General features: G+C 39.7%; 60 protein-coding genes and 1 pseudogene (2 of these 61 cut by a window edge). 32 read left to right on the forward strand and 29 right to left on the reverse strand.

The window, feature by feature from the left end; genetic code table 11:
- Window positions 1-833, reverse strand: the 5' portion of a protein-coding gene (locus ACXAFE_RS18730) for a histone deacetylase family protein (protein ID WP_475156281.1). It extends 76 nt beyond the left edge of the window; 833 of the gene's 909 nt are visible here — the first part of the coding sequence; its start codon is at window positions 831-833; its stop codon lies off the left edge, out of view.
- 228 nt (window positions 834-1,061) lie between these two features.
- Between ACXAFE_RS18730 and ACXAFE_RS18735 the strand changes: the two genes are divergently transcribed.
- Entirely contained in the window at window positions 1,062-2,348 is a 1,287-nt protein-coding gene (locus tag ACXAFE_RS18735) for a diguanylate cyclase domain-containing protein (RefSeq protein WP_475156283.1), read from the forward strand.
- A gap of 4 nt (window positions 2,349-2,352) precedes the next feature.
- Here the strand turns inward: ACXAFE_RS18735 and ACXAFE_RS18740 are convergent, their stop codons facing one another.
- The 3 genes from ACXAFE_RS18740 to hutH form a co-directional block, all read right to left on the reverse strand.
- A complete protein-coding gene (locus ACXAFE_RS18740; protein ID WP_475156286.1) occupies window positions 2,353-3,006 on the reverse strand; it encodes a peroxiredoxin-like family protein in 654 nt (217 codons plus the stop codon).
- Between the two features lie 132 nt (window positions 3,007-3,138).
- Complete coding sequence (locus ACXAFE_RS18745; protein WP_475156290.1) at window positions 3,139-5,148, reverse strand: urocanate hydratase; 2,010 nt, start codon at window positions 5,146-5,148, stop codon at window positions 3,139-3,141.
- A gap of 11 nt (window positions 5,149-5,159) precedes the next feature.
- The gene (gene hutH, locus ACXAFE_RS18750) at window positions 5,160-6,659 is read right to left on the reverse strand and encodes a histidine ammonia-lyase (protein WP_475156293.1); all 1,500 of its coding nucleotides are present in this window, start codon (window positions 6,657-6,659) and stop codon (window positions 5,160-5,162) included.
- Between the two features lie 139 nt (window positions 6,660-6,798).
- On the opposite strand from hutH, the gene ACXAFE_RS18755 reads away from it, so the two are divergent.
- From ACXAFE_RS18755 to ACXAFE_RS18790, 8 genes are all read left to right on the forward strand, one after another.
- Window positions 6,799-7,698 carry a LysR family transcriptional regulator gene (locus tag ACXAFE_RS18755; RefSeq protein WP_475156296.1) on the forward strand — a complete coding sequence of 300 codons (900 nt, stop codon included), beginning with the start codon at window positions 6,799-6,801 and terminating at the stop codon, window positions 7,696-7,698.
- Between the two features lie 171 nt (window positions 7,699-7,869).
- A complete protein-coding gene (locus tag ACXAFE_RS18760; RefSeq protein WP_475156299.1) occupies window positions 7,870-8,664 on the forward strand; it encodes a DUF3450 family protein in 795 nt (264 codons plus the stop codon).
- The gene (locus tag ACXAFE_RS18765; RefSeq protein ID WP_475156302.1) at window positions 8,664-9,953 is read left to right on the forward strand and encodes a MotA/TolQ/ExbB proton channel family protein; all 1,290 of its coding nucleotides are present in this window, start codon (window positions 8,664-8,666) and stop codon (window positions 9,951-9,953) included. Before ACXAFE_RS18760 ends, ACXAFE_RS18765 begins: the two co-directional genes overlap by 1 nt.
- Before the next feature lie 4 nt (window positions 9,954-9,957).
- The gene (locus ACXAFE_RS18770; protein ID WP_475156305.1) at window positions 9,958-10,365 is read left to right on the forward strand and encodes a MotA/TolQ/ExbB proton channel family protein; all 408 of its coding nucleotides are present in this window, start codon (window positions 9,958-9,960) and stop codon (window positions 10,363-10,365) included.
- Window positions 10,353-10,760, forward strand: a complete 408-nt coding sequence (locus ACXAFE_RS18775) for an ExbD/TolR family protein (protein WP_475156307.1) — start codon at window positions 10,353-10,355, stop codon at window positions 10,758-10,760. Before ACXAFE_RS18770 ends, ACXAFE_RS18775 begins: the two co-directional genes overlap by 13 nt.
- Entirely contained in the window at window positions 10,761-11,447 is a 687-nt protein-coding gene (locus tag ACXAFE_RS18780) for an energy transducer TonB (RefSeq protein ID WP_475156312.1), read from the forward strand. It begins immediately after the preceding gene.
- A 3-nt stretch (window positions 11,448-11,450) separates the two neighbouring features.
- Window positions 11,451-12,833 carry a tetratricopeptide repeat protein gene (locus ACXAFE_RS18785; protein WP_475156317.1) on the forward strand — a complete coding sequence of 461 codons (1,383 nt, stop codon included), beginning with the start codon at window positions 11,451-11,453 and terminating at the stop codon, window positions 12,831-12,833.
- A 9-nt stretch (window positions 12,834-12,842) separates the two neighbouring features.
- Complete coding sequence (locus tag ACXAFE_RS18790) at window positions 12,843-13,283, forward strand: DUF2799 domain-containing protein (protein ID WP_475156320.1); 441 nt, start codon at window positions 12,843-12,845, stop codon at window positions 13,281-13,283.
- A 77-nt stretch (window positions 13,284-13,360) separates the two neighbouring features.
- Here the strand turns inward: ACXAFE_RS18790 and ACXAFE_RS18795 are convergent, their stop codons facing one another.
- The gene (locus ACXAFE_RS18795) at window positions 13,361-14,395 is read right to left on the reverse strand and encodes a capsular polysaccharide export protein, LipB/KpsS family (protein WP_475156322.1); all 1,035 of its coding nucleotides are present in this window, start codon (window positions 14,393-14,395) and stop codon (window positions 13,361-13,363) included.
- A gap of 431 nt (window positions 14,396-14,826) precedes the next feature.
- Between ACXAFE_RS18795 and ACXAFE_RS18800 the strand changes: the two genes are divergently transcribed.
- On the forward strand, window positions 14,827-15,228 hold the full coding sequence (locus ACXAFE_RS18800; protein ID WP_475156325.1) for an MAPEG family protein: 402 nt from the start codon (window positions 14,827-14,829) through the stop codon (window positions 15,226-15,228).
- Window positions 15,229-15,255: 27 nt separating this feature from the next.
- Complete coding sequence (locus ACXAFE_RS18805; protein WP_475156327.1) at window positions 15,256-15,825, forward strand: GNAT family N-acetyltransferase; 570 nt, start codon at window positions 15,256-15,258, stop codon at window positions 15,823-15,825.
- 60 nt (window positions 15,826-15,885) lie between these two features.
- On the opposite strand, the gene ACXAFE_RS18810 is transcribed toward ACXAFE_RS18805, so the two are convergent.
- Together ACXAFE_RS18810 and maoP are read right to left on the reverse strand one after the other, a co-directional pair.
- On the reverse strand, window positions 15,886-16,029 hold the full coding sequence (locus tag ACXAFE_RS18810) for a hypothetical protein (RefSeq protein ID WP_475156331.1): 144 nt from the start codon (window positions 16,027-16,029) through the stop codon (window positions 15,886-15,888).
- On the reverse strand, window positions 16,019-16,357 hold the full coding sequence (maoP, locus tag ACXAFE_RS18815) for a DUF413 domain-containing protein (protein ID WP_336436383.1): 339 nt from the start codon (window positions 16,355-16,357) through the stop codon (window positions 16,019-16,021). Before maoP ends, ACXAFE_RS18810 begins: the two co-directional genes overlap by 11 nt.
- 312 nt (window positions 16,358-16,669) lie before the next feature.
- Between maoP and ACXAFE_RS18820 the strand changes: the two genes are divergently transcribed.
- On the forward strand, window positions 16,670-17,431 hold the full coding sequence (locus ACXAFE_RS18820) for a DUF4097 family beta strand repeat-containing protein (protein ID WP_475156336.1): 762 nt from the start codon (window positions 16,670-16,672) through the stop codon (window positions 17,429-17,431).
- A gap of 167 nt (window positions 17,432-17,598) precedes the next feature.
- Here the strand turns inward: ACXAFE_RS18820 and ACXAFE_RS18825 are convergent, their stop codons facing one another.
- Window positions 17,599-18,957: a DNA recombination protein RmuC gene (locus ACXAFE_RS18825; RefSeq protein WP_475156339.1), complete on the reverse strand. Its 1,359-nt coding sequence runs from the start codon at window positions 18,955-18,957 to the stop codon at window positions 17,599-17,601.
- Between the two features lie 262 nt (window positions 18,958-19,219).
- Between ACXAFE_RS18825 and ACXAFE_RS18830 the strand changes: the two genes are divergently transcribed.
- Window positions 19,220-19,462 (forward strand): hypothetical protein, encoded by a 243-nt coding sequence (locus ACXAFE_RS18830; RefSeq protein ID WP_010558440.1) that lies wholly within the window; start codon window positions 19,220-19,222, stop codon window positions 19,460-19,462.
- Between the two features lie 13 nt (window positions 19,463-19,475).
- Here ACXAFE_RS18830 and ACXAFE_RS18835 read toward each other — a convergent pair whose 3' ends face one another.
- The 4 genes from ACXAFE_RS18835 to ACXAFE_RS18850 form a co-directional block, all read right to left on the reverse strand.
- On the reverse strand, window positions 19,476-20,291 hold the full coding sequence (locus tag ACXAFE_RS18835; protein ID WP_475156342.1) for a helix-turn-helix transcriptional regulator: 816 nt from the start codon (window positions 20,289-20,291) through the stop codon (window positions 19,476-19,478).
- 230 nt (window positions 20,292-20,521) lie between these two features.
- Complete coding sequence (locus ACXAFE_RS18840) at window positions 20,522-23,653, reverse strand: DEAD/DEAH box helicase (protein WP_475156345.1); 3,132 nt, start codon at window positions 23,651-23,653, stop codon at window positions 20,522-20,524.
- Window positions 23,654-23,868: 215 nt separating this feature from the next.
- Window positions 23,869-24,837, reverse strand: coding sequence for a transcriptional regulator (locus ACXAFE_RS18845; protein WP_475156347.1), 969 nt, complete (start codon window positions 24,835-24,837; stop codon window positions 23,869-23,871).
- Window positions 24,838-24,850: 13 nt separating this feature from the next.
- Window positions 24,851-26,086, reverse strand: coding sequence for an AAA family ATPase (locus ACXAFE_RS18850; RefSeq protein ID WP_475156352.1), 1,236 nt, complete (start codon window positions 26,084-26,086; stop codon window positions 24,851-24,853).
- Between the two features lie 856 nt (window positions 26,087-26,942).
- On the opposite strand from ACXAFE_RS18850, the gene ACXAFE_RS18855 reads away from it, so the two are divergent.
- Entirely contained in the window at window positions 26,943-28,160 is a 1,218-nt protein-coding gene (locus tag ACXAFE_RS18855; RefSeq protein WP_010558445.1) for a hypothetical protein, read from the forward strand.
- 6 nt (window positions 28,161-28,166) lie between these two features.
- Here the strand turns inward: ACXAFE_RS18855 and ACXAFE_RS18860 are convergent, their stop codons facing one another.
- Window positions 28,167-29,030 (reverse strand): DNA replication terminus site-binding protein, encoded by an 864-nt coding sequence (locus tag ACXAFE_RS18860; RefSeq protein WP_475156360.1) that lies wholly within the window; start codon window positions 29,028-29,030, stop codon window positions 28,167-28,169.
- Window positions 29,031-29,146: 116 nt separating this feature from the next.
- Here ACXAFE_RS18860 and ACXAFE_RS18865 point away from each other — a divergent pair, with 116 nt between their 5' ends.
- From ACXAFE_RS18865 to ACXAFE_RS18880, 4 genes are all read left to right on the forward strand, one after another.
- On the forward strand, window positions 29,147-30,130 hold the full coding sequence (locus ACXAFE_RS18865; protein WP_475156365.1) for a FecCD family ABC transporter permease: 984 nt from the start codon (window positions 29,147-29,149) through the stop codon (window positions 30,128-30,130).
- The gene (locus ACXAFE_RS18870; protein WP_475156367.1) at window positions 30,130-30,909 is read left to right on the forward strand and encodes an ATP-binding cassette domain-containing protein; all 780 of its coding nucleotides are present in this window, start codon (window positions 30,130-30,132) and stop codon (window positions 30,907-30,909) included. The genes ACXAFE_RS18865 and ACXAFE_RS18870 overlap by 1 nt, the downstream gene beginning before the upstream one ends.
- 76 nt (window positions 30,910-30,985) lie before the next feature.
- The gene (locus tag ACXAFE_RS18875) at window positions 30,986-32,335 is read left to right on the forward strand and encodes a class II 3-deoxy-7-phosphoheptulonate synthase (RefSeq protein ID WP_475156369.1); all 1,350 of its coding nucleotides are present in this window, start codon (window positions 30,986-30,988) and stop codon (window positions 32,333-32,335) included.
- Between the two features lie 202 nt (window positions 32,336-32,537).
- Complete coding sequence (locus tag ACXAFE_RS18880; RefSeq protein ID WP_475156372.1) at window positions 32,538-33,260, forward strand: ABC transporter substrate-binding protein; 723 nt, start codon at window positions 32,538-32,540, stop codon at window positions 33,258-33,260.
- Here the strand turns inward: ACXAFE_RS18880 and ACXAFE_RS18885 are convergent.
- Both ACXAFE_RS18885 and ACXAFE_RS18890 read right to left on the reverse strand, forming a co-directional pair.
- Window positions 33,257-34,066, reverse strand: coding sequence for a sterol desaturase family protein (locus tag ACXAFE_RS18885; RefSeq protein WP_475156374.1), 810 nt, complete (start codon window positions 34,064-34,066; stop codon window positions 33,257-33,259). The genes ACXAFE_RS18880 and ACXAFE_RS18885 overlap by 4 nt on opposite strands.
- Entirely contained in the window at window positions 34,053-34,481 is a 429-nt protein-coding gene (locus ACXAFE_RS18890) for an SRPBCC family protein (protein ID WP_475156377.1), read from the reverse strand. The genes ACXAFE_RS18885 and ACXAFE_RS18890 overlap by 14 nt, the downstream gene beginning before the upstream one ends.
- A gap of 100 nt (window positions 34,482-34,581) precedes the next feature.
- On the opposite strand from ACXAFE_RS18890, the gene ACXAFE_RS18895 reads away from it, so the two are divergent.
- The 6 genes from ACXAFE_RS18895 to ACXAFE_RS18920 all read left to right on the forward strand — a co-directional run bounded on the left by ACXAFE_RS18895 (window position 34,582) and on the right by ACXAFE_RS18920 (window position 39,486).
- The gene (locus tag ACXAFE_RS18895; protein WP_475156381.1) at window positions 34,582-35,568 is read left to right on the forward strand and encodes an AraC family transcriptional regulator; all 987 of its coding nucleotides are present in this window, start codon (window positions 34,582-34,584) and stop codon (window positions 35,566-35,568) included.
- 113 nt (window positions 35,569-35,681) lie between these two features.
- Window positions 35,682-36,185: a flavodoxin family protein gene (locus ACXAFE_RS18900; RefSeq protein ID WP_475156387.1), complete on the forward strand. Its 504-nt coding sequence runs from the start codon at window positions 35,682-35,684 to the stop codon at window positions 36,183-36,185.
- Window positions 36,186-36,195: 10 nt separating this feature from the next.
- On the forward strand, window positions 36,196-37,005 hold the full coding sequence (locus ACXAFE_RS18905) for an arylamine N-acetyltransferase family protein (RefSeq protein ID WP_475156390.1): 810 nt from the start codon (window positions 36,196-36,198) through the stop codon (window positions 37,003-37,005).
- Between the two features lie 117 nt (window positions 37,006-37,122).
- The gene (locus tag ACXAFE_RS18910) at window positions 37,123-37,539 is read left to right on the forward strand and encodes a VOC family protein (RefSeq protein ID WP_475156395.1); all 417 of its coding nucleotides are present in this window, start codon (window positions 37,123-37,125) and stop codon (window positions 37,537-37,539) included.
- Between the two features lie 43 nt (window positions 37,540-37,582).
- Entirely contained in the window at window positions 37,583-37,984 is a 402-nt protein-coding gene (locus tag ACXAFE_RS18915) for a GFA family protein (protein ID WP_475156397.1), read from the forward strand.
- A 203-nt stretch (window positions 37,985-38,187) separates the two neighbouring features.
- Window positions 38,188-39,486 (forward strand): MFS transporter, encoded by a 1,299-nt coding sequence (locus ACXAFE_RS18920; protein WP_475156399.1) that lies wholly within the window; start codon window positions 38,188-38,190, stop codon window positions 39,484-39,486.
- A 137-nt stretch (window positions 39,487-39,623) separates the two neighbouring features.
- On the opposite strand, the gene ACXAFE_RS18925 is transcribed toward ACXAFE_RS18920, so the two are convergent.
- The 4 genes from ACXAFE_RS18925 to ACXAFE_RS18940 form a co-directional block, all read right to left on the reverse strand.
- Complete coding sequence (locus tag ACXAFE_RS18925; RefSeq protein WP_475156401.1) at window positions 39,624-40,901, reverse strand: M56 family metallopeptidase; 1,278 nt, start codon at window positions 40,899-40,901, stop codon at window positions 39,624-39,626.
- Window positions 40,898-41,275: a BlaI/MecI/CopY family transcriptional regulator gene (locus ACXAFE_RS18930; protein ID WP_394225019.1), complete on the reverse strand. Its 378-nt coding sequence runs from the start codon at window positions 41,273-41,275 to the stop codon at window positions 40,898-40,900. The genes ACXAFE_RS18925 and ACXAFE_RS18930 overlap by 4 nt, the downstream gene beginning before the upstream one ends.
- 171 nt (window positions 41,276-41,446) lie before the next feature.
- A complete protein-coding gene (locus ACXAFE_RS18935; protein ID WP_475156408.1) occupies window positions 41,447-41,839 on the reverse strand; it encodes a hypothetical protein in 393 nt (130 codons plus the stop codon).
- A gap of 218 nt (window positions 41,840-42,057) precedes the next feature.
- Complete coding sequence (locus ACXAFE_RS18940) at window positions 42,058-43,287, reverse strand: alpha/beta hydrolase-fold protein (protein ID WP_475156412.1); 1,230 nt, start codon at window positions 43,285-43,287, stop codon at window positions 42,058-42,060.
- Window positions 43,288-43,426: 139 nt separating this feature from the next.
- On the opposite strand from ACXAFE_RS18940, the gene ACXAFE_RS18945 reads away from it, so the two are divergent.
- The 5 genes from ACXAFE_RS18945 to ACXAFE_RS18965 all read left to right on the forward strand — a co-directional run bounded on the left by ACXAFE_RS18945 (window position 43,427) and on the right by ACXAFE_RS18965 (window position 47,627).
- Window positions 43,427-43,843: a GFA family protein gene (locus tag ACXAFE_RS18945; protein ID WP_475156415.1), complete on the forward strand. Its 417-nt coding sequence runs from the start codon at window positions 43,427-43,429 to the stop codon at window positions 43,841-43,843.
- Window positions 43,791-44,816, forward strand: coding sequence for a nucleotidyltransferase family protein (locus ACXAFE_RS18950; RefSeq protein WP_475156417.1), 1,026 nt, complete (start codon window positions 43,791-43,793; stop codon window positions 44,814-44,816). The genes ACXAFE_RS18945 and ACXAFE_RS18950 overlap by 53 nt, the downstream gene beginning before the upstream one ends.
- 56 nt (window positions 44,817-44,872) lie before the next feature.
- Window positions 44,873-45,091, forward strand: coding sequence for a DUF6500 family protein (locus ACXAFE_RS18955; RefSeq protein ID WP_475156420.1), 219 nt, complete (start codon window positions 44,873-44,875; stop codon window positions 45,089-45,091).
- A 172-nt stretch (window positions 45,092-45,263) separates the two neighbouring features.
- Window positions 45,264-46,736 (forward strand): sensor domain-containing diguanylate cyclase, encoded by a 1,473-nt coding sequence (locus tag ACXAFE_RS18960; protein WP_475156422.1) that lies wholly within the window; start codon window positions 45,264-45,266, stop codon window positions 46,734-46,736.
- Between the two features lie 426 nt (window positions 46,737-47,162).
- Entirely contained in the window at window positions 47,163-47,627 is a 465-nt protein-coding gene (locus tag ACXAFE_RS18965) for an Sbal_3080 family lipoprotein (protein WP_475156426.1), read from the forward strand.
- A 352-nt stretch (window positions 47,628-47,979) separates the two neighbouring features.
- Here the strand turns inward: ACXAFE_RS18965 and rsgA are convergent, their stop codons facing one another.
- The 5 genes from rsgA to ACXAFE_RS18990 all read right to left on the reverse strand — a co-directional run bounded on the left by rsgA (window position 47,980) and on the right by ACXAFE_RS18990 (window position 51,090).
- Window positions 47,980-49,008, reverse strand: a complete 1,029-nt coding sequence (gene rsgA, locus ACXAFE_RS18970) for a ribosome small subunit-dependent GTPase A (protein WP_475156431.1) — start codon at window positions 49,006-49,008, stop codon at window positions 47,980-47,982.
- The gene (locus ACXAFE_RS18975; protein ID WP_475156433.1) at window positions 48,995-49,405 is read right to left on the reverse strand and encodes an RNHCP domain-containing protein; all 411 of its coding nucleotides are present in this window, start codon (window positions 49,403-49,405) and stop codon (window positions 48,995-48,997) included. The genes rsgA and ACXAFE_RS18975 overlap by 14 nt, the downstream gene beginning before the upstream one ends.
- Window positions 49,406-49,522: 117 nt before the next feature.
- Entirely contained in the window at window positions 49,523-50,077 is a 555-nt protein-coding gene (locus tag ACXAFE_RS18980; protein WP_475156436.1) for a TetR/AcrR family transcriptional regulator, read from the reverse strand.
- Between the two features lie 231 nt (window positions 50,078-50,308).
- A complete protein-coding gene (locus ACXAFE_RS18985) occupies window positions 50,309-50,626 on the reverse strand; it encodes a hypothetical protein (protein ID WP_475156438.1) in 318 nt (105 codons plus the stop codon).
- Window positions 50,627-50,637: 11 nt separating this feature from the next.
- Window positions 50,638-51,090, reverse strand: a complete 453-nt coding sequence (locus ACXAFE_RS18990) for a hypothetical protein (protein ID WP_475156441.1) — start codon at window positions 51,088-51,090, stop codon at window positions 50,638-50,640.
- A 182-nt stretch (window positions 51,091-51,272) separates the two neighbouring features.
- Here ACXAFE_RS18990 and ACXAFE_RS18995 point away from each other — a divergent pair, with 182 nt between their 5' ends.
- The gene (locus tag ACXAFE_RS18995) at window positions 51,273-52,493 is read left to right on the forward strand and encodes an endonuclease/exonuclease/phosphatase family protein (protein ID WP_475156443.1); all 1,221 of its coding nucleotides are present in this window, start codon (window positions 51,273-51,275) and stop codon (window positions 52,491-52,493) included.
- A gap of 25 nt (window positions 52,494-52,518) precedes the next feature.
- Window positions 52,519-52,761, forward strand: a pseudogene (locus ACXAFE_RS19000) (MerR family DNA-binding protein); the annotation flags it as partial.
- Between the two features lie 38 nt (window positions 52,762-52,799).
- On the opposite strand, the gene ACXAFE_RS19005 reads toward ACXAFE_RS19000, so the two are convergent.
- The gene (locus ACXAFE_RS19005; protein WP_475156447.1) at window positions 52,800-53,339 is read right to left on the reverse strand and encodes a helix-turn-helix domain-containing protein; all 540 of its coding nucleotides are present in this window, start codon (window positions 53,337-53,339) and stop codon (window positions 52,800-52,802) included.
- A gap of 100 nt (window positions 53,340-53,439) precedes the next feature.
- On the opposite strand from ACXAFE_RS19005, the gene ACXAFE_RS19010 reads away from it, so the two are divergent.
- Window positions 53,440-54,621, forward strand: coding sequence for a benzoate/H(+) symporter BenE family transporter (locus ACXAFE_RS19010; RefSeq protein ID WP_475156451.1), 1,182 nt, complete (start codon window positions 53,440-53,442; stop codon window positions 54,619-54,621).
- 27 nt (window positions 54,622-54,648) lie between these two features.
- Here the strand turns inward: ACXAFE_RS19010 and ACXAFE_RS19015 are convergent, their stop codons facing one another.
- The 4 genes from ACXAFE_RS19015 to ACXAFE_RS19030 form a co-directional block, all read right to left on the reverse strand.
- A complete protein-coding gene (locus tag ACXAFE_RS19015) occupies window positions 54,649-55,026 on the reverse strand; it encodes a hypothetical protein (protein ID WP_475156456.1) in 378 nt (125 codons plus the stop codon).
- 231 nt (window positions 55,027-55,257) lie between these two features.
- Window positions 55,258-55,761 (reverse strand): peptide deformylase, encoded by a 504-nt coding sequence (gene def, locus ACXAFE_RS19020; protein WP_475156462.1) that lies wholly within the window; start codon window positions 55,759-55,761, stop codon window positions 55,258-55,260.
- Between the two features lie 103 nt (window positions 55,762-55,864).
- Window positions 55,865-56,353, reverse strand: a complete 489-nt coding sequence (locus tag ACXAFE_RS19025; RefSeq protein WP_475156464.1) for an N-acetyltransferase family protein — start codon at window positions 56,351-56,353, stop codon at window positions 55,865-55,867.
- A 23-nt stretch (window positions 56,354-56,376) separates the two neighbouring features.
- On the reverse strand, window positions 56,377-56,713 hold the 3' portion of the coding sequence (locus ACXAFE_RS19030) for a GNAT family N-acetyltransferase (protein ID WP_475156466.1). 110 nt of this gene lie beyond the right edge of the window; only the last 337 of its 447 coding nucleotides appear in the window; its start codon lies beyond the right edge, outside the window; the stop codon is at window positions 56,377-56,379.

Raw genomic sequence — 56,713 nt, forward strand, 5'->3', positions numbered from 1 at the left:
CCAATTACAGTGGCTACTGGGACGCCTTTTCGCTGGCAAATATCAAGCACTGTATAGTCACGCGCTGCAATCCCCTGCCAGCTAATATCAAGCTTACCAAGGGTGTCTTGTTGCCAAATATCAACACCGGCATCGTAAAGAACCAGCGAGGGATTTAGCTGCTCAATTAAGTCATTTAAAGTAGTTGATACGATATTTAAATAATCAGGATCAGTTAACCCTATTTCTAAGCCAATATCTAAATCGCTGTGTTGCTTTCGAAAAGGAAAGTTCTTTTCGCAATGGATTGAACAGGTATACACATAAGGGTTATGGGCAAACATCGCCGCAGTGCCATCACCTTGGTGCACATCACAATCAAAAATGAGTACGTTTCGCGCTTTACCTTCATTAATTAACCGTGTTGCTGCGTAGGCCAAATCATTCACCATACAATAGCCTGAACCAAAGTCATAATGCGCATGATGCGTGCCCCCAGCTAAATGACATGCAATGCCATTTTCGAGCGCAAGTTCAGCCGCCAAATACGTGCCTAACGGGGCGGTAAAGGTGCGTGCCATTAATGGTTCTGACCATGGCAAACCTATGCGTCGCATCGCCTTGTTATCAAGTTGATTATGAAAAAGGTCGTGTACATAACTTTCACAATGCACTAACTCCATCGGTTCAAAATCCCCCACCGGTGGCTGATATAAGTTGCGCTGATTGATATACCCTTTGCTATCTAAATGTTGATAAAGACGTGCAAATTTACTCATTACAAAACGGTGTTTTTCATCAAAACTAAATGAATAATTAGGATGGTAAACAAGAGGTAAGTTAGGATTGTTCATTGTGTCTTTCGTAAATTGTTATGATTGATAGTGTAACGGAAACAAGGCACTTCGTCTTTGCCAAAACACCATTATTCATACCTGTTCATCAGAATAATTGCGCAGCAAATTGGGGGAATTACATGCGACTATTGATTAAAAAAACGCATTAATTGCCACTATAATCTACTGGTAACTACCACCAAATTAAGTAATATTATCCAAACAACTAAATGCTAGAGTATTTTTGTGTATCAAGATGTCGCTGTCGATCACTTACCTGTAATTACATCACCACAAGATTTGGCTGGGTTTAATTTTTCACCTGACATTATTTGGGTTTTTGACTTAGACCGTCATGGCTTTTGGTGGGGCAATAATAATGCGCTTGATTTTTGGGGGCTAAGCGATGTACAACAACTCATCGATAAAGACTTATCCGCAGATACCGAAGGCGCACGCAAGCGCACCGAACAAACCTTTGTAAAAGCCGCGCAAGAGGGCTTAACTCATGACCCTTGGACCACTTACCCTAATGGCGAGCCAAAAGTGATGTTAATGCGTCATATAGCTGTGTTACTGGGCCCAGAAAAGCACCGCGGCATTATTGCCTTTATTAGCGAACAAATGGATGCCACCAGCCAACCAGAAAACCTGCTTTTTGCAGAAGCGATGCGTTACACCACTGTTGCAGTGAGTTGTTACGATCTGCAAGGTAAGCGGTTGTTCGAAAACCCCGCTTTTACTGAATGGTATTCGACAATAAAACAAGACAATATAAGTGACTTTGAACTGCGTTTTGCCAATCCGATTGAAGGTAAACAACGCTTAATTGACTCTCAGCAACACAAAGCGGGTTGCCAAGAGCACATAATGCTTACCAAGCTTGGTGAAAGACGACATAACGTTGATATTCGCATTAGTCGCCATCCCTTAAGTGGTGATTACGTGTTTCTTGTCACTGAATATGACATTACCGAACTGCACGACACCATTAAAGAGCTAAAACACACTAGAAACGAGCTAAAAAAAATCGCACATTACGATCCACTCACTAAATTACCTTCGGTATGGCTCACTAAAGAGCGCTTAGCAAGCGCGCTAAAACAAGCAAAGCGCAATGAAACACTGTTGGCTGTAATGTTTATCGATTTAGATGGTTTTAAGCAGGTAAATGATAGCTATGGTCACAGTAGTGGTGATGAATTACTCAAGCAAGTAGCAGTGAGGCTTAAAAACACTTTCAGAGAATCAGACACAGTAGGTCGCTTAGGTGGCGATGAATTTTTAATTTGCCTACCGAATCTTGCAAACAAACAAGATGCGGTTAGGCTCGCTGAAAAAGCCATCACCGAAATCGCGAAAGACTATCAAATTAAAGATGCAGGCGGGCAGAGTGACAAAGTAAATATAAGTGCTAGCTTAGGTATTGCATATTACCCTGATAGCTACGATACATTAGAGGGACTTATTCGCTCTGCCGATGAAAAAATGTACCACGCAAAGCGCTCTGGTAAAAACCGCTTTTCATATTAAATATTTAGCTTTGAATAAGTCGATTGTAAATAGCAAGCACATCATCGGGCTCAGCACGTGAAGAGTAATCTTCTTCAATAAAACGAAACTGAATAACCCCTTTTTTATCAATAACAAAGGTAGCTGGTACCGGAAGATTAAAAGTTTGCGTGCAATGTCGTTCAGTTAAGTTGATGTCCCATTTTAACAATTGCGCTTTCATTGCATCATCCGTTTTCCAGACTAACCCTAACTGCTCTGCAAAACAAAGCCCAGAATCAAATAAAAGTGGAAAATTTTGGCTGTTATCAGACAGCATGGATTTTGCGAACTCGGGCTTTTCTGGTGTTATTGCAATTATATTTAAGCTGCTTTTACTTTTTTCAAAATACTGCTGCCACATTTGTGTTTCTAACACACAATAAGGGCACCATCCGCCGCGCACAAACGTCACTATTAAGGGTTTTTCTTTGATTAATATCCGGCTATTAAACAAACGACCATTTAAATCGGCTAGTTCAAATGGTGGAAATGTTTGGCCTACTTTCAGCACCGACTTTAATGCTGAGTGTTCTTGAAACAAGGATATGCTGCGATTTATGGTTTCTAATATTTCGACTGGCGTTCTTGTTTTAAAATCACTTTTATATGACTCGAGCTTTTTTGATAATGAAGACATATGGATTGTTTATAAAACTACGATTATTGTTTTGTATAGATAACAACCCCGTAAAAAGCAATTGGTAGTACATACAAAAAAGCGAGGCAAATGCCTCGCTTTTGATTTCTATTTTATTTACACAAACATTCGTTAAAACGCTAGTTTATTTAAAATATCGTCTTCGACATTTTGTGAAAGCGTTACTTTAAGCTTAGGAGTGCGCTCCATTTCACGTTTAATAGCAAAGTTAGCTTCTTCGTTACGTGCCCAGCTGCGACGGGCAATACCATTGTTTACATCAAATAGTAGCATAGACTTAAGGCGACGCTCAGCATCGTCACTACCGTCAAGTAGCATACCGAAACCACCATTCATTACTTCACCCCAACCTACACCACCACCATTGTGGATAGACACCCACGTTGCACCGCGGAAACCATCACCAATTACGTTGTGAATTGCCATATCTGCAGTAAAACGGCTACCGTCGTAAATGTTTGACGTTTCACGGAATGGTGAATCGGTACCAGATACATCGTGGTGGTCACGACCAAGTACCACTGGGCCAATTTCACCGCGAGCAATGGCATCGTTAAAGGCATTTGCAATCTTAATACGACCTTCAGAATCAGCGTAAAGAATACGTGCTTGTGAACCAACCACGAGCTTGTTTTCTTTCGCATCTTTGATCCACGTGATGTTATCTTGCATCTGCTGCTGAATTTCCTCTGGCGAGTGCGCCATGATCTCTTCAAGCACTTTTGCCGCAATTGCATCGGTTTTATCTAAATCTTCAGGGTTACCAGAGGTACACACCCAGCGGAACGGGCCAAAACCATAGTCAAAGCACATAGGCCCTAGAATATCTTGCACGTAAGACGGGTATTTAAAGTCGATACCGTTTTCAGCCATTACATCACCACCCGCGCGTGATGCTTCAAGTAAAAATGCATTACCATAGTCAAAGAAGTAAGTACCTTTTGCAGTATGCTTATTCACAGCGTCTGCATGGCGTTTAAGCGTTGCTTGTACTTTTTCCTTGAATAGGTCTGGTTCTTCACGAATTAAACGGTTTGATTCTTCATAGCTAATATCAACCGGATAGTAACCGCCTGACCAAGGGTTGTGTAGTGACGTTTGATCAGAACCCAAGTGAATGAAAATGTCTTCAGCTAAGAAGCTTTCCCATACGTCAACAACGTTACCAATAAACGCAATCGACACTACTTCTTCGTTTTCTTGTGCTTTACGCACACGGGCGACTAGATCTGGCATATTATCAACTAATTCATCTACCCAACCTTGCTGATGACGCTTAATCGCCGCTTTCGGGTTCACCTCTGCACATACAGTAATACAGTTAGCAATGTTACCTGCTTTTGGTTGTGCCCCACTCATACCACCAAGACCGGCTGTTAAGAAAATTTTACCTTTAGGGCTTTCACCTTTGTTAAGTACTTTACGAAACGCATTCATCACCGTAATGGTTGTACCGTGAACAATACCTTGTGGGCCAATGTACATAAATGAACCCGCAGTCATTTGGCCATATTGCGTTACACCTAATGCATTGAATTTTTCCCAGTCATCCGGCTTTGAATAATTTGGGATCATCATACCGTTGGTTACAACCACACGCGGTGCATCTTTAGATGATGGGAATAACCCCATCGGATGACCTGAGTACATGTGTAGCGTTTGGTCTTCTTCCATTTCGCTTAGGTACTTCATCGCAAGTAAGTACTGCGCCCAGTTTTGGAATACCGCACCGTTACCACCGTAAGTAATCAGCTCTTCTGGGTGCTGTGCTACCGCTGGATCAAGGTTATTGTCGATCATTAACATGATCGCCGCAGCTTGCTCGCATTTAGCAGGATAATCAGAGATTGAACGTGCTTTTAGCTCATAGTTCGGCTTAAAGCGGTACATATAAATACGACCAAAATCTTTTAGCTCTCGTGCAAATTCTTCAGCAAGTTCTGCGTGCCACTCTTTCGGGAAATAACGAAGCGCATTGCGCACTGCAAGCTGTTTTTCTTCTATTGATAAAATATCTTTACGCTTTGGCGCGCGGTTAGCGCCTGCAGGATAGGGCTTAACAGCAGGAAGTTCGCTTGGGATACCCTGTTTTATGCTTTGTTGAAATTCTTGTAAGTTCATGTCAGTTATCCTTAATTAAGCGTAACAGTAAATGCCTGAGATTTAACAAACTCAACCATGGCATCAATATCAGGTTTTAATAGTCTGTCTTCTTCTAATTTCGCAACCTTGGTACGAATGAGCGCATGATTTTGTTCAATAATATCTGAACACGTATTAGGGCGTCTAAAATCAACGGCTTGCGCTGCGTACATGAGCTCAATTGCGAAAATTTTCTCAAGATTACCAAGAATTTGGTTAAGTTTACGGCCTGAGATGCTACCCATAGATACGTGATCTTCCTGACCCATAGAGGTTGGCACGCTATCCGCTGACGGTGGGAAACACAGTGATTTATTTTCTGTTACAAGTGCAGCAGTAGTGTACTGCGGGATCATCATGCCTGAGTTTAGGCCGCCAGATGTAGTGAGTAGACGCGGTAAACCGTGTAAACCTTCAAGCAGTAAATAACAACGACGATCTGAAATGTTACCCAGTTCAGCAGCTGCAATTGACGCATAATCAAGTGCCATTGCCAGCGGTTGCCCGTGGAAGCTACCGCCTGAAATCGCTTCTTCTTCACTGATTACAATTGGGTTATCAGTGACCGAGTTCATTTCGATTTCAACCAGCTCTTTTAAGTGGTTGTATGCATTGCGTGATGCACCATGCACCTGCGGAATACAGCGCAATGAATATGGGTCTTGTACGCGGTCGCAATCAGTGTGATCCGCCATATTTTGTGAGTCTTTAAATAGACCACGCATGCGTGTTGCCACTTCAACATTGCCAGCAAAGGCACGAATTGCATGAAGCTCCTCTCTAAATGGCGACTGGCTGCCTTGCATGCCTTCAATGCTCATTGCACCTGCCACATCGGCAAGGTCAAGCAGGTAACGCATCTTAGTTAGGCCAGTAATACCATGGGATAAAATAAACTGGGTGCCGTTTATTAGTGCTAAACCTTCTTTAGCATGAAGATCCATTGGCTCTAACCCATTGTCAGCAAGGGCTTTTGCCGCAGGCACAATGTCATCACCTACCCAAAATTCGCCTTCACCTAAAAGTGGTAAGAATAAGTGCGATAACGGCGCTAAATCGCCCGATGCCCCCACCGAGCCTTGCTCAGGTACGACTGGAATTAAATCAAGCTCAATAAACTTCAGCATACGCTCAACGGTTTCAAGGCGAATACCCGAAAAACCTTGGCTTAGCGCATGCACTTTAGTGATAAGCATCAATTTAGAAATCGATTTAGCAATTGGATTACCAACACCGACGGCGTGGGTGATCAGCAGGTTTTTTTGTAATAGGTTTGTTTCTTCTGGCGTGATTTGCGTATCACACAGTGGACCAAAGCCAGTGTTAATACCATAAACCGCCTTGTCTGATGCAGCCATCTTGTCTACCCGTTGGCGGCTGGTATTAATTTTATCAATCGCTTCTTGGCTAAGCTCTGCTTTAACACTGCCATCGGCAATGCCATTTACAATATCAATATTCAGGCGATCTACGCCGTATTTAAACGTCATTGTTGTCTCCTAACGTTTTAGTCATCTAACTGTGATGATAAATCAATGCAATAATGTTAGCTTGCGACCCAAGTTTTATAAATGCATAATTATCGATGCTTATTCCGATATTATCGAACTAAAAACAAGGCTAAAAAAAATGCAAATTCATGACGTCGATCTGCGCCTATTGCGCATATTTGTTGCAATTGTGGAATGTGGCGGGCTTTCAGCTGCAGAGTCGCGACTGAATATTGGCCGTTCGACCATTAGCTCGCATTTATCAGATTTAGAAGTGCGCCTTGGCATCAAACTATGTAAACGCGGGCGCAGCGGATTTGAGCTCACCGAGCCTGGCCGCATTACCTATCAGGCAAGCCTTGAGTTATTGCAGCAATGCGAAGCCTTTGCCACCACAGTGGCAGGCTCTAAAAATGAGCTATCAGGTCGCGTAACGATTTCGGTAATTGACACCATGGTGAGCGACCCACGCTGCGGCATTAGTGAGGTGATTCGCGAGCTAAAACAAAAAAGCGATAACATTCAATTTGATATCAATGTGTGTGAGGCGAGGGAAGTAGAAACTTCTGTGGTAAATGGTCGCTCGCTGGTGGGGCTTGGCGTAAGTCGCCATCATTTGCGTGGTTTAGATTACTTCCCGCTACATAACGAAACCAACTATTTATATTGCGCCAAAGGGCATGCCCTTTTTGACTGTAAACCGAATGAGCGCAATAAGTTACTGAAACAAGCTGAAGTGATTACTTCAAACTATATGCGGGATAAAGAAGTGCGAAACGATGGTCTGAACTATCAAAATAGCGCAACCGCATATCACGATGAAGGTATCGCACATTTGATTTTATCAAGCGCCTTTATTGGCTATTTACCAGAGCACTACGCTAATTACTGGGTTGATAAAGGACTGTTTAAAGCAATTCACCCCGAGAAATACCACTATCAAATCCCCGTGATGTTAATCACCAAAAAAATGAGCTCAGTCTCACCGCTTGCCAAAGCACTTGTCGAAGAGATTAAACGCTGCCATCGAGCCAATTAAACGACAGGGTATTTAAAACATGTTTTAAAGCAGCTTATATTTGAGGTTTACACTGATAAAATAAATACTTTATATGCACTTTTTAATGCCGCTCATCACATAATTGTTTGTTTTTTGTGAAATATATGTAATTTTAGGTAATAAATTCAAAAACAATAATTAGGCAAAATAATGAAGTTGCTTTTTTTTGCATCACTTTTGACAGCGCTGTCTTGCGTGCATGCAAGTGAGAAAAACATAGAACTTATAGAGCATTGGCTTGAAATAGAAAGTCAAAAAGGAAAGTTACAACTTGCTTGGAAAAGTAACGAGCAAGCCTTGAAGAATCAGCTTGTATTGCTTAATCAGGAAAAAGCGTCATTAAAAAAACTATTAAAAAACGCAAATGCTGCGAGAAGCGAAGTTGATGCAAAGCGTCTTGCGCTTACCGAGCAGCAAGTAAAGTTCGAGAGTAATCAAACTACGATACAAAAAGCGCTAGAGAAAACATATCTATTTGTAAATCGTATTGCGCCCCTGCTTCCGCCGCCAATTCAGCAAGGTTGGCAATCTAAGTTGAACACCTACCAGCAAACATCACTTTCGAATAGTGAAAAATTGGAAAAGCTCCTAAGCATGTTCAAATCTGCTGATGAGTTTAATCAACGTATTGCAATCAACAATACCAGTATGACAATACCCAGTAATAATGGCTCTGACGAACTTTTAGTCAACCAAATGTACTTAGGTCTTTCTTACGCATGGTATATCAGTAAAAACAATCAATCTGTTGGTGTCGGTCGCGTAGAACAAACGGGTTGGCAATGGTATCACGGTAACGATGCCTTACAACTGGTAGGTGAACAATCACAAGAGCAACTTAGAGACAAACTACTAGAAATTCAAAATATGCTTGAAAAGCCAACTAATGCATTTTTTATTCAAGCTCCGCTAGCAATTGCGCCGATTAAAAAGGAGTTATTGTAATGTTACGATTGATCTTAGGTTGTTCATTTTTACTGTTGGCATTCAACGGTCAAAGCGAAGAAGCGGTAAATCAGCAAATAATTAATAAAATTGCGACGTCAAAACAGCAATTAATCCAACTAGAAAACCAGATTAATAACAGTACGCTAAGTTACCAAAATAAAATAAATAAGGCACTTAGCGAAGTAAAAGCACTTCGAAAACAAGCCGCTGCAATTCAGCGAGTAGCCGACGAACAAACATTAAGTGTCGAAAAATTAGCTGACCGCGTTGTTAAATGGCAAGCGCAGGATAATTACCAGAAATTATTACTGCAAAGCTATTTTGAACAACAAGGCGAGCTACTTAGTAACTATCGAGACAGCAATGGCGACCTAATTATCTCAGACACGTTATTTTCAAAGCTCGAATCTCAGTTAACAAATTCACTCATTCCAAGCTGGCAACAATCACAAATTGTTGACGGTATGGGGCAAGTAAATCAGTTTAATAGATTAGATTTGGGTCCTGTATCTTTAGCATTTAACGCAGATATAAATAAAGGTGGATTAATTGAGCACAGTGCAAATCAGGCAATGCCGAACCTTGTAAAAGGGGTTTACAATGACCAGGACATCGCACAACTACAGCAGTTAAAGCAAACGGGTTTAGCCCAAATCACATTTGATCCCACATTAGGTAACGCAGCAAAACTGCAACAAAATAAACAAGGTTTAATTAGCCATATCGAAAAAGGCGGAATGTGGGCTTTACCAATTTTATTCTTTGGTGGGCTGTCGCTGATTGTTGCTTTAATTAAAAGCATTCAGCTATTTAGTTTGCCTAAAGTACGACTCGATTTTATCGACCGTGTAAAACAGAATGTCGTAAACGACACGAGTTACCAACAGCTATTTTCAAAAACAGAATTACAACTTATAGATATTGCGAAAACCCATCCCATCTCAGATAAACGTGATGACCAATTAGTCGCATTTTTAATGCGTTATCGATATCAGGTTGAAAATTATTTAGGCATCGTTGCCACATCTGCGGCTATTGCTCCGCTATTAGGGTTATTAGGAACTGTGTCAGGTATGATCAACACCTTTATGATGATGAATACATTCGGTACCGGAGATGCAGCAACAGTCTCAGGTGGTATTTCTGAAGCACTGGTGACAACAGAATTAGGTTTAATTGTCGCAATACCATCGCTAATTTTAAGTGCGCTACTTAGCCGCAAAGCAAAAAGCCATAACGCACGATTGGAAACCAACGCAGTTCAACTTAGTAAACACGCGTTTTAACAATATGAGTGAAATACCCGTTTACCTAAAACTTTTCAATAATGCTGTAGTGTGGGCGCTACTTGCTGTTGCATTTTTTAGCTATGGAAAATTACTTTCTTTGTTATTTTTTATGCAAAAAAATCAGCACTGGTATACACGGTGTCAATATTGGTTAGGTTCATTAAAGACGCTACTTGCGTCGCTTCCTTTACTGGGCCTATTAGGCACCATCTGTGGCTTGCTCAGTACCTTTAATTTTATGTCAATCAATAACGGGCTGGACATGCAAGAAATGGTCAGTGGCGGCATAGCTACAGCAATGTTTACCACACAACTTGGGCTGGTATTTGTGGTGCCTGGCGTATTACTTCACAGCTTATTAAAAAGCAAAACCGTAACTTGGAACGTGGAGGAAAAATGCGCTCTTTAATCGAACAAAAAATTGAAGAATCAAAAAGCCAAGATATCGATCTTGCACCATTACTTGACGTTGTTTTTATTTTATTAATTTTCTTTATCGTCACTACCGTATTTGTTAAAGAAACGGGAGTCGAAGTGGATAAACCAAGTGCAGTTTCAAGCCAGCAGCTTGAAAAATCTGTACTTATGTTAGCAATTACCGAAACCGGGCAAGTGATGTATGCCGGAACAAATATCGGCATTGCAGGTGTCCGTTCAACGTTGATGCAAGCCGACCGCACGCAAACAAAACCGTTAGTTATTCAAGCTGATAAGCGTGTTCCAACTGAATTGTTAGTGAAAGTAATTGACCAAGCAAAACTTGCAGGTATTGGCAGCATAAGCTTAGCGACAGAGGCAATGTAAATGGCTGTGTTTACCCATACTGATACAACACTTAAAATAACAGCGAATACAGTGCTGCCTTGGCTAATTAGCGCCTCTATGGTGACGCTGCTCGTGATATTACTCCATTATCTGAAACAAACCCCAAAGCAACCCGAACAAATTTTATCTGTGCGTAAAATAGATGTCGCTTTACCAGCTCCGCCACCACCTCCGCCGCCACAGCTAAAAACATCAGCAACAAGCAGTGAGGTCGCCCAAACGAGTCTAAATATCGCAGGATTAGGGGCCGGCCCGAAAGTCAATTATGCCGATAAACCCCGAATGACACTCGCAAAAGTAAAGTCACTAGATGTGCCAACCTTCACTATTGATGCGAATATTATAAAACAACGCCTTGCGCTCGATATGCCACTAATGGCAGTAGAAAAACTAGACAGTGTACCCAAAGTGATAAAACAAAAATTCTTCCCTATCCCGAAATCTGTGCGTAAAAAAGGCATAACGCGTGTTTCGACCGAAGTTGAGCTGATTATTGATCAATCGGGCAAACCTTTCGTCAAACGCATTACTGATTCTGTTTACCCTGAAATGGAGGAAGTTATCCGAAACTGGGTTAATCAAGCGAGATTTAGTATCCCTAAAAAAGATGGTCGTCCAGTACAAGCAATTTATCTTTATGGCATTCATTTCAACCACGGCAGATAACCAATGAAAACAATTAATAAAATTATAATTGCCGCAAGCTTTTCGCTAATAACAGCACAGATTAATGCGGCGACTAACGTATTATCCAATGAATTCCAGATTGAGGTAGAGCAACCCACATTCGTTTTGCCACAATTTTCTGGTCCATTTAGGGAACGAGAAGCAACCGTAGCACCAGAAGAACTTGAAACAGCAGAAAGGCTTCGCTCAATGCTAGATCAAGGCAAAAAACAGGCGGTACTCAAAGAGCTTGAAGCTTTCTACGAAATAGAGCTCAGTGTCGCGATGATAATGCTTAAAGCGCAACTATTTTTTGCTCTAGAAGAATACTCAAAAGCAGAAAAAGCATATCAGGCAGCTCTAAACCGAAGTCCACAGTTAGTGCGTGCTCATAGTGACTTAGGGCAGCTGTACCTCATTCAAAAGCAATATAAGAAAGCGCGCAGTTATTTTGCGAAAGCAGTGGCATTAGGCGCTAATGACGCTGTAATTTATGGTCAACTTGCCTACTTAAATTTAACCCAATTTGGCGCGTATTCTGCTGTAAGCGCATATCAACAAGCATTAGCCATTGAACCTGAACGAGAGCAATGGCAACAAGGTTTATTTGTTGCACTTACCGAAGCAAAAATGTATCAATCTGCAGAAGCTTTACTGTCAGATCTTATTGCAAAATCACCGAATAAAAGTAGTTTATGGTTAAACCAAGCAGTACTAAAACTCGAACAAAATGATAGTCTTGGTGCACTTAGCGCGCTCGAATTGGCTATCTTATTAGGAGATAATCGAGAATCTAATCTAAAGACTGCTGCACAGCTGCATTTACAACTTGATAGCTTTGACAGGGCTGTTGAGCTGATAAATACTCACCTATCAAACTACAAACTTGATCTAGCAAGCCTAAATACCTATTTAACTTGGCTTTCACAGCGTGGACTCAACTCGCAAAGCCAGCATATTATCGATACTCTTGAAACTAAATTCGCTACTTTCGATAACAAAACCAAAAGTGTAATACTGCTGCACCGCGCGAAGATTTCACAAGAAAATCAACAACTCGAATCTGCTAAAAGTGACTTTCAGCAAGCGCTTAACTTTAATCCTAATCATGGGGAAGTGCTCATTGCTTACGCTGATTTTTTAGCGAGTCAAAAGCAATTTACCCAAGCTGAAACGTTACTCTTAAGGGCTGAGGCGTTAGACAAAACACAAAAGCAAGCCATGCTCAGCAGAGCACAAATGTATGTAGATCTGCAAAACTTTGCAGCTGCATTGTCAGTGTTAAAAAGTGTTGCGACACGCTATCCGTCAACCCAGGGGATCAGACAGCAAATAGACATTTTAGAGAATATTCTAATTACAAAAGCACAACACACACAAAGTTAGGGACAGAAAATGAAAACTAAAATAACTACAATTATATTACTCGGCCTATTGACGGGCTGTGCTTCAACAGATGAACATGCGATCTGTGATGTAAATACCGATTGGAAAACACTTGGTTTTGAAACAAGTCAAAGTGGTAAAAGTGTTCGCAAATTTGATAATTACCAAACCCAATGCGGTAGCAGTATGCCAAGTGATGCGAAAGAGTTATTTATAGCAGGCTACACTAATGGCTTAAAAGAATACTGTATGTATGAAAATGGCTATAAACTCGGTCAAGAAGGCCTGCAGACAAATGAAATTTGTCCTTTTGAAATGCGATCTGCATTCGAAAAAGGTTATAAAATTGGTAGCAAAGAACGAAAAGAGAAACAGCTTAATGCCGAGCGTCAACAACGAGAACTTGATAGAGCGAATCAACGCAAATTAACCGAAGCGATGGAACGATAAGAAGCCTCCTATCCATAGTGTCTGTGCACGTATTAACACAGACACTCCCATCTAATCGAAACTAACTGCTTTTACTCTTATATTTGATTTTGTAGAGAAAACTCATCGGTTCCTAGAATTCTTGCCTCTATCGCTTTGATATGTTTTTTATCGGCGCGACGCCATGCTTGTGGAATAGCGTAAACCCCGTTTACATAATCAAGAAAACGTTCAATTAACCGTGTGTTGGGTTGCCAACTGTTAATTTCTTTCAATTGTTCAACAAGTTGTTGCTGCGAATTTGCGGGTAATACCATGCCAGGTAGAGCGTAACAGGCATTACCTAACGTAATAAGCTTACCGCCTAGTTGCAAGGTTTCTAATCCAACGGTTGAATTAATGGTAATTGTCGCCTCAGCCCGCTTTATCAATTCAGACGCTTTTACCCCATTGGCAAAGATCGCTTTATCATGGGCTTTATGTAAATGCGTGAATTTTTTTGGCCAGTTAGGGTGCTCTTTAAATACCACTTTAAGGTTGCTTTGTGGCAACGCATCAATCGCTTGCATTACTTGCCAAAATAGCTGCTCCATACTCTTTATCCAAGGTGAATGAACCACTACTTGGGTATCGTTTGGTACTTGAAATGGCACAAAAATATAATGCTCTGGAAGTGCTACTTCCGCGCTGTCACTAATGCGATTTTTATGGTTTTTTGCTTGTTCTATCGCTGCGAGCGCAACCCCTGAAAGTTCTCGTTCTAAATAAAATTCTGGCAGCTTTGGCAAGCTCGATAGGTAGTTTACTCCCTTGGGGTCTAAGCATGTAGTGTTAGGTACTAAGCCATTTTCAAAAAACATCACCGGAATATTTAAACATTCAGCGGCGCATACCACTGTTTGATTTGGTAGCTTTTTGCCGTTCCAAACAACCACTTTATCTGGCTGCTCTGCTTGGAATAAATCGATAAATTTTAAAAAGCGCAACGTTTCTATTGCTTTTAAGTATCCACGAAATACCTGACAAACTAGCTTTGATGAAAATAATGCAGGGTGACGCGCTTGTTTCCTCAATAAATGATGCGCTAGCATTTCACTACTATCAAAACTTGCCAAATGTTTTGTGTGTTTCAACGCCCCTAAACGGGGCCAACCAGTTATATGAAGTTGCGCGTCTAGGTTCAGTTTGCTTACCAATTTTCGGTAATATTTAGCATGACTGCTATTTCGAGACACAAATAAAATACGCATAAACAATAATAAATCTGACTTTTTAGCGCAGTGTATGAAAGAAGTGTGACGAAATGATTAAGCTACAAACGTGTATAACGGAATTACTGTAATTGACGCCAAACCTCGAAAATTTAAATCACTTGGATATACAAAGCCCTCCAATAATTTCCTGACTTTATTCAAAATACATATGGCATTGAATATCAGAAGTGTTTCACAGTAAAAAGCGATGTATTTCGTAGTCGCCTCTGTGTTACAAAAGGAGTTAGGATAAGTAAGATAAACGATCTTTCAGATCAGAATTAAATAATTAAACAAATAAAAGGCTCTGTATGATCTATGCAATGTTTGGAATGGTTATATTAACGTTTGCCGTTGGTATTGTGGCCGTTACTACTCGTATTAAAAGCGTTAAAAATGGCAGTGTGAAAATTAAATACTATCGCACGATGGAAGGCCAAGACATACCCGAAAAATTAACCACATCAACGCGTTGTTTTAACAACATGTTCGAAGTACCGGTATTATTTTATGTTGTCTCTACCTTGTTTGTGAGCCTAGAAATTACGAATGGCTTAGCACTCACTTTGGCTTGGAGTTTTGTCACTTTTAGAACTTTACAGGCCTTTGTACACCTTACCTACAACAATGTACTGCATCGCATGTTAACGTTTTGGGGTGCCGTGATTTCAGTGCTGTCAATGTGGGTTATTTTGCTCATTCAAATAGCCTAACCCATGCGAGAGTAACAAGGAGTGCTAATGCAAACTAAACTACAATTTCCAAATTTAGACACTGCACGATTAACACTAAACACACTAACAATCGATGATAACGATAGGTTATTTTCAATTTTTTCAGATCAAGCTGTGGTTAAGTTTTATAATATTGAAGCGTTTACATCCAAGCAGCAATCTCTTGATTTAATAGATTTCTTTAATCAAAGATTTAAAGAGCAAGAGGGCATTCGTTGGGCTATTCGCCTCAAAGAAACTGGCGAGCTAATTGGCACATGTGGTTTTAATTCGTTTAATTCAAAAATGCACAATACAGTGATTGGTTATGAATTTGCTAGTGATCATTGGGGGAAAGGATATGCCACTGAAGCGCTAAACGCGATTATTAGACTGGCTTATTCAGACAACTCACCATTTGGTGAACTATATCGTATTCAGGCTGATACCATGCAGGGTAATAGCGCATCTGAATCAGTGCTTAAAAAGCTTGGTTTTAAACAAGAGGGGATCCGCCGCGCAAGTGGTTTTTGGAAAAACCAATATCACGATTTAACGTGCTTTGGTTTACTAAAACCCGAGTTTACGCCACGTTAAATAAGAGCGGCCAGAGAGCTAACTCCGGCCGCAATTATCATCAAAGATTAAGCGTTTTTATTAATCGCGATCATCCCAATCATAATCATCAAATTTTTTACGCTTATTTTTATTATCAAATTTGGCTTTCGGCTTATCGCGCTTTGATTTTCGGCCAACTTTTGTTTTTTCTAAATAGCTATCTTGTTGCAAACTACGCTTCATCATATCCCTCAAATGAATAATGTTGTTCTGTACGTGAACTATTCGCACTGGCTCTGTGCGTCACACTATGAACAGCTTTTATGTATTTTCGCCAGAGCTTTACTTCATAGCTGTTAGACGCAATATTAGACTGCATACAGGCCACAAATTCCGATTCAGCAGCAGATTCAGGGTTTAAATTACCTGCGCTTAATCCATTTAATGTGTCACCGTATTCAACTAAAAAATTAGCCTCTGAAATAGTAAAAAAGCCAGAACGCTCAATGCCACCGGCAAAATGTTCATCGTCATAAAACTTTCGACGTCCAGCACGGATCATGTTTGTCATAACAATATTCTCTTAAATTTGGAGCTGTTATTCGGCGATAAAATTAGCCAACAAATATGAAAGATAAATGACACTTTTAAAAAACATTCAATACAGTAAATATGACGTGAACGCGCAAAGTTGGTCAAAATGGCAAAGTTCGAATGGCAAAAATGACTAATAATTCGTTTGATTGTTTTCTTTATTTTATTAAATAAGAATAAAACTATATTATTCAATGAGTTGAATTTTGGCCTAGTGATTGCTTCAAATTGCTATTAGTCACTCAACACGACAATGAATAATAAAAATAATTCATTAGAAAGGAACATCATGTATAAAACACTTTCAGCAATTGCCATGGCAACACTTCTTTCAGGTTGTATTGTGCATATCGGTGGAAACACCAATTCTGCAGATACTCACATCGAGCGAGAATTAGTGCTAAATGCAAGTCAATTATCTACACTTATCGCCGAAACCGGTGCTGGCTCACTTAAAATTATAGGTTCAGACAGTAGCGATAAAATTACAGTGAATGCCGACATTTATACCAGCGAAGATCTAAATTACGAACTTTCTTTAACTCAATCTGGTGATACTGCAAAACTCGTTGCAATACACGATATTCAAGATGGTTTGCGTATTCACATCAACCAAGGGCATAGCATCGACCTTGTCATCACCATGCCAAGCAAGCTGGCACTCGAACTCGATGATAGCTCTGGCGATGTTACAATCAACGGCTTAAGTAACACCATTAAGGTAGACGATAGCTCTGGTGACTTAACCATTGATGGCGGTAAATCAGTATACGTCGACGACAGCTCTGGCTCACTTTACATCAGCAATATTCATGGTGACGTTGAAATTGACGATGGCTCGGGTGATACCCAGGTTGAAAACACCAAAGGTGCAGTTACCATTGACGATGGTTCAGGTGATTTACTTGTTAGAAATGTTACGGGCACAGTTAAAGTAGATGATGGCTCCGGCGATATTACCGTTAACGGTGCAGGTGGATTGATTGTTGAAGACGCTGGTTCTGGCGATTTAAATATCGATAATGTAAAAGGTGAAGTTAAAATCGATTAAACAATAATATTACTGGCCACGTGATTGCAATTAGGCAATTTATATAATCATAGAATGTGTTCACAAAATTGAATTTACATAAGTCTCCGACATAGATAATTGAAACGGAGTGAACACGAAGAATTAGTGTAAAGGGGATTTACACTTCCCCTTAGTACTTTTATAACTTACTCACTTTGCTCAAAGTTTAATTCAAGCTCGGCCTTCTCAATGAGTTCTTTTGGCAGTTCTTTTTGTACAGCTACGCCTAGTTCTTTAAATTCAGCTGCTTGCTTAATTAAGTTACCTTTGCCAGAGTAAAGCTGTGCAAATGCGCGGTCGTAACCTTCTTTTGCTTTATCAAGAGTTTTACCAACGCCTTGCATACTGGTTAAAAAGCCATTTAACTTAGTATAAAAACGTTCTGCACGCTGCGCGAGTTCAGCGCTATGCTTACTTTGCTCTTCAAAACGCCATAATTGGCGCACAATATTCATGCTTGTTAAAAGCGTGGTTGGTGTAGCCACTAAAATATTCTTTTCAATAGCACGTTGATAAAGGTCTGGTTGGTATTTCAATGCTTCAACATAAGCCGATTCAATTGGCATAAATAAAATCACCACCTCAGGTGAATTTAAGCCTGGTAGTTTGTCATATCCTTTACTTGCAAGCTCCTCGATGCGTGCATTTACGGCCATTACATGTTGTTTTAATGCTTGCTCTGCAACCAGTTCATTGTCTGCATTTACATATTGCGTGTAGGCATTCAACGAAGTTTTGGCGTCAATGACCAAATGGCGCTTTTGTGGTAAAAACACCACCACATCAGGTCGGTAATTTCCTTCCAACGCTTTAACATGAAATTCGCGTTGGTAATCTTCACCAACCCTAAGTCCTGCACTTTCTAATATATTCTCTAGCATTAATTCGCCCCAATTTCCTTGGGTTTTCTTTTGTCCTTGTAATGCAGTGGTAAGTTGCTCAGCCTGTGAAGTAATGGCTTGATTCAATTTTTGTAAATGCACAAGTTCTGTTTTTAGTTCTGAGCGCTGTTTTAATTCTTCACTATGAATGGTTTCAACTTTTTGTTTAAAGCCTCTGAGCTCTTCTTGCATTGGCTTTAGTAAGTTAGACACGCTCTCTTGGTTTAACGATTTAAACGCTTGCCCTTTTTCTTCAAATATTTGATTAGCAAGCAATGAAAACTCCTTTTTAAGTTCAGTTTTAGCATCTTGTAAGCTCGCTAATTGCTGCTGATAGCTGTGTTCTCGTTCAGTAAGTCGTGTTTGCAATGCACTGTACTTAATACGCAGTTGATTGGTACGTTCTTGCTCTTGCTGCCAGTTGGTAAAATTTTGATCTGAGGTTTTTGCAAGATCCGCCAATTTTTCTTCTAACCCTGCTTTTTCTTGCAAATACTGGGCTTGTAGCAAGGCGATTTTGTTTTTAGAACGACCTACAGTCACCAAAATAGTCACTAAAAACACCACAAAAAGACATAAAAACGCTGTGATCACTATTTCAGGTTGGTTTAACAAGGCTTGCATAAGCGATTCCTATTTGAAAAGACGTGATTAGTATACCTTTTTTGCCATTTATGCCGCACACAAATCAATTATTTACATCATTACCTGTAAAACTTTTTTACACCCAGATTGCCATTGAGTAAGTAAAAAAGTGGTTTATTGCCTAGTAAAAAAGTGATCTGTAAACATCTTTTACAGGTCAAAAATCGGTCTATTTATTTTTAAATAAAAGTTGGCTTTAATTAACTTAAGCAAACGAATTGAATTATAAAAAGGCTTTATTATGAATACATTAGATAACTTTTTAAGCGCACAAAACGGCTATAAAAAACTCTTAAAAGTAGAGCAGCAATTAATAAAAAGCGCGGTAAAAGAGTACCAAATTTCAGAGTTAGTAAAACAATGTTCCGAAGCGAGAACAGCCCGAAATCAGCAGCTTTTAGCCTTATTGCAGAGTAACGCTCTGGGGGCAGTTACTTTTGTTGGTATATTAATGATCCCATATTTAACCCTTATGGCTTTTTAATATGCGTTTAGAATTAATTAATGTATGGTGCAAGCTGTTTTCGGCATTCAGGCTCGATCACGATTTGCTGTTGCTCAGCGGCCGCTTGGTAAATATCCAGTCGTAAATGTTGTAGCAAATATTTTAACAAGGCGGCGCGAGTTTTAAGTTCTAACTTTTGCTCTGTCATTTGGTAATCGTGTGCAATCACCTTTTTTTGCAACTCAGTTAAACGGTGATCCGGACACACCACGAGCGTAACTTCAGTTTGCCACAGCGTATCATGCGCTTCATCAAACGTGGCTTCTCCCTCAAATGCGAATTCCCCGGAAAAACGCGACAAAACAAAATCGCGATAATCTTGGTTTTTCTCGCAAAATGCACGTACATGATAACGTGTACCGTCAAACACTAAGCTGTGGGGCTGAATAATTCGGTCTTCAAATTCAGGGCTCGAAAGTGAAATGTAGCCAATATCTAAACGTAGTTGATAACGGATTGCTTGCAGTATAGGCCTAACTAATTGCGGGCTAATATTGCGGTGTACCTGCGGTAATGTTTCAACAAGTGATGTAACAGCCTGCTCGCCTTGAGTATTAAAAAGCGCGTGATAGCTTGAGAATTCTAAATCAATAAATTGCGGCGTAAAATCGACATTGGCAATGTGTGCACGTTGCTGGCTCACAAACTCAAATCCAGTTGGATTAAGCTGCTTGTATTCTGAAATGTATTTTTGTGCCGTGGGGCGGCTCGTTTCAAAGTAATCCATGAGTTGGCGAGCATTTAGCTTACCTTCCCATAATAAAAGCGCTTCAATTACTTGATAGCGTTTTATATCTTCCCAGCGCATTGTGTATGCCTTTGATGACGCAATTTTTATTATTTGAAACTATTTTGACCAAATAAAATGAAAAAAGCCAGCCACATTGTTTAATGGGGCTGGCCAAAAATTACTAACTTAGTAATCAACGGGAAATCATTTAATCCAGGGATGGATTGAGACAACAACAGCAAAGTTATCATGTCATCTGTAGTAATAGACTTACCGTTTTTAGTTAAGTTCAAATTTATTTAAAAAAATTACGATCCAATTAATTGCAGTAGATCTTGTTCACTAAAATCAGAAAAACCGTGGCTATTGCTATCGAAAAAGCGCTCGGCTAATGCGGCTTTTTCTTGCTGCATGCGCTGTACTTTTTCTTCAATACTGTTTTGGCAAATCAGTTTATAAACAAAAACAGGTTTATCTTGGCCAATACGATAAGCGCGATCGGTTGCTTGGCGCTCAACCGCTGGATTCCACCAAGGGTCGTAGTGAATAACGGTATCAGCCGCGGTTAAATTAAGCCCTGTACCACCGGCTTTTAAGCTAATTAAAAACACGCTGACATCGCCTTGCTGAAACTTATCAATGGCTTTTTGACGGTGGCGAGTTTGGCCTGTTAGTAGGCTGTAATCAATGCCAATTTCACTAAGCTTTTGTTCAATAAGCGACAGCATGCTGGTGAATTGGCTGAAAATAATGACTTTTCGCCCTTCTTTTAACATTTCAGGCAGTGTATTAGCTAAATAGTTTAACTTAGCGCTGTTAATTGCCTCGTCTGGATCGGTAGACTTACTGATTAATCGCGGATCGCAGCATATTTGCCTAAGTTTTAATAACGACTCTAAAAACAGTAACCTACTAGCTTGTTGCTCACCGGCTTCAAAGATCGATTTAACTTTTGATTCAATTTGTTCACTGACTTTTTGATACAGTGATTTTTGGCTATCACACAGTTCAATCACTTTTACCATTTCCGACTTAGCTGGAAGTTCTTTAGCAACTTCCGCTTTCGTTCGGCGCAGTACATACCCGGCAATAATGTCGTTTAATTGCTCGGCTCGATACGCGTTATTTTCCTTTTCTATGGGTTGTTGGAAATGGTTTTTAAAGTACGCGGTACTGCCAAGTAAACCCGGCATAGCAAAATCAAACAACGATTTAAGCTCAGATAAATTGTTTTCTACCGGCGTGCCGCTTAAGCACAAGTGAAAATCACCTTTCAATGACTTCGCAAAGCGCGATACTTTTGATTGGTAGTTTTTAATGGTTTGCGCTTCATCCAAAATAATATTGCCAAAGTGCATCTGTAAATAATGTTCATGATCGCGTAATAACAATGGGAAGCTGGTAATGACCACATCGGCCGTTGCTGCTTTAGCTAACAGCTTTTTACGATTCGCGCCTTGAACGGCAACCAACTTTAAATCAGGTGTAAATTTTTCAGCTTCAAGCAGCCAGTTGTTTACCAAACTGGTTGGGCAAATAATTAAACTAGGCAAACTACTGCGTTTTGCTTCTTTTTGGCTGAGTAAGAAGCTAAGTACCTGAATCGTCTTACCTAAGCCCATATCATCAGCCAAAATGCCGCCTAGACCGTGTTTCTCTAAAAACTGTAGCCAAGCTAGACCTTTTAACTGATAGTCGCGTAGCGTGGCGTTTAGGCCGTTTGGTAAGCTAGCCGTAAGACTACTCTCACTGTGCTCTAGATAAAACAATTCTGATAGTTGCTTATCTTCGATGATAAACATTGCACTATCGCACACACGCAGCAACGTAAGCGCCGACAATGGCAAGGTAAAACGCTTAGGCCAGCGTTTTTCACCATAATACTGATCAATCACCTGTTTTAGATTTAGTGCATCGCTGCGGCTTACCACAAGCCAACGGTCTTGGTGATAATTTATATAATAACCCTTGTTCGCTTTGTTATTGATTAACGCTGCTTTTTCTCGCAACAAATTAAAATCAAGTACTAGCTGATCAACCGAGAAATTAACATCAAGTTGCAGTTTGTTATTTGCAACACGCGATAAATTGGCGACTAACTTTGCCTCTGACGGCATGTGTAACTTTTTAGTCGGCTCGCTTACTTTCCACAAATGACTCTTTAGTTCATCGCATACTTCATTGATAAACCAGTGCCATTGCACTTGGTTTTCATTGGCCGGTGGAAAACGAAAATATCGCGTATTGGCTTCACTAGAAACAAGCTCTAAGCCATAGTTGTTAAGCTGATTAATACACGTGTTTTCAAATGCACCATTGTGCACTGCTGTTTTGTAATTAAAACTTAGTGCCAGTGTTGGCAGTTCGTCCACTAATTCAAAACGTAAGCAAGGCTGTGGGGTGGTTGATTGGCTGTCGCTATCAACCAAATACGGCACAAAGCCAAAACCGTACAAACCATTTAGTTTATCCTGCGCTTGGGCATAACTGTTTTTTTCAACCGCAGGCATGGTCAGTAATAAGCTCATTTCATCACTGGCAAGACTGGTATCTATTTCACCAACTTGTTTTGTTTCTAAATCAACAAAATAGGGTGGAGTAGTCGGCACTAATACCCAATTTTGGTGAGTATTAATGCTTAATTTAAGCTCAGCACCCAAATCATTTTCTTGCCAATCTATAGCCAATGGCTCTTTATGAATTAAGCTAAGCGGAGTGCGCTCATCGCCCCAATAACAGCGTTTGGTTTCAACGAGCTTTGCCAGTGCCAACGCGCCCCATTCACCATGTAGCGTCAGTTTACCTAACGTATTTTGCGATCGGATCCAACTAAATAGTCGAAAATCTTTTTCATCGAGATCTTTTGGTGTGACCTGTGAGCTCAATTGTTTTGCCGTAAGTGCACGACCTAATCCGTACTGATTTTCGCTACGCGGAGCAATTTTGGGCAATAACACGATGTCGTCGCCACTTTTCTCTAAACTAAATAACAACACATTAGGCGCGTGCTTTTCAGATTTAGATTTAAGCGATTCTAACCGAGTAAACCAGTCATGCAGTAAGTAGTTTTTGCCAAATTCACCCGAGTGCTCAGTTTTTAATGATAAGAACACTGCGGCAATATGTTCGCATTTTTGCCCTAAACGACACGAACACGATGTGGTTACTTTAGGTTGGCCATTAAGTTGTTTGATGGTTGCTTGTGGGTAGAAGGTTTCGCCTTCTTGGTTAGCCACTTCGCCATTGATTGATTTAAAGCCTTCGTTAGCTTCACGCCATAAGACAAGGTCATGACTAAGGTAGTCTTTCGCTTTATTGAACACAGCAGGCTTAAAAAAACGTTTTAAGAATGACTCAGTGAGTGGAAAACTGGCCAGCTCCTCGTTTTTTATTTCATCAAATAAGGCGAGTAAATCGTTTTTTGACAAGCGCTGTGACATATCGGGGCTATAAAAAATCAATAATTCTGCCAGTATATGGTTATTTAGCTTGCGGGCAAAGCGAATTCTGGCGATTTATGACGAATTTATGATATCGATTAGCGAATGGTTAAAAATTGACATTAAAAAGCGCGCTTACAGGGCTGTAAACACGCTTTCAGTGTAAGTGACTACTTGTTATTGCGAGTCGTACTGGGTTAACGTTAGCAACTAACCTAGTTAAAGTTAGCAAGTAACTTAGTTAATTGCTCCAAACGTTTGTCGGTCAGTACGCGATTATCAATTTTAATCACAACATCACCGCTCTTTTCGTGTTTTTGCGCGCTAATATAGCTATTGCCCATATCGATATTTTGACGAGTGCTTGATTTTACTGGCTCTGCGTACGTTAATTCACGAGTAATTGCTAAAGCCGTTTTATCATCGGTATCAAGTGCTAGCTCAGCTAAACGCTGTTTAACATCAGCCACTTTTTCTGCAAATTGTTGCGGATCTTTTTCGCGGGCATCAATTAACTTCTTAGCGACTTCGCGGCCTACATGGTTTGCTGTAGGGTAAAGCGATAATACTTCTTGTGGCAGCTTTTCATAGGCTTTCAATGCATCAGCAATCGCTGTGTGCGAAACACCTTCAATTTCAGCCAGCTCACGGTAAGAGCCTTTACGCCCTTCAGCAATTAGATCGTGTTTTGTTTGTGCGTAAGCTTGGCCTAGTTCCCACAAACTTGGCGCTATGTACTGATCAGATGACACCGCTAAAATTTTTGCATCTTCATCTGTAAAATCTGGCGAACTAAGCACCAGATAATCACTACCAGAGATCATACACGCTTTACGACGGCGCGACCCTGCAAGTACTACTTCTTGTTCGCCTTGCTGCCAACAAAGGGCTGGGTGCTGGTTGCGGCCATCACTTTTGATGCTTGTAATAATGTCAGCTACTGACTTTTCGTTCAACAACGCTTGTACACGGCGGTTTTTACCGTAAACGTCTGTACTTTTCGCAATATCTGCATTTTTTATCAGTTTGCAGTACAGCTTAATTTCACGGTTAGGATCCGATGGTGCAGGCATGGTGATCTGATCACCGGCTTGTGCGTTTTCTAATAAAGCGTCTAAACTGCTCGACTCCACTGTTGTTGCAAATGGATCGATGCGAGTATCATTCTTACGTTTCTTTGCCATTGTAAAACCTAAATTAAGCTGTTTCTAACTGACATTGTGTTGACGACCAGTTTGAACGGATCAACATTTCTAGTTCATCAACCACATCTTTGATGTTTTCTTGTGATTTTATTAAAGACTCGCGACTGGCGAGACTGTCAGATGTTTTTTGATCGAAAATTGTATTGAAAGACGAGGAACTTGCGGTAATTGCAGAGCTATGATTAATCGGATAACTCATCACTTGACGACCAAACGCACTGCGCACATCTTTAACAATATCGCGCTGTGAGTGATTGCCTTTAACATAGTTAGTTACCAAGAATTGCATAAAGTCCCAACCGTTATGACCCAATGCCGCAACCGTATGATAAATCTCGCCTAAACGCTTTAAGTACTTATTGTTAGCGTCAAAATCTACTGCTTCTGGGTGAACCGGTATTAACATCGATGTTGATGCCATTAATGCATTGTAAAACATAAAGTTAAGTGATGGCGCCGTGTCGATCAAAATAATATCGAATTGATCTTCAACGGGCTTAATCACTTTATCGAGCAATTTATGATAGTGCTGTGATTCTTCATACCCTTTGCCTTCTTTTAGCTCTGTTGCAGTTTCGTGCTCAAAGTAGAAGTCGTCCATACCTGACGGTAAAAAGCGAATATTGGGAATATGTGTTGGCGCAAATGCACTTGATACGACATCAGCCCATGTCTCACCGTCTTCAAGATCAATACAATCACGCATCAGATCGCCAACGGTAATTGGTTCAGGCTCTGCTGGTGGAAAGAAGCTCGTAGAGGATCCTTGTGGGTCAAGATCAATAATACCTATGCGGTAGCGTTTAATATTTGTTGTTGCTAATGCAGCAGCAATATTAACGAGACTTGTGGTTTTACCACAGCCACCTTTTAAGGAGTTAACAACAATAACCTGTAATTTATCACCTTCAGCGCGATTATCTGCAGGAATACCTAAGATATCGGCCATTTGATAAATATTACTTAGTGTATAAGCATAATGACCATTTGCCCCTTTCTTAATATCAAGGTGGTCAAAATCGCCTTGGTCATGACGACGTTTAAGCGTGCGGTTGTTACATCCTAATAAGTCCGCAGCTGCTTTTTGCGTATACGTTCTTAATTCTTTGTCATCTGCCTTAATATGAGCGCGATAATGTTGAATACGCCCTTCAAGAGATTCCTCAGCTACTTTTGCAGTGGCTTTTAATAGCTTATAGGTACTTAACGCATTTTGAGTGATTGTCATAGCTAAACCTTAACACTTACGTGTAATATGCAAATGTCCATTAAATTTGCTGTTTTCACTATTCTATGACGACATCGTTTTAATTGAAAGAAAAAAATACTGTTTTATTGCCTTATAATTTTACTTAAAGAATAAGAAATAAGTTTAAAGGTGGTTAAATACTAAGGTATTTAAGGTTAGAGCTGTGAATAGTTGATCTAACTGTTTGTAAAACATCATTTTATTATTTTTTTTCGGATCGAGTTTATACTTGGTAAAGATCCGTTTTATATCTACAGCGAGATCAGCCTTTTACTGACTAGTTTTTATATTCACCGTTAATGTACAGTTTATGCACAGCGCAATTCACAAAAAAGGCCGTTTAGATCAGGTTTTTACTAAGGTAACGCTTTGTAATTGTACAAATTTTTAAGGAATTACTTAGATCGTGTTAATTAAGATCGGATCCTAACTTGGTTGAGATCAGATCCCTACTAATTCGATCTTGAGTTATCCACATTTTAAATTTTGAGAGCCCATTTTTACTGGCTCAGAACCGATTTTTACCAACTGAGGGCCTGTTTCTCTAAAAAAAACGCTATTTATACTAATAAATCGTGCTTTGAGTTGGTAAAATATCGTTCTGAAAACGATTTGTTAGTAAAAAAGTGATCCCAGTACGTCAAAATTTGATTTGTCTGTGTGTTTTTTACACGAAACAGCCATGTTTATTTCGTTTTATATATTTTTAGTTGGTAAAAATTTGATCTGAGCAAAAAAACGAGGCCAGATCACAATTTTACTAACTAATTTAATTAACTTTAGTAATGATCTGTGATGATATTAACAGATAATAAAAATTTAGATGGGAACTTGAATGTCTAACAAAGTAAATATCTCGGTTGAGAATTTGCCGGATACCTTACGTGGTCAGATCCATGGCGTTGAAAGCGCTATTGATAATGAAAATTTGGCATTGTTTACCGATAATAAAGATGTTCGTGTTCCTATTGAAAACGCTCGCCACGATCTTCGCGCGTACTCAAACACCTTTAATCATTATGATCTTTGGGGCCGTTTTGTGCGATCGGGTCATAAAAAATTGCCGGTAGAAGAAGCGCCTGGCAGAACAATTGTTACTCGACGTATCTCTGAACGCATTGATGGCATTCAATACGAAGGTGAGCTAAAAATTACGCCAGCGGTTGTTAGTACAAAGCAGCAGGGTGAAGAAAAAGAATTTTTAGTCTGGCCATCTGATCGCGAAGAAAAAGTAGAGCGTGCACTTATCCGCCTTGCTTCAAAAGGCAAAATTGTAAAAATTAACTTTAAATCGGGTATTCAATACGCGGTTGTATTCTCTATGAATGAGTTGGCACAAGAACTTAAAAGTGTTGGTCAATCAATGCCTTACCCTCAAATTAAAGAGGCGTTAGAGGCGCTGCAAGGCTCTAAGCTGAGCTTTAAATATTCAGCGAAAGATACCAAAAATACTGATGTTGATGACTCGTTTTATGAGTCGAATATGAACTTTCTATCGTCGTTACATTTTAGTGGTAAAAAAGGTCAGGGCGGTAATATTAAGTGTGTTGCTTGTCTTAATGCCTTCGTTCACAACATGATCGATAATCTTGAATACAAAGGCTATTACTTTAACCGGGCACAAGAGCTTAAACGTGGTTTATCACGTTGGATGATGCTACGCCTTTATCATTTGTGGCGTTATGCCGCTCCAGGAAAAACACATCACTTCCGTTTATTGTCGATTATGGAAAAGTACGGATCAATTACAGGTGATGAAGAAATTACCGAGAACAAACTTAAAGCTTTGCGTCGTGATATGACGACAACGATGAAAGATTTGATCAGTAAAGGGGTGATTTCAGACTACACCATTGATAATGTTAAAGATGATAAGTCTGGCAAAATTGTTGATTACGTCTATGAAATGTTCCCAACAGATGATTTCTGTGAAGAAATGTTGAGCCTTAACAAGCAGAAGAAACGTTTGGAAATTCAAAGCGGTAAACGCATCGCCGATGACGCTATTGTCATTGACAACGAAGAAGATATTGTACAAATCGTTGAAGATTAAACGCTTTTACGGTGTTTCTAAGAAAAGTCGCTCAATTAGGTAGCGACTTTTTTTTGCGCGTGTATCAGGCTTTTTAGCATAATCGGTAAGCTTGCCAATTTTTGCAACCTTTTCAGCGTTAAATAAAATAAACGGTAGCGCAGCACTAACATGATAGCGATCGCTGGCGCTAAAACGCACGTTAACTTGGGGCGAGACCCGAATGGGCCTACGTATACGCAGCTTTTTATTTTCACTTAAACCTACTATCCGTTGTTTTTCTTGTTCAACCATTACTTGCCATGTTGCTTTATCTTGCGTGATCATTGGTTTATGGCTTTGGTTTTGTTGTAAAAAGGTAAGTGCCTGTTTTGCGCTTAAGTGTTGAATCGAATGTTTATGCATCCAAGTAAATCGCACGGAATACGCGCTGCGGCTTTCACAAAAGATCTGTCGATAAAACGCTAAGGTGATCAAGTTGGGAATTGTACTGTGAACGAGCTCAAAGCGGGCGTCTTTGCTTTTTTCTGATAATACAGTTTGCTTAAAATTCTGTTTTCCTTGATTAATTGCGCTAATAAGTGCTCGGATTTCGGGAGCATCCCCTTTAATACCAATCACCCCGGGATGGCGAGTAAGTAGTTTTCCACTTAATTCGGGCTGTTTAAATACATCCTTAAATGCTGAGCAACTTTTATTGAGCGCATCTAATCCCTCAAATGGCGTGACGGGAATTTCGCTAGGAGGGCTGTGGTTTTCCGCTTCTTTTACTTTTGGCAGTTGATAATAATGACAAAATGCGAGATCTGAATTAACTAACGCGTGTTGTAATTGTTCAATTAGTTGGGTGCACTTATCAAAGTGGCTGCGTAGTAAAAAACGTTTATTCATTCTTTGATCTCTCGCGATACTGAGTGTTTGATGGTATTTACTGTTGCCGACAAGCACAAGCTTTATGCGCCATTTTCTGATATAAACGCAGTATTACCAATCAGTTAAATTGTTTCATGCGAAAACACGCTATTTTTACGTACAGTGTAGGGTTTATTGCTATTTTATTGAGCCTTTTTATTGGACTCAATGGCGGTAAAACTATTCTGCCTTGGCAACTAAGCGAAATCGATAAAGTGATTTTATTTGATTTACGTTTAGCAAAAATTATTACTGCCATAACGGTAGGGATCTGTTTGGCGATTGCCGGGCATTTGTTCCAGTTATTGTTAGCTAATCCGCTTGCTGAACCCAGTTTACTTGGCATTTCAGGTATCGCATCGCTTGCTGTCATATTAGGTGCGGCGGGGCTGATATCAAGTGCCTTTGATTTTAGTGTTTTCTACATGTTTTTATTTGCCTTGTGCGGCGCTGCATTGGCAATAAGTGTGATCTTTTTGATCGCAAAAAAGCTCGGAAATTATGCCAGTCTCGCAATTATCTTGGCAGGTATTTGTATCACCACAATTACATCAGCGATTTCTAGTTGGTTTGTTTTTTATTCAGATAACGACCAGTTACGCATTTTTAGTGTATGGATGCTCGGAAGTTTTGAACATGTCACTATGACCAGCGCACTGGTAACTCTTGCAGCAACCGGTGTAATTGTTTCTTTATTAAAGCGTCGCAGTCGCGCACTTAATTTTGTCTATCTCGGCGATAGAAATGCACAATTGCATGGTATCGACGTAAAACGCTTGCGCTTAGAGTGCTTATCGGTTGCTGCTTTATTAACGGCGATTGCGGTATCGCTAGGTGGTATTGTGGCGTTTTTAGGCTTGTTGGTTCCTCATGCGTGCCGCATGATTTTCGGAAATGATAACAAGCATTTAATCACTAAACTGTGTTTCGTTGGCGCTACGACTATGGTGTTTATCGAGTTTTTATCTCGTTCATTAATGAGCACTAACTTACCTTTAGCGCTTGTTAGTGCAACACTTGGTGGTCCTTTGTTTATTTGGGTGCTGTTTAAACACTTTGCACACAGGAACCATATGTAATGACTGCGCCTATCAGTTTAAAAATAAGTGATTTATTGCTAAACCCGTTTAATGGCTTTACAGTTCAGGTATCTGAGTTGTCGTTAAGCCCTGGTTTTTATCACTTATTAGGTGCAAATGGGGCGGGAAAATCAACCTTACTTGATTGCATTGCGGGCCTCTATAGCGAGGTTTATGATGCGATTACTATTTCTGGAAGCGTTTATTCATCGTTGTCGCTGCAACAATTAGCGCAAAAACGGGCGTACTTAACTCAGCAAAACCAAGCACATTTTTCAATTACCGGTTATGAAATGCTGGCAATTTGTTTTGATAGCGAGATTGATAGTTTAAAAGTACTACTTGAAAACAATGCGATAGTACGAGGCTTAGAAGTGGCCGGTTTACTTGAAAAACCATTGCAGTTTTTATCTGGCGGTGAACGACAGCGCTGTTATCTCACAGCTACCTTGCTTGGCTGCGATGAAAAATTAAAGCCTCAGGCCAACTTATTATTGTTGGATGAGCCTTTCACCGGGTTGGATATTAAACATACTTTATGGTTAATTGATTATTTAGAACATATTAGCAGTCGAATTTGTGTTTTATCTTCTCATCATGAGGTGAATTTCGCCTTAAAATCGCAAAATCCTTGTTTATTAATGAAAAAAGGTTCGCTAATAGGCGAGTTTAAAGCAGGTCGTGATATTAAAATTTCGAATCTTATTGACTGTTTTGGCCTTAATTCATCGCAAATAAGTTATGAAAATAATGCTTATTACCAAATATCATGGAACTAAACAAATTATCACTTGAAATTTAATTTTAGCCCTGTAAATTCGGAACTGAGGTTATATTGGAATGAGGAAAAATGTAGTGAAACCTTGGAGCCCGAATAGCTGGAGAGATCTCCCTATTCAACAACAGCCAAATTACAGAGATGTTGAACAATTATCAAACGTAGAAGCACAGTTAAATTCAGCACCACCACTGGTGTTTGCAGAAGAAACTCGTAGTTTATTTAAGTACCTTGAAAATGTGTGTGAAGGTAAAGCCTTCTTATTACAAGGTGGTGACTGCGCAGAAAGCTTTTCAGAGTTTAACGCAGCGAGCATTCGCGATACGTTTAAAACCCTTATGCAAATGGCGGTTGTTTTAACTTACGGCGGTAAATGCCCTGTAGTAAAAATTGCACGCATGGCTGGTCAATACGCTAAACCGCGTTCAGCTGATCTTGAAACGATTGATGGCGTTAGCCTACCTTCTTATCGCGGTGATATCGTTAATAGTTTCGAATTTACAGAAGATGCACGTATCCCTGATCCGCAGCGTTTAATGCAGGCGTATCATCACAGCGCGGCAACATTAAACTTATTACGTGCATTTGCTCAAGGTGGTTTAGCAGATTTACACCAGGTAAATCGTTGGAACATGAGCTTTGTTGCGGCAAACCCACTTAAAAACAAATACCAAGAGCTTGCAGATCGCATTCAAGATGCACTGCAGTTTATGGAAGTGTGCGGTATTACATCAGGTAACTCTGCAAATATTCGCGAAACTGAATTATTTACATCGCACGAAGCGCTACTGCTTGGTTATGAAGAAGCGTTAACACGTCGCGATCACTTATCGGGTGATTGGTACGACTGTTCTGCGCACTTTGTATGGATTGGTGAACGCACACGTCAGTTAGATCACGCTCATATTGAGTTCTTCCGTGGTATTAAAAACCCAATCGGTGTGAAAGTGGGCCCTGGCATGGATCCTGATGATCTTATTCGTTTAATTGATGCAGTAAACCCAGATAACATCCCTGGTCGCCTAACGCTTATTACACGTATGGGGGCGGACGTATTACCTGAAAAACTACCTGCGTTAGTACGTAAAGTGCAGCAAGAAGGTCGCAAGGTGATTTGGAGTTCTGATCCAATGCACGGTAATACTGAAAAAGCCAGCAATGGTTATAAAACGCGTAGCTTTGATAATATTATGCGTGAAATCAGCCAGTTCTTTGCAGTTCATAAAGCCGAAGGTTCATACCCAGGTGGTATTCACCTAGAAATGACAGGCCAGCACGTAACGGAATGTACCGGTGGTGCATATGGTTTATGTGAAGAAGACTTAGCACAGCGTTATCGCACTCAGTGTGATCCGCGTCTAAACGCCGATCAGGTACTTGAGCTTGGTTTCTTAGTGGCTGATTTATTAAAAGACGCTCGCAAATAAGCGGTGTTTTCATCACCATAGAAATACATTAAAGGCCTAAATACGGGCCTTTTTTTATGGCGAAATGGATCGATTTTATATTCATTATCGTTTAATTTTATTTACGCAGTTAGGCTTATTTACGCTAAGCTTAACGATAGGTTGTTAATATTTATCGCTTTTGTTGTTTTGAGTTATCGATGGTAAGGAGATTGGAGGCATTTTGATACGGATTTTACTGCTTACATTGAGTTTGCTTACGTTTTCAGCGTTTGCGGGTCAAAACAGCTTGCGTTACAACATGTCTGGTTCTAACAACTGGGTGCCTTACTACATGCCCGATAAAGCAACGCCAGGCATTCTTGGTGAGCTTATTCCGCTTATTTTAGCTGAAGCAAATATCGAAGGCGTGCAGCTTAATTTACCGCCCAAGCGCACCAACCAAGCATTATTAGAAGGCAAACTCGACTTTGATACTGTGTGTGCTGAATGGTTTCCAAATCAAAAGGTCGGCCCTGAATTTGTATTATCAAAGCCCTTGTTTACCGTAAAAGAATATTTTGTTGGGTTAAAAGATGCGGATAAAACTGCGCACCTAAATCACGACAACATCGGTACCGTTCTGGGTTATTATTACTACGATGATAGCTTGTTTAATCGCATTGATTTCAAATCAGAAAGAGAGTTGGTGTTAGCACTTAAAAAAGCGCGTGTATCGCGCATTCTTATTGGTGATTTAACGGCAAGTTATTGGGGTAAACGTTACGATGTAAGTCTCGATTTCCAAAAGTTACATACTGAAGGGCTACTGAGATTACGCCTCAATCAACAAAAGCAGCATTTGTTACCAAAACTCAATGCTGCCATTGATGCGCTTACAGAGCGTGGTGTGATAGCGCGTATTGTATCAAAATACACCCGCCTTTATTCGACTAACCTTAACTAGTGACTAGGATACCCAAATAACACCCTGAGTTTTGCTCGCAGGGTGTTAGCTTGCTTTATCTGCCTGCTTAAAACACCTAATTGATTAAAGTTCGCGCTCAGTGGGTTGTCTTTTGGTAATTCACCAACAATGCCATATTTAATGGTAATTGCCTTATCTTCTGGTGCAAATGTGCCAAATAGTTTATCCCAAATAATTAATACACCAGCGTAATTTTTATCGATGTACGGCCTGTTAGTGGCGTGATGAATACGATGATGGGTTGGTGTGTTAAATACCTTTTCAAACCAGCCTAAATTACCTATCACTTGGGTATGAACAAAAAACTGATATGCCAGATTAATTGCCACAATCGCGAACACTAAACTCGGTGAAAAGCCAATCAAAATCATCGGCAACCAGAATAGCCACATGCCAACAATCGGATATAAAATGCTTTGTCTAAATGCCGTAGTAAAATTCATATGCGTTGAACTGTGATGCACTACATGAGCCAGCCAAAACCAATGAATATTGTGGGATGCACGATGAAACCAGTAGTACAAAAAGTCCTGTAAAATAAAACCAAATAACAAGGATGTGAAGGTAAGTTTAATGTCGAATAGAGCATACTGGTGTAGCCATAAAAATATTGGCATTAACAACAGCAATATCACTGCATCTGAAGCTTGGTGTAACAGCGCCAGCAAGGTGTTATTAATGCTGTCTTTTATATTGTAGTGTTGTCGCGCTTTTTTAAATTCCAACACGACACAAATAATAAAAACGGGGCTCAACCCCAGTAAAATAAGTTCAACTGGGATCATAATATGCTCCTAATTTATCAAGGCAATTGCGAATGTCGTTGGCCAAAATGCGGCGCAATAAAACACCAGGTAAATACCAAGGTGAATTACATTGTATGGTGTAAGTTACGGTTGTGTGTTTGCCATGTGGTTGCAAGGTAATAACGCCCAAATGATCTTTCACAGGAAAGTTATTTAATACGCGATAACGGATCTCACGTTCACTGGCATGGATTATTTCTTCTAAAAACGTAATACCCAACAGGCTTATTTGCCTTACGCAGCCTTTTCCACCTATTGGCTCGTTATCATCTTGTCGCTTTACAACCTTGAACGATGCATTGAAAAACTGATTAAGGTTTTCGTGATCAATCAACTTAGTAAAAATTTGATCTGGCGTGGCCTGTATTGTTTTTTGATATTGAACAGAAATCATAAAAAATGACGCTAATGAACACCTGTTAGCAGCATAATTTGACTTTAGCTGTTTATCTTGCGCTAATACGTCATAGTTTTTGTTATTTTACGACAATATTATGGCATCGGTTTCAATTGCGTATTTGCAAAGCGTTTTACACTACTTACATGATTTAGGCATAGATCCACCAGCGCATAACGCAAACATTGCGCTGAGTAATCGCGATAGCGCGCATCAAGTAACAATGAAGCACTATGTTGATTTGCTTAATTACGGCGCGCTTTTAAGTGAGCAAAGCTTATTTGGTTTTGAACTAGGTAAACGCATTCAAGCCAAAGATTATGGTGTACTTGGCTATTTGGTTGAAAGCTGTGAAAATTTAGAACAAGCAATTGAGGCACTTATTCGTTTTGATTCGTTAGTTGCGGATATTGGCGAAACTAAGGTGAGTCATTTTGGTCAACAAGTTCAGCTAGACTGGCATGTTAAAAGTGACGATTGTAAGCAAATGGTGCTAAGAAACACCACTGCTTGGGTTGCCACTGTACGCAAGATTCTTGGCGAACATTACCAACCGGACGAAATTACGTTTACCTTTAATCTAAGCCAAAATGAGCGGCTTACGCTTCGTAATTGGTTTAATTGTAATGTGACAACAAACGCAATTAAAAACAGTATTGTTTTTTCTAAAGCGTTACTGTCAATCCCCTTTACAAGTGAAAACAAAGCAATGTTTCAGGCCTTGATACAGGTATCTGAAAAAGAGCTACAAGCACGCCAACCCAATGAAAATATAAAAGAGCAGGTAATATTGCTACTAAAAGCAAAAAGCAGCTTAAAACACTGCGATCAAAATCGGATCGCAGCTGCTTTGTTTATGAGTCCAAGAACTTTGCAGCGAAAACTAAAACAGCAAAATACTCACTTTAGTGAACTATTAACAGATGAACGAAAGTCTCGAGTCGATTTTTTACTAACTCACCACACTATTGCTGAAACCGCCTACGAGCTTGGCTTTCAAGAACAATCTTCGTTTACACATGCGTTTAAAAAGTGGTTTTCGACAACACCGCTGCGCTATCAAAAGGTGTTATTAAAAAAATAATTAATAACTTGTTCGTTATTTGATAAATAAAAAAGTTAAAAAAAACGCTTTACCTCAACCCAACTTGAGCTTTTAAAGTACCTGCACAATTTTGGCAAAAGGACTTTAAACTGATGAAAAAGTTAGTGTTATTTTCAAGCGCAAATAAACAAGGCAATACAGCAAAACTAATTGAGCAAGTCGCGAAACACCATCAATTGGATGTGATCGACATCGACTCGTTACAGATTTCGCCATACAACTATCAAAATGAATACCCTGAAGACGACTTTTATGCCTTGGTCGAACGAATTTTAGCGGCCGATAAATTAATTTTTGCATCACCTGTGTATTGGCATGCACCTACCGCCCCGATTAAACAATTGATCGATCGGATCACTGAGCTAACAGACGTACCAACACTTAAACCAAAAGCCCGTGCGTTTGCTAATAAAAAGGCCTTTGTTTTGGCCACATCGGCAAGTGATGAGCTATGCCCTATTTTTGATGGCTTTTTCGCAAAAGTGTTTAATTATTTTGATATTCAGTACACAGCGAAATTACATGTTAGTTGTCGTGACAGTTTTTCGCTAGATAACACCGTATTAGCGCAATTTAACATGGCACTAAATAAGTAGGAGTACACTGATGAAACAATACGTACAAGATTATTTAAATCAGCTTAATGTGACACCAAAGCTGCAAGGACTAGCGCTTATTTCGGCGCTTTATAAAGCGCATATAGCGACATTCCCTTTTAATAGCGCCAATGTCATATTAAAAGAAAATTTATCACTTGAACCTGAAGCATTGTTTGACCGTGTAGTAACAAATCGACGAGGCGGATATTGTTTTGAGCACAACAAGATATTTTATCTTGCCTTAAAAGCGCTTGGTTTTACGGTTAGGCCACTTATAACACGTGTTTTACTTGATGGTAATGAGCAAAATGGCCGCTTGCATCGTGTTACTTTATTAGAATATCAAGCGAAACAATACATTGTAGATGTGGGCTTTGGCGTGCTTAACCCGCGCTTTATTGTGCCATTAAAAACTACAACGATTGATGCGCCAAATGGTCGCTATAGCCTTGAAAAAACTGGCGAGCAAGCGTATCGCTTGGCGTTAGCGCCCAATAATGACGAATCGATCACACTTTATCGATTTGATTTAAGTGAATTCACTGAGATGGATTGCAATATTGGCCATTTTTATAGCTCGCAACATGAAAACGCGGCATTTGTGAATAATCTAGTGGTATCACGAATAATGGATAACGAGCGCATTTTAATTAGGAATAACCAAGTTACCTTTTTTGACGATGCACATAACCAGCAAGAGGTATTTACCATTACCTCGGCAAACCAATTACATTCGCTACTGACAGAGCAGTGTTTAGTGGATCTCACTTTTGCACAAACGCAGACCTTGTTTGAGTTTATTAATCGAGAAAGGTGATAAGACATCTAACAAACAAAAGCGGCTTTTTAGCCGCTTTTGTTGTTTTAGGTTAACTGGCTGGCGCTTTGTCGTTAAACTAAATAATCTTAGCTAAAACCGCAAAAGTGAAAAGTGATGAAACAGAATATTATAAATATTGCGCTGGTAGTAAAAGACTATGATGAAGCAATCGATTTTTATGTAAATAAGCTTAAGTTTGAGTTGATAGAAGACACTTATCAGGCAGAACAAGATAAACGCTGGGTTGTTGTGGCACCACCAAACTCTACCGGTACGGCACTGTTATTAGCAAAGGCATCAAAGCCTGAGCAGCATGCGTTTATTGGTAATCAAGCGGGTGGGCGCGTATTTCTATTTTTGAATACTGATGATTTTTGGCGTGATTATGAGCATATGAAATCGGTAGGCGTGTCGTTTATTCGTGAGCCACAACAGCAGCCCTATGGCACCGTTGCCGTATTTGAGGACTTGTACGGAAATCGTTGGGATTTACTACAATTAAACGCTGATCACCCAATGGCAAATAGATAATTCTGATTTTCAGTCTAAAAGAGAGCGGGTAGGAAAAACGCGTATGCAGCATCAAGGTTCATGTTTATGTGGCGCAGTTAAGTATGCGGTAACGGGTAGCTTTAATGCATTTTATTTGTGTCACTGCACGCGCTGTAAAAAGGGAACCGGCACCGCCCATGGTGCCAATTTATTTGCATTTAACGCTCAGATAGACTGGCTGCAAGGACTGGAACAGGTAAAACGTTATCAACATTTAAATACTCGGCATGTTAAAAGTTTTTGCACCGATTGCGGTTCGCCACTGCCAACACATGATCCTGATTTAAATTGCGTTGTGGTTCCTGCGGGCAGTTTAGATACTGACGTGCCTATATCTCCGAGTGCGCAAATTTTTGTTAAAAGCCGCGCGCCTTGGTTTAATGATATTGCGCATACGCCGTGTTTTAACGGCTTGCCTAAATAATACTACGTAATTTGAACTTGCCGTTATAAACGACTTTTAGCGACTGAATTAGTTAATGTGTTTGCAAAGATTTTGCGATTGGCGTTTTAATTAATTGCATCAGTTGCTTTGCTTAATAACTAGCCTAAAGGTTAAGTGTTTGATCTAAATAGTATATGTTTTCGTAGTAATAAGCTCAATCAAAACGGAATGTTTAAGGATTTATGACACATTTTTCAAAATGGGTAGAGCGTTTCCATAATCGCATCGGCAGTAATTCGTCTAAGTGTAATGAACTTGACGACAACGCCTGTCAGGCGCAAAACGGTAATTACCTGTTGTTTGTTGTGTCGCTTGTATTAAGTAAAATCGCCGATTCATTCGCCAGTGCTAAAGTGGTGCTGCCTTGGTTAATGGCAACCACAGGCGCGCCAATCTTTCTAACCTCGCTGCTTGTTCCGATTCGAGAATCGGGTGCGATGTTGCCACAAATTGTATTGGGGGCGCATATTCGCCGCCAAGCAACGCGTAAGCAATATCTTGTTTATGGCGCGGTATTACAGGCTATTGCGGTACTTGCTTTGTTGTTTGCGGCAATAAGCTTGAGTGGCACAATGGCTGGTATCGTTATTGTTGTTTTAACCATTCTATTTAGTTTGGCACGCGCTATTTCCTCCATCGCAAACAAAGATGTGATGGGTAAAACCATTGATAAAAGTAAACGTGGCAAATTAAGTGGTACCGCCGCCAGCATTGCGGGTGCAATTACAATTGTGTTTGGTGGTGCGTTATACCTGCGCTCAAGCGAACAAGATGGGTCGATTATTTTACTTGCACTGGCCGCTGTATGCTTTTTATTAAGTGCATTTAGTTGTGCGCTTATTAAAGAATATGATGGCGATAAGAGCGACGACAAAAGTGCGCTCGATGTTGCAAAAAATAACTTAAAACTACTTACGCAAGATATTGGTTTTGCCCGTTTTGTGTGGGTACGAAGCCTGATGATAAGCTCTGGTTTGGCGGCTCCTTACTTGGTTTTAATGGCAGAACAGCAAGCCAGTTCTTCTTATGTTTCGTTAGCCAGTTTAATTGTACTTGGTGGTATAGCAAGCCTTATTAGTGGTCGAATCTGGGGTAAATTGGCAGATAAAAACAGTAAAGGGCTGATGGCATTTACGGCAAGTTTAAATACAGTTATTTGTTTGCTTAGTGCAATGTTTATTTGGTTTGAAATTGAGAGTATTTACCCTTACCTTGCATTGTTTTTTGTACTACTTGTGGTGCATGAAGGTGTGCGCCAAGCACGAAAAACATATTTAGTCGATATGGCGGGTGGCAATAAACGAACTGACTATGTTTCGGTCAGTAATAGTTTAATTGGTGTGGTGCTGTTACTAATTGGCCTATTTAGCGGGGCATTAGCGCAGTTTTCAATTTTTGCGGTGATGTTAGCGTTTGCGCTTTTTAGTGGCATTGCATTTGCGCTGAGCTTTAGCTTGAAAAATGTATCTAAGAAAGACTGATTATATGTGACTTAAAGCTACGTTACTTGCTGGATTTTAGTTGGTATTGGCGTTATTGCGCAGCTACTTTTACTTTTCACAACGTTGCAACAGGTCTATTTATCTTTGTTCTAAGTTGATAAATAGACCTAACTGTTTTATTCCGGTTTTTGCCCTCGGCTTGGTGTAAACGCAATAGAATATCCGTGGTTACTTACTTGGAAATTATCAATTTCAATTTTTGCTTGTTGGTCAAATGCAACAATGAGCTTTGGTTGCGCTACAATTTCTTCGCCAGCGTCACTTACTTCTAAAATGGCCATTTCTACTTCAGCAACGTCATTATTTTCAGATACCACAAAGTTAAAATGAAATTTGTCGCTAATGTTAAATGCTGCTTTTTCGTTGAAATGTACCCACATTGTCATTTGTGACGTGTGTGTATTTGTCGCTTGCTCACTTGTGCGTTCGGTCACGTTAATTTCAAAATTTACAAAAGCACCTTGCTCACTTTTGGCGTTCGCGCTGTTTGGTGCAGCTAGCGCAAGTGTGTGCCACGTTATTAACAGTAGTGCTGCTGTAACTGACATCGTATAGGTAAGTTTGTTTTTTAAAGTCATTTCTCTTTGTTCCTTGAGACGTTTTAGTCGTTGAATGTTATTGTTTTTAGTTGAGGTTGCGGTGCTGTTAAAAGTGAACTGCTGGCTTTGGTGTTGGTGTAAAATTAACTCGGCAAAATCAGCCTGATATGCTTTATAGCCATAATGTTGTGCGCATTGTTCATCACACAGGGCTTCAATATAAAAGCGTGTTTGTTTGCTCAGCTTTTTAACCAGTGGATTCCACCACAACAAACTCTCCACTAAGGTTAAAATCAGCAAACGTAAGTTATCGTTACGTACTTTGTGTATTTTTTCGTGGTTAACAATAAGCGCGATTTGGTTGGCTTGCGTGATGGTGTTAGACAACACTACTTTGCTGTTAAACACTCCCATAAGCATGCCACTTGGCACGCTTTCAGCGCGGTAAACGGGCACTGAATGTTGCTTAGATAAGGTGTCGCAATAGCTAAACGATGCGCTATTAACAATGCGTGCGTGTGTTTTTAACTGTCGCATCAAGCGTATGCTAAATATCATGCCACCTAACAACACACTGCTAAGCAATAGCATTAAACTCAGTTGCTGATAATCAGTAAAATGAGTGTTAAGACGTGTTTGCTGCGTGGTTATTGTGCTGAGTGTTTGCGACAGAATAATTGGATTCACGAATGCATCTGCTGGTAGCAATTTAGCGAGCATAGGGTAGGGAATACACCAAGTAATAAGCGCAAATACCGATAAGCGATAGTCTGCTTTATTTGATCCGTTACCAAATGCTAATAAGCCCAACACAAGCACTGAAATGCATGTGTTGATCAGCAAGTAAAACATCATTTTTGTAAGTCCTTTTTACGTTCTTTAAGCACCGACTCTAGGTATTCAAGATCGTCCATTGAAAGCGCTTCCTGCTCTAAAATATGAGCCGCTAATGGTCGGCTCTTGCCGAGAAACACTTTGTTTATAAAGTCTTTAATCAGCGGCACGCTAACGCTTTGTTTTTCTGTAGTAGGTGCGTAAAAAATAGTACGCCCTTGGGTTTTGCTGCGCTTTAAACTGCCCTTTTTTTCTAGTCGGTCGATGATCGTTTTAACTGTGCTGTACTTTACGTCGCGTGTATTTGCGATTTGCTTATGAATTTCAGGTGCACTGGCCTCTTTGTGGTGCCAAAAAAGTTGCATCACTTCTAGTTCAAAATTAGAAAGTGCCATCAGATTCCTCTATATCTACAAATGTAGATGTATGTTATCTCTACATGTGTAGATATAACAAGCGTTTTTTTAATTGAATGTATGGATTGGCTAATTTATTTAATTAGTTAGTTGATTATTAAGTATTTTATTTTTTTCGTTACAGCTTTTAGCTTTGCTATTTGCTATTTGCTATTTGCTATTTGCTATTTGCTGTAGTGCAGTATCTAAATCGCTCGCAAAAAAATGCGTCATTTCAAGCTTTTCGAAGATTTGTGTTATTTGTTGCTTAGAGATGTTTTTGCTAAAGCTATCGGTAAGTATTGTGGTGTCTGACTGCACATTATTTTGTTTGCGCCACAAAAAATGTTGTTCAAGTCGTGCGATAACTTGTGGAATAAATACCGTTTCACAACGAAGAATTGCAATGTGATGCCATGGGTTTCCGGCAAATTCATTTACTATTGCAGCTACGTCATTATGGTAATGATCAACGGCTTCAATGTTCCATGGTCCTTTTGCATCAGCCACGATGATATTGTTGGGTAATAATGTAAGTGAGAAAGTTCCGTGTTCAATTGCCATTTTATGAGGGTTGGCTAAGTTTCATTCTTTGAGTGTAATTCAAATTAACGTGAAATCTAGTTATTGACTGGGCACCAATAAAAGCGCCAATAAAAAGCGCCAATTTGGCGCTTAATAAGGTTGTCACTTTTCCAATCTCAATATACGGAATGTGACGAAGCTATTTTATCTATCTATCAAGTATAAATAGTTAACCAACCTTTAAGCAAAAGGCCTGCCTAGTTAATTTTTGCAGCCAAAATATTAAGTTGCCATTGCTGTGCGTTTTGATTTTTCGCAAGCGTGAGGGCCTTTTTGTAATATTGCTGAGCGTTTTTTCTATCACCGAGTTGTTCGTAAACGCCGGCAATTGCTTTTAAATAGCTAATCGATTCACCATGCTGACTTTCACTTTCTCTTAGAATACTTAACGCAGCCTTTGGCGAATCAAAATGGCCAGCATAACTTGCTTGTTTCGCTACTAAAACTTGGCTTGATTGTGGCAAAGCATTTATTGCTGATGCGATAAACTCGGGCACGTTATCAACCAATTGATTGCGGTAGTGATAGCGCATTAAACTTTGCGCGACACTATTGGGCATTGCTTGTTTTAGCTGCCACGAGTCTTGTAAAGCAGCATAATGCTCTATGATTGACTGCGGCGTTTTTGTTGCAAGTTCGCGCTCATTGATGTGCCAACCTTTGAAAATCGTTTTTAAACTATTTCGTAATGCAATTAAACCTACTGAGTTATGATTTTCATCTGGGTAATGGGTAAATTGCCACGTTAGATTTGCGCTAGGGTTTAAGTCCAAATAATTAATAAAATCATATTGTCCCATACGGGTTTCATCGCCAAGGGCTAAGTGAAGCGAAATCGGCGTATAGCTTTGTTGCTTTAAGTGGTCGTTGGCTTTTTTAACGATGGCGTTATCGCCAACCCAAACAGACGGGCTAATCGAAATATAATGATTAAAACTATTGGGCTTTTCAATTAACGTATTGAGTACAAACAGCCCGCCAATCGACTGACCAACCAAAATATGATTATTTGCTGTGCGGTAATGTTTACTAATATAAGGTTTTACTTCTTTGGCTAAATAGGTGGCAAATTTTGTCGCATTGTCGGGCGTTTTTTGCTCGTTAAAGCTAGGTGTCATATAGCTACGGTATGACTGAGTGCCTTTATCAGCAATTGCCACCAAAATCACATTTGGAATCAGTTCGCCTTTATTGGCGAGCATATCTAACATGCCAGATACCGCGTTTAAATTGTAGTCGCCATCAAGCAAGTAAATTACGGGGTAAGTAGCGTTGGGGTTTGCCGCATAGTTTTCAGGCAGTAATACTTGAATTGTTCTGTCTTCATTTAGGGTGCTAGACGCGGTAGTGATACGTTGAGCTTGTGCCTCAATGGTCGCCGCGAAATATACGACACATATTAAAAATAGCTGAAAAAAGCGCTTCATTTGGGTTCCTGTTTTATGTTGTTTCTATCCGTATGCTTTGGGTCTGCTTAACTTGAAAGGCCAACAGACCCTAGGATCATTACCTAAATTACTTTAAAGTGAAAATAATTAAGATAAAACACAGATTGAGGTCGTCGCGATGATTAAAGGGGCGTGTAACTGCAATGCGGTGCAGTTTGAAATAACCCGTGATGTAAAAGACATTTACATGTGTCACTGTTCGATTTGTCGCAAGGCGACAGGCACCAATGGTATTGGTGTGCTGGTGGTTGCCAATGCCGACTTTAAATGGCAAAGCGGATCAGAACATATCTCGACATGGAAAAAACCAAACTGCGACTGGCAAACGTGGTTTTGCACAGTGTGTGGTTCTAAATTACCGGGCGATAACGACAGCGAACGAAAGTTTATTCCGGCAGGGCTAATCACACGCGGTGCTGAGCAGTTTAAAGTACGCCATCATATTTGGGTTAATTCTAAAGCGCCGTGGGATGAGATTGGCGATGATGGGTTACAGCACCCACACGCTTACGGCACTGCAAATTCAAATGATTAGCCTACAAAAAGCAACACAAAGCGATGTTGATTATTTAGTATCGCTGCGAAAAATAACCATGCACAACTATTTGTTTGAGGCAGGTATGCCGTGTTCGGAGCAAGATCATTTAGCGCGTGTTAATTATCAATTTGATGCAACGCACTTAATAGTTTTTGATGGCAACATTGTTGGTATGGTCAAATTTGATAATCAGCATGAAACTGGGTGTTGTTACATTTATCAATTACAAATTAACCCTGATTTTCAAAATAAGCAGCTTGGTAGCCAAGTTATAGCGTTAATGATTGAAAACGCCAAAGTGCAGCAGCTTGATGTGGCGCTGAGTGTAATCAAACAAAACCCGGCATATGGGTTGTATTTGAAATTGGGCTTTCAAGTTGTAGGTGAAGACTCTGCTGAATATTTGATGCGAAGGCCTCGTGATCATAGTTACCAGCGCTTGCTTGAACGCGATGTGTTAGACGACCCACTTAGAATGTCAGCACTTAATGCACTGCGCCAACTTGATATACCAAGTGCGTATATTGCGGCTGGCTTTTTACGTAACTTGGTGTGGGACAAACTTCACGGGAAAGCTAAATTAAGCGGTTTAAATGACGTTGATGTTATTTATTTTGACCAAAACGAGACAGATCGCAATATTGCAAAACATCACCAAGCAAGCTTAGTTAAGTTAATGCCAAACGTAAATTGGCAAGTAAAAAATCAGGCGTTAATGCATATTAAGAATAACGATAACCCTTATTGTTGTTTGGTAGATGCGATGCGTTACTGGCCTGAAAAAGAAACCGCCGTTGCGGTGAAATTAAACCATGTTAATCAGCTTACTTTTATCTCAGGGTTTGGCTTTGAGTCGTTATTTAATTTAATCCTGCGGTATAATCCCAAACGTGAAAAAGCTATTTTTTTAACACGACTTAATAACAAAAAGTGGCTCGAAAAATGGCCCAAATTAACATTAGAGCTGTAAACGGGGTTTACAGCTTGTGCTGCTTAGCTTTAATTTATAAATAGGAAGATGTATTAATGAGAACGGAACTTAGGCAAAAAATAATTTCAGTATGCGATAAAAAAATTGCAGCAAAGGGCGACAACGTAGGCGTGTCATTTTATGCGTTTTTTGCCAATAAAAACGACGACCCTGAACGTTTAATGGAGGCCGCTACATGGTGGATTGAAACACATAAACTTGATCATTTTGAAAAAGCGACAAAAATTAAGAATATGGTATTAGCTGAGCAATAAGCACAAAGCTATTCTGTAACGCTAACACACGTATTTTGGAAACCCGCAAGCGTATTACTCATTATGGATTTTAAACATTTGAATAGAACTTAGATCGTAAAGGTCAACGCGCTCTATGTTGTCCAAGGGGAGATGCATTTAGTTCAGCCCACTTGAGCTAAATAATAAGAATATGAAAATAGTATTAAGGCCTTGGCAATTTAACCTTATTACATGCTGTGTTTATCTGCTATTTGCTATTTTTACGATGCAAGCACTGCATACTTTGTCTACGTGGCCACCAGCAGGGGTCGCGCTTGCTGCGGTTACTTTATTTGGGCGTAAGGCTTGGGTAGGTGTTGCATCGGGCTCATTTTTTACCATTATTTATTATTTTCATCTCTATAATTTAAATCCTTTTACGTTTAATCACCTTGTTATTAATATTGTTACTTCAATGGGGAATACGTTAGCAGCGCTGTGTGCATTTACCATTATGTACAAGCAAATTGTGTTGCATAACCCTCTGCAACGGGTAGAAAACATTGCTGGTACGTTTATTTTTGCCTGTGCGGCAATGGGTACTGTTTCGGCTATTTTTGGTGTGGGCATTTATTCTGTACTCGGGCTTGAATGGTTTGATGGTTTGTTTTTTGGCATTTTAAATTGGAGCGCCAGCAATGCGCTAGCTGCAATTGCTATAAGCCCTGCATTGTATTTTTTATGGCGGCGCTGGCCGCACAAAATGACGACCCAAAATGTTACTCAGTCTTTGTTAATAACCGCCATTACAGTGTTATGCTGCTATTTGATTTTTGGCCCTGGTTATACCCATTTAGATTTACCCATTTTACAGCCGTCTCTAATATTATTTCCGCTTTTGTATTGCGCTATGCGTTCGTCTTCAACCTTAACCAGTTGCATGAATATGTTGGTGTTTTGTCTTGCTTGGATTGGTAGTAACCAAGGTTGGGGGTATTTTTATCAACATCATGCTGCCAGTGCGGAAATCACTTTACAGTTTTTCTTTTTGTTTATTTTTGCCGTGGTGCTTTTGGTGCAAGCCGTGTTTAACCAAAGGCAAGATGAGCAAGAAGAGCTAACACGCTTATTGGAACAGCGAGTTGAAGAGCGCACATGCCAATTAGAATATCAAAAGCAAAAAGCGCTCAAACTGGCAGTAACAGACCCACTTACAGAGCTTTATAATCGCAGAGGTTTTTTTAAAACGGCACATCATTTATTTAGCCAGTATTTGCGCCATCCGGGATCATGTGCGCTGCTGTTATTAGATTTAGATAAATTTAAACTAATCAACGATAACTACGGCCATGCGATGGGCGATGAAGTGATAAAAAACACGGCAGATGTACTGCGGCAATTTACCCGTGAATCTGATATTACTGGGCGAATTGGTGGTGAAGAGTTTGTTGTGTTTTTGCCTATGTCAACGCAAGATGATGCAACTTCGCTTGCAGAGCGTATACGTCAAGCCATTTCAGAGCAGCAAGTAACATTGGATAACGTTACTGTGCAATACACTCTAAGCATAGGTGTAAGTACGTTTGATCAAAGTGATGTCACTTTAGAAAGCATGCTTAAACGTGCAGATAAAGCACTCTATCTCGCGAAAAACCAAGGTCGTAATCAAGTGCAATATTGCTGATAACTGCGCTTACTGAAAGCCATATTTGGTATGACATGACTATGTGATGTGGTAGATATTTCAGGTGTTCAGTATAAATTTTTTTAAAACCTACCTAGTCATTTAGTTTTTTCGCCTCTTATCACTTATATTTTTAGTTTGTTTAACGTTTAATAATTGATTTAACATTTGTTGCGATAAAATTAATAATTTATTGGGATAAGTAATGTTAAATATGATATAAATCATGCCTTTACTTTATCTTGATAAAGTGTTTTTAAAAACAATCTATAGGTCTTTATGGCTTTCTTGGTAGTTTTTGTAGTGGTTAAACTAAGGTTTATACAAAACTGACTTAGCATCGCTTTGTAGTAAATACTCACTTAATACCGCAAAAATTCAAAAGCGCATAATCACCCCCTCAATATTTCAAAGGATTTTGAATTCATGAAAAAGTTAGTATCAGCAGTCGCTATTACTTCTACATTACTACTTTCAGGTTGTATGACAGTAGTGCAAAACTCACAGCAAGCTTCACTTGAAACCAATAAAACAGTTACGGTAATTGACGACACGCGTACACGCGATGGCGTGCGAGACTCGATTACTGGTTGGTTATCAAAACAAGGTTACCAATTTGAAGTTGTAGAAACGCCAAATTATGTACTTGAGTATGACCAAGCAATTGTATATCAAGCAAATTGGGCGTGGGATATTACCACTTACATGCGTTATGCAGATATTAGTTTATACAACAAAAACAATCGCATCGGTAATGTAAGAGTAGATACTGTTGGTTGTGGTGGTTTTGGTAAGTTCGGTAACGCTGCTGAACGTATTTCGCTATCAATGGATTTACTGTTTAAGAAAATCGATACAAAACAAGCTGAAAAGCTAATTTGTAAAGCGTAATTATAAAAACAAATACAATAACGCATCGTCCGTGTTGTATATAAAAAACTAGGCTATTGTTTTTGTTCATTGCGCTAGTTATATAACAGCTTTAGGTTAAATAAATGTACCCTTCCTATAGTTAAAGTGGGAAATATTTAACAAGATGCTCTTAAAAAGCGCTGATAATTCAGCGCTTTTTTATGAGTAATGCCTAAAATGAGAGTCGATACCTTCCTAAATTAATGACACCAATAAATCATTGGGAATTTTGTGTTTTTAAATCGGTACTGTGAATTAGAGACAAGGGCATTAAGGGACTCATTAAGAAGGGAAAAAAGCGCCACAATAGCGTATCGGGCGCTTTTTTAAGTTAACGTTGTGCATTTCGCAAAATTTGCTTTTTGCTCAATGTAGACTTAACCATTTTCGTAAAATCTTTATCATGTTGACGTTCTGCACTTTTACTTCGAGCATTTTTTCTTCTTTCGAGGAATGCTTGCTCTTGTTTTAAATGCAGATAACTATCATATCGCTCGGCTGTTATATTTCCATATTCTAGTTCTTGTTGAACTGCGCAGCCAGGCTCGCCTTCATGTGTACAATCTCTAAAACGGCACAAATCAGATACATTTTGGATCTCGCTAAATACAGCGTCAATATCTTCTGCGTCAGCCCAAGCTTGTACTTCTTTAATGCCTGAGGAGTCAACAATATATCCGCCGTTTTCTAATTCAAACAGACAACACGCAGATGTCGTATGTCGACCCCTATTATCTTTATCCCTGCCTGAATTAGTTTTCTGTATACTACTTTTGAGAATAGTATTGGTGAGCGTTGATTTACCTACACCTGATGGTCCGATAAACATTCCAACTGCTCCATTCACCAAATATGACACAACTTCTTCGATACCTGTTTTATTTTCTGCGCTGCAGATAATGATATTAATATCCAGTGCAACGGTTTCTAACTGTCGCTTAATTAAATTTGCCATGTCATTTAAATCGCATTTATTCAAAATAACGACAGGAGTTGCGCCACTATTCCAAGCAATTGTTAGCAGTCGTTCAAGTAATCGGTCAGAGTAATGCCGTTTACGATCAAGGCCTAATACGATAAACACATAATCAACATTGGCTGCAATTGCCTGTTGTTCGGTAGTGTTACCTGTGAACTTTCGGCTAACAAGGCTGTGCCTTTTCTCAATGCCGCTAATTAAGTAATGAGAGTGTTCATTTGCAACATTCACCCAATCTCCGACACATGGGAGACACTCTTTACTTTTAATAGTATGTAAAAAACTACCTTTTAATCTTGCAGATTTAATGCCGTTTTCGGTTTGAATTTTATAACTATCGTAATGCTTTTCAATAACTCTGTATTTGCTATGTGTATTCATTGTTACTACCGCTTTCTATACTAAGATGCTTTAATCTTGTTAAGACCATTTTTGATGGGAATGGTAATGACATAATTGGTTCCGCAGCTATCGTGAGAAGCAGCAATTCGTTATCGTCCGCAGCTACTCTGTTGGTTCTGATAGTCTTACATTTTGAACATTTATGAATTAATGACCATTCTTGATTTTTTTGAACATGAATGCCTATTGGCTGCATAATTCCGCGACAGCTCGAACGGCGATCCCCAGCTTTGATGTCCATATGCACACTGCATAAACAGTAAGGGCAATGGTTTCTATGCTGACCACCGTAAATAATTGGCGAAACTCCTTGACCACATGATGCACAAATAAATGATTCTTGTGGATTTTGTCGAATGGTATTATTTCTAGTCATAATGCTTAACCTCTTTTAAAGTGATGGTTCTCCTTTAACCAAATTGAATTGACTGACCGTGCAGTCAATTTTATGTGTAAAATTTTTTAACAAAAATAGTTTGCAAAAAGGCCCTATCTATTTGGCCATTTTTACGTATTTCTCAATAAATACTTGTTTTACAGCTACCAAATTGAAATCTTCGCCAAGAAACAAGTAGTTCAATGCAATACCGTCAATTTCAGCAACGAATAGCTTGCTTAAAATACTGCTTGATTCATAACCTAAAAAGTCAAAGATTTCTTTAACTTCGGTTTGTAAAATCGTAGTTCTCTCTTCAATTAAATCTTGCAGTAACCTCCGTGTTGAAGGTTGAAACATTACATTAAAGTTTAACTGATAGATGTATTTATGTTCATCAACCGACATCGCTGTAAAAATAGACTCAATAAACGCAATTAACCTTTCGACTGGGTCTGTTTTCTGTTTGTACTCTTTACTAGCGCTACCGATGATTTCAGTAATTCTTGCAAAAATTTCTCTTAATAGTTCGTCTTTAGTTTTAAAATGGTGAAACACTAACCCCTTTGAAGTGTCAGCTTTAGCACAAATTGTTGAAATAGACGTTTTCTCAAAACCATTTTCAGCAAAAAGTTTTATTGCTGTTTCTATAATTTGTTCGCGTTTATCCACGTTTTAACCCTTAAGAGTGAAATTGACCGGCTGGTCAGTTTCTGAGATTTTAAATAATATTTTTTTATTGTCAACTGATTATTTTATGTTCATTTATATTACCTATCTGAACACAACTGTTGCGCAAAGTATTTGTGGTTTTGTCACACGAGGAGTTTGTTTAATCGAGTTTGATAGGGGAGGTAATGTTTGCTTTGAAAGTAACTATCCGACTTAGTTAGTAATTTTCGTTTAATGTCCAATTTGGTCAAAAGCGTTAAAAGCATAGTGGGTGCTTTGTTCCTGTTTCGCTTTTTCAATAATAGGTATGCCCCAACTGCATCCTATTTTGCTTAAAAAATCGCGCCAGCTTAGTCCACCTGGGCCAACAGCACTGTCTAATTCACTTAAACCAAATGATCTGGCGCCTCCGGTTTGTGCAATCGGAGGCAAGTTGGGGTCGTTAGTATAGCCGCCAAGCACAAAAGGTTTTGCCACATTGCTTTGGTTAATTGCAAAGTAAAGCACTTCTTTTCTTTGTGTGTCGGTGTAAGTAGCGATTTTTTTCATGGGTTGTAACGTTAGTCTTTAGTGTAATACTCGCGTATGTGGCTATTGCCATCATTTTGTGAGTTTCCCATATATTCCCAGTAGGTGGTTTCATTTTCAAAATGGAGATGTGATATTTGTGCTTTACCGTATCGATCAAACTGTAAAACAATGCTGCTATCGGTACATCCTAAAATTGAGTAGTTTATGTGTTCTTCTTTCGCTGGCATCGTCATGGTTTTTTCGCCCATTGTGATCTCAATGTCAGGGGTGTTGATGCGCATTTCCTGTTTGTTATTGAATGTTATGACTTCTTTACCTTGAGTTTGGGTCATAAAAGCCCACGCATTGCCGTCAACATTGGCCCACTTTTTATTGAATGATTCGAACTTTTCGCTGGATGATGTCCATGTTCCGGTCAACGTAGGGCAACTCATCGCAATATTGGGTAAAACAAGGGATAAACAGAGGATTAATTTTTTCATATGTAAAATGACAATTTATTTGTGCAAAGCTTATTTTTATAGATGTAACAGAGAGTTACGCAAGGCTTTATTTAAGTCTGTTATAACGGATGAAGTGTTTATTGGTGGCTGAGCGTCTTTGTTTGCGCTTAACTTGGAACTAAGCTATTTTCCAAGCCAAAATAAAGCCATTGTTACACTGTATGAATATTAATTTACGTGCCATTAGTTACGCTACTGTATTAGGTATGCTGTTGGGCTGCAATACTGTGCCAACACCGCAGCAAGATTTTAAAAATACAAACCAGAACAAAGTACTTCGCATTGCTACATTTAATGTCAGTATGGAAGCCACTAATTATCAATCAAGCGAACAATCAGCTACAAAATCAACCCTAAATGCACATGCGCTTACGCAAGCATTAGCAGGTGGTAATGAGCAGCAAATTAATAATATTGCTGAAATTATTCAGCGCACTCGTCCAGATATTATTTTACTTAATGAATTTGATTACATTGTAAAGCGCGAAAAAGGCATCGATTTATTTAAGACAGCATACCTTGAAGTATCGCAAAATGGCTTAGCGCCAATTACTTACCCATATGTGTATCTTGCACCCGTAAACACGGGGGTAAAAACCGGATTAAAAGGCGATGCTGTTAAGCTTACTCATTTTGGTTTTGGCCGTTACGCTGGGCAGTATGGCATGGTACTGTTGTCGAAATACCCCATCGTTTCAGAGCAAGTCCGCACTTTTCAGCATTTTCTTTGGCAAGATATGCCGAATAACTTGATGCCAGTTAACCCAAATGGCAGCCAATGGTACTCAAGCGACGAGCGCGCCATAATGCGTTTATCGTCCAAGTCTCATTGGGATGTACCGATAAATGTTTGTGATAACATGATTCATGTGCTGGCAAGCCACCCAACACCTCCGGTATTTGACGGCGAAGAAGACCGTAATGGAAAACGTAATCACGATGAAATCCGCTTTTGGCGAGATTACATTAGCCCATCAAGCAATCACTATATTTATGATGATAACGGTCAGTACGGAGGCGTTAACCCGCAGTCTTTTGTGATTTTAGGTGATTTAAATGCCAGCGCTGAGGAAGGTGATGCGCACCCAAATGCGATTAATCAGTTGTTGTCGCATTCAGTTATAAATCAATATGCAGCGCCTCAATCAGAGGGTGGCTTGCAAAATAAACCTGAAAATACATACGCAGCAACACACACCGCAGGGTGGGGAATGCGTGCCGACTATGTGTTGCCGTCAGCAAATTTAAAGGTGTTAAACAGCGCTGTGTTTTGGCCCGCTAAAGATAAGCAAGGTGCCCATTTAGTTGCCGATAGAAGTGCGTCATCAGATCACCGCTTAGTTTGGGTGGATATCAGGCTTGCTAAAACATGCGAACAGTAATTGTTGATATCGGTTAACTAAACGTGCGCGAAAGCTTGCCTTTTTGCTTGCGCAAATACAATCGCTGCTCGACTTAATGCAAAACCCGAGTCGTACTAGCCAAGAGGTGAAAGCGATAACACAACATCATTTAGACGATATTGAGCTGAAAATAAACGAGCTGCAACAAATGCAAGAAACCCTAAAACAACTTGCAGATAACTGTAGCGGTGACGAAAGTGCCGATTGCCCAATTCTTGATGGCTTGTGTCAATCAAGCGAGCAATAACGCGTTATTGCTCGCTAAAAGTCATATACAAACTAAGTTTATTTAGGGTAACTAATAATATTATGGAAAACCGCAGTTTCGCTTAATGCTTCATAGCCGTGCGGTTGATCGCTATAAAAACGAATGCTGTCACCTTGTTTTAAAGGGTGCCAGATTTGATCGAAATACACCTGTAACTCACCTTCAATCACGTGAATATGCTCAATAACGCCAACATTATGCGCACTTGATAATTGCTGGTGGCGCTCAGATAAGGTGATTTCAAACATCTCTAAACCAGTATCTGCCTGAAATGGAAATAAGGTATTTATTTTCATGCGCGGGTCGTCAGGGAACACCCGCTCACTTTCGCGCAAGTCTGGTTTATCGGCGAAAAATGCTGAAAACGACGTTTCTAAGCCACTGGCAATTTTCCACAATGTGGCAATGGTTGGGCTAGATTCTTCTCGTTCAATTTGGCCAAGCATGGCTTTTGATACACCTGTTAGCTTAGCTGCCTTGTCTAAGCTTAAGCCTTTCTTTTGACGTTCACTTTTTAAATGTTGGGCAATTTCGGCTCTGAAAATCGCATCTTTCATAGTAATTTCTCGGTTGTGCGCTATAACGCACGGTGTTATTGTTTTGTTTGTTGTGCGTTATTGCGCACAGTTTTTAAAAATATAACACAGAGAATAACGAATGATGAACACCAAATACCTATCTGTAAGTCATATCACTGCGGGGTTTAGCGCTGTACTAATCGGTTACACCAGCTCTATTGTTATTATTTTACAAGCGGCAACGGCGGCAGGTGCCTCTGCGGCACAAATTGAAAGTTGGTTGCTCGCCCTTGGCTTAATGATGGGACTGAGCTCAATCGGTTATTCTTGGTATTACAAAACACCTATTTTAACGGCGTGGTCTACCCCGGGGGCTGCGATGTTAGTAAGTATTGCCCCGCAACATGACTTGCCTACGTTAGTTGGTGCGTTTGTTGTTACTGGTGCGCTCATTTTCATTACAGGGCTTGTTACACCACTATCAAATGCCCTAAAACGTATTCCCTCATCACTGTCAACCGCCATGCTTGTCGCTATTTTATTGCCGTTTTGCGTAAAAGCGTTTGAACCTATTATGAGTATGCCGTGTGTGTTTTTGTTGATGTTCATTACTTATGTGCTAAGTAAACGGTTTGCCGCAAAGTACACCATGTTAATGCTGCTTATTGTTGGTTTAGCTGTGGCGTTTTATCTTGATAATGATTTAGTAAGCACAGCACACTTAGCCGTTGCTAACCCCGTTTGGTTTACTCCAGAGTTTGATGTGATGGCTATTTTTAACATTGCTGTACCGCTTTATATTGTCACTATGCTATCGCAAAATTTATCAGGTATTGCGATGATGCAAAGTTATGGATATAACGCACCGGTTAAACCTATTTTGGTTGGCACTGGGCTTATTAATATGTTGGCGGCACCGTTTGGTGGTTTTAGTTTAAATCTTGCTGCTATTTCTGCCGCAATGTGCATGACTGAAGAGGTTGATAGCAACAAGGGTAATCGTTATCGTGCGGTAATTTGGGCTGGTCTATTTTATATTTTGGCAGGGTTATTAGCGACAAGTGTCGTGTCTATCTTTGTTGTGTTTCCAAGTGAAATAACCCAAATGCTTGCTGGTTTTGCATTATTGGGCACCTTGTTAATGTGTTTGCAAAGTGCATTTTCAAATGCGCGCTACCGTGAAGCGTCTTTACTTACATTTTTGGTCACGCTTTCAGGTATTAGTTTTTTGGGGTTAAATGCGATTCTTTGGGGTTTACTACTTGGTTGGTTCTATGCCAGCTTAATGAACAAAAAAGCAGATAAGTTGCAGCTGAATTAACGTTATATTGGTAACACTAAAATAGGACTATTTGGATAAAGCGTTAATAGTGTCTAAGGCATCTTCTTGATTGGTGAAGGCACGAACATTTAAGCCAGATTTTTCAATAAACGCGTTGAGTAAACTCAATTGCACACGGTTGGCACACACAATAGCAATCATTTGGCAGTTGTTTTCAAGGCTCCAAAGGTAGGTTTGCCCGATGGTTTTCATTACTTCAGGGCAACCTAAGGTTTCGTCATCAATCACATCTATGCGATACCATTTTTCATGGAAGTTAGCGCTAACTTGCTTTTTGAGCTCTTCAAATGCGTTATTGATACCAATAACGTTAAAAGGGCCAAATACATCTAAGAGAAGAATGTTTTTTTGCCAAGAGCAGTTAAGATTTCCGTGCGCAATCATGATTATATCTGTGTTTTTAAATTGGGGTCAGTATACGGTTTAGCTCATTATTTTAAAATATGTCATTTGCTCTTTTTATATCTTACGAACAGGTAACACAATGCGTGTTAAAGCAATCCGTTACCTGCTTGATAAACACAATAGCTACAAACGTATCAGCATATTTTCAAAAATAATCGGTGTGCTTTATACATGATAAATTAAACCAACTGCCTTTTTTGACAAACCTTATCAGGCAACTGACTTAATTGTTTTTTTAACCTTTTTAAGTGCCATTTTTTGCTTTAAAGGCGAAAGGTAGTCAATAAACAGTTTACCTTTTAAATGATCGATTTCATGCTGCAATACAATGGCAAGAAAATCATCACTTTCAATAGTTACTTCTTTGCCTGTGCGGTCTAAACCTTTAACCGTTACTTCGGTGTAACGCTCAACGTCTGAGTAGTAACCGGGAACAGACAAACAGCCTTCTTGCCCCATTTCTTTGTGGTTGCCACTTACAACTTCTGGGTTAATTAGAATGAGTGGCGCATCTCGTTGCTCAGAAATATCAATAACGATAATGGCTTCGCTTCTACCTACTTGTGTTGCGGCGAGCCCAATACCATCGTCGGTGTGATACATGGTATCAAGCATGTCATCAATTAATGTTTGCACGCTTGCAACATCGGTTACCTTTTCGGCGTTAACTTTTAACTTCTCGTTTGGAGCTTTTAGTATTTCTAAAACGGCCATTTTACCTCAATTATTTTTGGCTAATCGCCCTTGATGGGGCTTTGGAGTGCTTGCTGATTAATTATGACAAACAAGCAAAGTGTTATGATGGCGCAATTGTATGTTAGATAGGGGTCGATTGATAAACGTTATTTTCGATTTGTGTGCCAGCAAATTCAAAATTAAGTTGGCCAATTTTGCGAAATCCTAAATACTGGTAAAACCCGTTAGACTCGTTTTCAACCCAAGTGTACAGCCAATACACGTTACCAAACTCGTGTTCTACCGCCTTTAAAAGCTGCTTACCTAAACCTTGGCCTTTAAATCGGGTATCGATATACAGTTTTTCAAGCTCAAAACCATTATTTGTCGATTGATAGTGAGATTTCATATTAAGCAGGGCATAGCCTTGTAGCACTTTGTCTTTTTCAATCACTAACAAGTTGTAATCTGGCGAATCAAGTAACGAGCTAAAATAGCTTTCGGTAAATGTAGCAAGGGCGTACTGGGCGTATTCGCGCTTTATGCCTTCAACGGCATAGGTGTCGAGCCATACTTTTATTGAAAGGGCGGCTAATTGTAAGCAATCGTCCTTGCATGCATGTCGAATCATAGTGTTGTAGATGTCTTCTATTATTATTCTTTTACTAATGCCAGCTTTTCAATGCCATGGCTGGGTGTAAAACGCTTAAACTCGTTAAAGCCGTGCTTTTGGTACAAGCGAATAGCGGGTGCATTAACTACAGCGGTTTCAACAATGGCTTTGGTAAAATCAAACGCATTTAACACATATTCCATCAGTTTTTCGGCAATGCCTTTACGAAAATGCTCTGGCGCTACGGTTAAACTGTCTATTTCCAGTATTTGGTCTTGGTATGTGATTTCAATAACACCAGCAAGGCTGTCACCCTCATAAAAACCATAAAACAAGGTATTTGAGCTTGCTATATCCTGTGGCGTGCGCGATAGCGGT

This window comes from Pseudoalteromonas sp. ABV4_021 (assembly GCF_056159365.1).

Coding starts and splice junctions, on each gene's coding strand:
- ACXAFE_RS18925 (WP_475156401.1), bottom strand. CDS start 40,901: ATGATGTTTTACTTGCTGATCAACACATGCATTTCAGTGCTTGTGTTG.
- ACXAFE_RS18895 (WP_475156381.1), top strand. CDS start 34,582: ATGGCATCGGTTTCAATTGCGTATTTGCAAAGCGTTTTACACTACTTA.
- ACXAFE_RS18940 (WP_475156412.1), bottom strand. CDS start 43,287: ATGAAGCGCTTTTTTCAGCTATTTTTAATATGTGTCGTATATTTCGCG.
- ACXAFE_RS18760 (WP_475156299.1), top strand. CDS start 7,870: ATGAAGTTGCTTTTTTTTGCATCACTTTTGACAGCGCTGTCTTGCGTG.
- def (WP_475156462.1), bottom strand. CDS start 55,761: ATGGCCGTTTTAGAAATACTAAAAGCTCCAAACGAGAAGTTAAAAGTT.
- ACXAFE_RS18985 (WP_475156438.1), bottom strand. CDS start 50,626: ATGAAAAAAATCGCTACTTACACCGACACACAAAGAAAAGAAGTGCTT.
- maoP (WP_336436383.1), bottom strand. CDS start 16,357: ATGACAAACATGATCCGTGCTGGACGTCGAAAGTTTTATGACGATGAA.
- ACXAFE_RS19015 (WP_475156456.1), bottom strand. CDS start 55,026: ATGATTGCGCACGGAAATCTTAACTGCTCTTGGCAAAAAAACATTCTT.
- ACXAFE_RS18865 (WP_475156365.1), top strand. CDS start 29,147: ATGCGAAAACACGCTATTTTTACGTACAGTGTAGGGTTTATTGCTATT.
- ACXAFE_RS18900 (WP_475156387.1), top strand. CDS start 35,682: ATGAAAAAGTTAGTGTTATTTTCAAGCGCAAATAAACAAGGCAATACA.
- ACXAFE_RS18890 (WP_475156377.1), bottom strand. CDS start 34,481: ATGATTTCTGTTCAATATCAAAAAACAATACAGGCCACGCCAGATCAA.
- ACXAFE_RS18830 (WP_010558440.1), top strand. CDS start 19,220: ATGAATACATTAGATAACTTTTTAAGCGCACAAAACGGCTATAAAAAA.
- ACXAFE_RS18870 (WP_475156367.1), top strand. CDS start 30,130: ATGACTGCGCCTATCAGTTTAAAAATAAGTGATTTATTGCTAAACCCG.
- ACXAFE_RS18945 (WP_475156415.1), top strand. CDS start 43,427: ATGATTAAAGGGGCGTGTAACTGCAATGCGGTGCAGTTTGAAATAACC.
- ACXAFE_RS18765 (WP_475156302.1), top strand. CDS start 8,664: ATGTTACGATTGATCTTAGGTTGTTCATTTTTACTGTTGGCATTCAAC.
- ACXAFE_RS19005 (WP_475156447.1), bottom strand. CDS start 53,339: ATGAAAGATGCGATTTTCAGAGCCGAAATTGCCCAACATTTAAAAAGT.
- ACXAFE_RS18800 (WP_475156325.1), top strand. CDS start 14,827: ATGATCTATGCAATGTTTGGAATGGTTATATTAACGTTTGCCGTTGGT.
- ACXAFE_RS18950 (WP_475156417.1), top strand. CDS start 43,791: ATGATGGGTTACAGCACCCACACGCTTACGGCACTGCAAATTCAAATG.
- ACXAFE_RS19010 (WP_475156451.1), top strand. CDS start 53,440: ATGATGAACACCAAATACCTATCTGTAAGTCATATCACTGCGGGGTTT.
- ACXAFE_RS18840 (WP_475156345.1), bottom strand. CDS start 23,653: ATGTCACAGCGCTTGTCAAAAAACGATTTACTCGCCTTATTTGATGAA.
- ACXAFE_RS18955 (WP_475156420.1), top strand. CDS start 44,873: ATGAGAACGGAACTTAGGCAAAAAATAATTTCAGTATGCGATAAAAAA.
- ACXAFE_RS18785 (WP_475156317.1), top strand. CDS start 11,451: ATGAAAACAATTAATAAAATTATAATTGCCGCAAGCTTTTCGCTAATA.
- ACXAFE_RS18780 (WP_475156312.1), top strand. CDS start 10,761: ATGGCTGTGTTTACCCATACTGATACAACACTTAAAATAACAGCGAAT.
- ACXAFE_RS18885 (WP_475156374.1), bottom strand. CDS start 34,066: ATGATCCCAGTTGAACTTATTTTACTGGGGTTGAGCCCCGTTTTTATT.
- ACXAFE_RS18930 (WP_394225019.1), bottom strand. CDS start 41,275: ATGGCACTTTCTAATTTTGAACTAGAAGTGATGCAACTTTTTTGGCAC.
- ACXAFE_RS18790 (WP_475156320.1), top strand. CDS start 12,843: ATGAAAACTAAAATAACTACAATTATATTACTCGGCCTATTGACGGGC.
- ACXAFE_RS18835 (WP_475156342.1), bottom strand. CDS start 20,291: ATGCGCTGGGAAGATATAAAACGCTATCAAGTAATTGAAGCGCTTTTA.
- ACXAFE_RS18810 (WP_475156331.1), bottom strand. CDS start 16,029: ATGAAGCGTAGTTTGCAACAAGATAGCTATTTAGAAAAAACAAAAGTT.
- ACXAFE_RS18860 (WP_475156360.1), bottom strand. CDS start 29,030: ATGAATAAACGTTTTTTACTACGCAGCCACTTTGATAAGTGCACCCAA.
- ACXAFE_RS18745 (WP_475156290.1), bottom strand. CDS start 5,148: ATGAACTTACAAGAATTTCAACAAAGCATAAAACAGGGTATCCCAAGC.
- ACXAFE_RS18825 (WP_475156339.1), bottom strand. CDS start 18,957: ATGCAAGCCTTGTTAAACCAACCTGAAATAGTGATCACAGCGTTTTTA.
- ACXAFE_RS18820 (WP_475156336.1), top strand. CDS start 16,670: ATGTATAAAACACTTTCAGCAATTGCCATGGCAACACTTCTTTCAGGT.
- ACXAFE_RS19025 (WP_475156464.1), bottom strand. CDS start 56,353: ATGATTCGACATGCATGCAAGGACGATTGCTTACAATTAGCCGCCCTT.
- rsgA (WP_475156431.1), bottom strand. CDS start 49,008: ATGAATACACATAGCAAATACAGAGTTATTGAAAAGCATTACGATAGT.
- ACXAFE_RS18995 (WP_475156443.1), top strand. CDS start 51,273: ATGAATATTAATTTACGTGCCATTAGTTACGCTACTGTATTAGGTATG.
- ACXAFE_RS18805 (WP_475156327.1), top strand. CDS start 15,256: ATGCAAACTAAACTACAATTTCCAAATTTAGACACTGCACGATTAACA.
- ACXAFE_RS18845 (WP_475156347.1), bottom strand. CDS start 24,837: ATGGCAAAGAAACGTAAGAATGATACTCGCATCGATCCATTTGCAACA.
- ACXAFE_RS18920 (WP_475156399.1), top strand. CDS start 38,188: ATGACACATTTTTCAAAATGGGTAGAGCGTTTCCATAATCGCATCGGC.
- ACXAFE_RS18755 (WP_475156296.1), top strand. CDS start 6,799: ATGCAAATTCATGACGTCGATCTGCGCCTATTGCGCATATTTGTTGCA.
- ACXAFE_RS18910 (WP_475156395.1), top strand. CDS start 37,123: ATGAAACAGAATATTATAAATATTGCGCTGGTAGTAAAAGACTATGAT.
- ACXAFE_RS18740 (WP_475156286.1), bottom strand. CDS start 3,006: ATGTCTTCATTATCAAAAAAGCTCGAGTCATATAAAAGTGATTTTAAA.
- ACXAFE_RS18935 (WP_475156408.1), bottom strand. CDS start 41,839: ATGGCAATTGAACACGGAACTTTCTCACTTACATTATTACCCAACAAT.
- ACXAFE_RS18965 (WP_475156426.1), top strand. CDS start 47,163: ATGAAAAAGTTAGTATCAGCAGTCGCTATTACTTCTACATTACTACTT.
- ACXAFE_RS18990 (WP_475156441.1), bottom strand. CDS start 51,090: ATGAAAAAATTAATCCTCTGTTTATCCCTTGTTTTACCCAATATTGCG.
- ACXAFE_RS18975 (WP_475156433.1), bottom strand. CDS start 49,405: ATGACTAGAAATAATACCATTCGACAAAATCCACAAGAATCATTTATT.
- ACXAFE_RS18915 (WP_475156397.1), top strand. CDS start 37,583: ATGCAGCATCAAGGTTCATGTTTATGTGGCGCAGTTAAGTATGCGGTA.
- ACXAFE_RS18960 (WP_475156422.1), top strand. CDS start 45,264: ATGAAAATAGTATTAAGGCCTTGGCAATTTAACCTTATTACATGCTGT.
- ACXAFE_RS18775 (WP_475156307.1), top strand. CDS start 10,353: ATGCGCTCTTTAATCGAACAAAAAATTGAAGAATCAAAAAGCCAAGAT.
- ACXAFE_RS18855 (WP_010558445.1), top strand. CDS start 26,943: ATGTCTAACAAAGTAAATATCTCGGTTGAGAATTTGCCGGATACCTTA.
- ACXAFE_RS18850 (WP_475156352.1), bottom strand. CDS start 26,086: ATGACAATCACTCAAAATGCGTTAAGTACCTATAAGCTATTAAAAGCC.
- ACXAFE_RS18905 (WP_475156390.1), top strand. CDS start 36,196: ATGAAACAATACGTACAAGATTATTTAAATCAGCTTAATGTGACACCA.
- hutH (WP_475156293.1), bottom strand. CDS start 6,659: ATGACGTTTAAATACGGCGTAGATCGCCTGAATATTGATATTGTAAAT.
- ACXAFE_RS18770 (WP_475156305.1), top strand. CDS start 9,958: ATGAGTGAAATACCCGTTTACCTAAAACTTTTCAATAATGCTGTAGTG.